This window comes from Paenibacillus sp. FSL R7-0272, assembly GCF_037969905.1.
In the GTDB taxonomy this organism is placed as follows: domain Bacteria; phylum Bacillota; class Bacilli; order Paenibacillales; family Paenibacillaceae; genus Paenibacillus; species Paenibacillus polysaccharolyticus.
On record NZ_CP150221.1, the window covers coordinates 576,714 to 634,384 of the forward strand.

48 protein-coding genes (1 of these 48 only partly in view) are annotated in these 57,671 nt (G+C 48.4%); 31 read left to right on the forward strand and 17 right to left on the reverse strand.

The genetic code is table 11. The features are described from left to right. Positions 1-83: 83 nt before the first annotated feature. From MKY23_RS02660 to MKY23_RS02675, 4 genes are all read left to right on the forward strand, one after another. Positions 84-716 (forward strand): NAD(P)H-binding protein, encoded by a 633-nt coding sequence (locus MKY23_RS02660; RefSeq protein WP_090918666.1) that lies wholly within the window; start codon positions 84-86, stop codon positions 714-716. 250 nt (positions 717-966) lie between these two features. Continuing rightward, on the forward strand, positions 967-2,715 hold the full coding sequence (locus MKY23_RS02665; RefSeq protein WP_339835061.1) for an NAD(P)H-hydrate dehydratase: 1,749 nt from the start codon (positions 967-969) through the stop codon (positions 2,713-2,715). Between the two features lie 473 nt (positions 2,716-3,188). Beyond that, entirely contained in the window at positions 3,189-3,506 is a 318-nt protein-coding gene (locus tag MKY23_RS02670) for a transposase (protein ID WP_090924849.1), read from the forward strand. Positions 3,507-3,517: 11 nt separating this feature from the next. Then, entirely contained in the window at positions 3,518-4,381 is an 864-nt protein-coding gene (locus MKY23_RS02675; protein WP_339835062.1) for an IS3 family transposase, read from the forward strand. Between the two features lie 277 nt (positions 4,382-4,658). Here the strand turns inward: MKY23_RS02675 and MKY23_RS02680 are convergent, their stop codons facing one another. The 4 genes from MKY23_RS02680 to MKY23_RS02695 all read right to left on the reverse strand — a co-directional run bounded on the left by MKY23_RS02680 (position 4,659) and on the right by MKY23_RS02695 (position 10,391). Next, positions 4,659-6,311, reverse strand: coding sequence for a methyl-accepting chemotaxis protein (locus MKY23_RS02680; RefSeq protein WP_339835063.1), 1,653 nt, complete (start codon positions 6,309-6,311; stop codon positions 4,659-4,661). Between the two features lie 24 nt (positions 6,312-6,335). Beyond that, on the reverse strand, positions 6,336-7,343 hold the full coding sequence (locus MKY23_RS02685; protein WP_339835064.1) for a BMP family ABC transporter substrate-binding protein: 1,008 nt from the start codon (positions 7,341-7,343) through the stop codon (positions 6,336-6,338). Positions 7,344-7,692: 349 nt separating this feature from the next. Beyond that, positions 7,693-9,303 (reverse strand): gamma-glutamyltransferase family protein, encoded by a 1,611-nt coding sequence (locus tag MKY23_RS02690; RefSeq protein WP_339835066.1) that lies wholly within the window; start codon positions 9,301-9,303, stop codon positions 7,693-7,695. A 188-nt stretch (positions 9,304-9,491) separates the two neighbouring features. Continuing rightward, positions 9,492-10,391: an SDR family oxidoreductase gene (locus tag MKY23_RS02695; RefSeq protein WP_154985271.1), complete on the reverse strand. Its 900-nt coding sequence runs from the start codon at positions 10,389-10,391 to the stop codon at positions 9,492-9,494. Positions 10,392-10,551: 160 nt separating this feature from the next. Between MKY23_RS02695 and fosB the strand changes: the two genes are divergently transcribed. Next, entirely contained in the window at positions 10,552-10,971 is a 420-nt protein-coding gene (gene fosB / locus MKY23_RS02700; protein WP_154960479.1) for a metallothiol transferase FosB, read from the forward strand. 139 nt (positions 10,972-11,110) lie between these two features. Beyond that, entirely contained in the window at positions 11,111-12,922 is a 1,812-nt protein-coding gene (locus tag MKY23_RS02705; RefSeq protein WP_339835069.1) for an alpha/beta fold hydrolase, read from the forward strand. Between the two features lie 236 nt (positions 12,923-13,158). On the opposite strand, the gene MKY23_RS02710 is transcribed toward MKY23_RS02705, so the two are convergent. The 4 genes from MKY23_RS02710 to MKY23_RS02725 form a co-directional block, all read right to left on the reverse strand. After that, a complete protein-coding gene (locus MKY23_RS02710) occupies positions 13,159-14,193 on the reverse strand; it encodes an aminoglycoside phosphotransferase family protein (RefSeq protein WP_339835071.1) in 1,035 nt (344 codons plus the stop codon). Between the two features lie 23 nt (positions 14,194-14,216). Then, on the reverse strand, positions 14,217-15,590 hold the full coding sequence (locus tag MKY23_RS02715) for an Imm51 family immunity protein (RefSeq protein WP_339835073.1): 1,374 nt from the start codon (positions 15,588-15,590) through the stop codon (positions 14,217-14,219). 139 nt (positions 15,591-15,729) lie between these two features. After that, a complete protein-coding gene (locus MKY23_RS02720) occupies positions 15,730-16,761 on the reverse strand; it encodes a ribonucleotide-diphosphate reductase subunit beta (protein WP_339835075.1) in 1,032 nt (343 codons plus the stop codon). Between the two features lie 237 nt (positions 16,762-16,998). Next, positions 16,999-19,332: a ribonucleoside-diphosphate reductase subunit alpha gene (locus tag MKY23_RS02725; RefSeq protein ID WP_090918644.1), complete on the reverse strand. Its 2,334-nt coding sequence runs from the start codon at positions 19,330-19,332 to the stop codon at positions 16,999-17,001. Between the two features lie 767 nt (positions 19,333-20,099). Between MKY23_RS02725 and MKY23_RS02730 the strand changes: the two genes are divergently transcribed. Next, on the forward strand, positions 20,100-20,426 hold the full coding sequence (locus tag MKY23_RS02730; protein WP_090918642.1) for an MTH1187 family thiamine-binding protein: 327 nt from the start codon (positions 20,100-20,102) through the stop codon (positions 20,424-20,426). Positions 20,427-20,688: 262 nt separating this feature from the next. Here the strand turns inward: MKY23_RS02730 and MKY23_RS02735 are convergent, their stop codons facing one another. Beyond that, positions 20,689-21,810 carry a PsbP-related protein gene (locus MKY23_RS02735; RefSeq protein WP_339835080.1) on the reverse strand — a complete coding sequence of 374 codons (1,122 nt, stop codon included), beginning with the start codon at positions 21,808-21,810 and terminating at the stop codon, positions 20,689-20,691. Positions 21,811-22,331: 521 nt separating this feature from the next. Here MKY23_RS02735 and MKY23_RS02740 point away from each other — a divergent pair. The 6 genes from MKY23_RS02740 (at position 22,332) to MKY23_RS02765 (ending at position 27,344) form a co-directional block, all read left to right on the forward strand. Further along, positions 22,332-22,436 carry a hypothetical protein gene (locus tag MKY23_RS02740; protein ID WP_017690880.1) on the forward strand — a complete coding sequence of 35 codons (105 nt, stop codon included), beginning with the start codon at positions 22,332-22,334 and terminating at the stop codon, positions 22,434-22,436. 41 nt (positions 22,437-22,477) lie between these two features. Beyond that, on the forward strand, positions 22,478-22,582 hold the full coding sequence (locus tag MKY23_RS02745) for a YjcZ family sporulation protein (RefSeq protein WP_208606770.1): 105 nt from the start codon (positions 22,478-22,480) through the stop codon (positions 22,580-22,582). A gap of 551 nt (positions 22,583-23,133) precedes the next feature. Next, positions 23,134-23,256, forward strand: coding sequence for a sporulation protein YjcZ (locus tag MKY23_RS02750; protein ID WP_139168879.1), 123 nt, complete (start codon positions 23,134-23,136; stop codon positions 23,254-23,256). 726 nt (positions 23,257-23,982) lie between these two features. Further along, positions 23,983-24,579, forward strand: a complete 597-nt coding sequence (locus MKY23_RS02755) for a sigma-70 family RNA polymerase sigma factor (protein WP_221790694.1) — start codon at positions 23,983-23,985, stop codon at positions 24,577-24,579. 35 nt (positions 24,580-24,614) lie between these two features. After that, positions 24,615-25,568, forward strand: coding sequence for an anti-sigma factor (locus MKY23_RS02760; RefSeq protein WP_339839163.1), 954 nt, complete (start codon positions 24,615-24,617; stop codon positions 25,566-25,568). Between the two features lie 252 nt (positions 25,569-25,820). Beyond that, a complete protein-coding gene (locus MKY23_RS02765) occupies positions 25,821-27,344 on the forward strand; it encodes an HD domain-containing phosphohydrolase (RefSeq protein ID WP_221790699.1) in 1,524 nt (507 codons plus the stop codon). Here the strand turns inward: MKY23_RS02765 and MKY23_RS02770 are convergent. Then, positions 27,337-27,990, reverse strand: a complete 654-nt coding sequence (locus MKY23_RS02770; protein WP_339835084.1) for a phosphatase PAP2 family protein — start codon at positions 27,988-27,990, stop codon at positions 27,337-27,339. The two genes, MKY23_RS02765 and MKY23_RS02770, sit on opposite strands and share 8 nt — an antisense overlap. Positions 27,991-28,226: 236 nt before the next feature. Between MKY23_RS02770 and MKY23_RS02775 the strand changes: the two genes are divergently transcribed. From MKY23_RS02775 to MKY23_RS02790, 4 genes are all read left to right on the forward strand, one after another. Beyond that, positions 28,227-29,636 (forward strand): ATP-binding protein, encoded by a 1,410-nt coding sequence (locus MKY23_RS02775; protein ID WP_154960489.1) that lies wholly within the window; start codon positions 28,227-28,229, stop codon positions 29,634-29,636. Positions 29,637-29,742: 106 nt separating this feature from the next. Then, positions 29,743-31,005: an MFS transporter gene (locus tag MKY23_RS02780; protein ID WP_186812398.1), complete on the forward strand. Its 1,263-nt coding sequence runs from the start codon at positions 29,743-29,745 to the stop codon at positions 31,003-31,005. 75 nt (positions 31,006-31,080) lie between these two features. After that, on the forward strand, positions 31,081-31,761 hold the full coding sequence (locus MKY23_RS02785) for an oxidoreductase (protein WP_339835087.1): 681 nt from the start codon (positions 31,081-31,083) through the stop codon (positions 31,759-31,761). Positions 31,762-31,892: 131 nt separating this feature from the next. Further along, entirely contained in the window at positions 31,893-32,267 is a 375-nt protein-coding gene (locus MKY23_RS02790) for a RidA family protein (protein ID WP_090918620.1), read from the forward strand. Between the two features lie 364 nt (positions 32,268-32,631). Here MKY23_RS02790 and MKY23_RS02795 read toward each other — a convergent pair whose 3' ends face one another. After that, the gene (locus MKY23_RS02795; protein ID WP_154891374.1) at positions 32,632-33,390 is read right to left on the reverse strand and encodes a tryptophan-rich sensory protein; all 759 of its coding nucleotides are present in this window, start codon (positions 33,388-33,390) and stop codon (positions 32,632-32,634) included. Between the two features lie 229 nt (positions 33,391-33,619). Here MKY23_RS02795 and MKY23_RS02800 point away from each other — a divergent pair, with 229 nt between their 5' ends. Then, on the forward strand, positions 33,620-34,585 hold the full coding sequence (locus tag MKY23_RS02800; protein WP_154891373.1) for an arsenic resistance protein: 966 nt from the start codon (positions 33,620-33,622) through the stop codon (positions 34,583-34,585). A 364-nt stretch (positions 34,586-34,949) separates the two neighbouring features. Here MKY23_RS02800 and MKY23_RS02805 read toward each other — a convergent pair whose 3' ends face one another. Both MKY23_RS02805 and MKY23_RS02810 read right to left on the reverse strand, forming a co-directional pair. Further along, positions 34,950-36,578 (reverse strand): response regulator, encoded by a 1,629-nt coding sequence (locus MKY23_RS02805; protein ID WP_339835091.1) that lies wholly within the window; start codon positions 36,576-36,578, stop codon positions 34,950-34,952. A gap of 5 nt (positions 36,579-36,583) precedes the next feature. Next, a complete protein-coding gene (locus MKY23_RS02810) occupies positions 36,584-38,422 on the reverse strand; it encodes a sensor histidine kinase (protein ID WP_339835093.1) in 1,839 nt (612 codons plus the stop codon). Positions 38,423-38,565: 143 nt separating this feature from the next. Between MKY23_RS02810 and MKY23_RS02815 the strand changes: the two genes are divergently transcribed. Together MKY23_RS02815 and MKY23_RS02820 are read left to right on the forward strand one after the other, a co-directional pair. After that, positions 38,566-39,447: a sugar ABC transporter permease gene (locus MKY23_RS02815; RefSeq protein WP_090918610.1), complete on the forward strand. Its 882-nt coding sequence runs from the start codon at positions 38,566-38,568 to the stop codon at positions 39,445-39,447. Further along, positions 39,447-40,283, forward strand: coding sequence for a carbohydrate ABC transporter permease (locus MKY23_RS02820; RefSeq protein ID WP_339835094.1), 837 nt, complete (start codon positions 39,447-39,449; stop codon positions 40,281-40,283). Before MKY23_RS02815 ends, MKY23_RS02820 begins: the two co-directional genes overlap by 1 nt. Before the next feature lie 342 nt (positions 40,284-40,625). On the opposite strand, the gene MKY23_RS02825 is transcribed toward MKY23_RS02820, so the two are convergent. Continuing rightward, the gene (locus MKY23_RS02825) at positions 40,626-40,907 is read right to left on the reverse strand and encodes a hypothetical protein (protein WP_339835096.1); all 282 of its coding nucleotides are present in this window, start codon (positions 40,905-40,907) and stop codon (positions 40,626-40,628) included. On the opposite strand from MKY23_RS02825, the gene MKY23_RS02830 reads away from it, so the two are divergent. The 9 genes from MKY23_RS02830 (at position 40,906) to MKY23_RS02870 (ending at position 52,663) form a co-directional block, all read left to right on the forward strand. Next, positions 40,906-41,052: a hypothetical protein gene (locus MKY23_RS02830; RefSeq protein ID WP_339835098.1), complete on the forward strand. Its 147-nt coding sequence runs from the start codon at positions 40,906-40,908 to the stop codon at positions 41,050-41,052. The two genes, MKY23_RS02825 and MKY23_RS02830, sit on opposite strands and share 2 nt — an antisense overlap. A gap of 253 nt (positions 41,053-41,305) precedes the next feature. Then, entirely contained in the window at positions 41,306-42,607 is a 1,302-nt protein-coding gene (locus tag MKY23_RS02835; RefSeq protein WP_339835100.1) for an ABC transporter substrate-binding protein, read from the forward strand. Positions 42,608-42,878: 271 nt separating this feature from the next. After that, positions 42,879-43,538: a TetR/AcrR family transcriptional regulator gene (locus MKY23_RS02840; RefSeq protein WP_154985298.1), complete on the forward strand. Its 660-nt coding sequence runs from the start codon at positions 42,879-42,881 to the stop codon at positions 43,536-43,538. A 92-nt stretch (positions 43,539-43,630) separates the two neighbouring features. Further along, positions 43,631-45,577, forward strand: a complete 1,947-nt coding sequence (locus tag MKY23_RS02845) for an alpha/beta fold hydrolase (RefSeq protein ID WP_339835103.1) — start codon at positions 43,631-43,633, stop codon at positions 45,575-45,577. A gap of 475 nt (positions 45,578-46,052) precedes the next feature. Continuing rightward, positions 46,053-46,484, forward strand: coding sequence for a chemotaxis protein CheW (locus MKY23_RS02850; RefSeq protein ID WP_167375702.1), 432 nt, complete (start codon positions 46,053-46,055; stop codon positions 46,482-46,484). 203 nt (positions 46,485-46,687) lie between these two features. Beyond that, on the forward strand, positions 46,688-49,861 hold the full coding sequence (locus MKY23_RS02855; protein ID WP_154891367.1) for a DEAD/DEAH box helicase: 3,174 nt from the start codon (positions 46,688-46,690) through the stop codon (positions 49,859-49,861). A gap of 48 nt (positions 49,862-49,909) precedes the next feature. Next, a complete protein-coding gene (locus MKY23_RS02860) occupies positions 49,910-50,800 on the forward strand; it encodes a hypothetical protein (RefSeq protein WP_339835107.1) in 891 nt (296 codons plus the stop codon). 299 nt (positions 50,801-51,099) lie between these two features. Next, complete coding sequence (locus tag MKY23_RS02865) at positions 51,100-52,071, forward strand: D-alanyl-D-alanine carboxypeptidase family protein (RefSeq protein WP_339839166.1); 972 nt, start codon at positions 51,100-51,102, stop codon at positions 52,069-52,071. Positions 52,072-52,264: 193 nt separating this feature from the next. Further along, positions 52,265-52,663: a RidA family protein gene (locus tag MKY23_RS02870; RefSeq protein ID WP_123067305.1), complete on the forward strand. Its 399-nt coding sequence runs from the start codon at positions 52,265-52,267 to the stop codon at positions 52,661-52,663. A gap of 239 nt (positions 52,664-52,902) precedes the next feature. On the opposite strand, the gene MKY23_RS02875 is transcribed toward MKY23_RS02870, so the two are convergent. After that, positions 52,903-53,964, reverse strand: a complete 1,062-nt coding sequence (locus MKY23_RS02875; RefSeq protein WP_339835110.1) for a copper amine oxidase N-terminal domain-containing protein — start codon at positions 53,962-53,964, stop codon at positions 52,903-52,905. Between the two features lie 250 nt (positions 53,965-54,214). On the opposite strand from MKY23_RS02875, the gene MKY23_RS02880 reads away from it, so the two are divergent. Further along, positions 54,215-54,691: a GNAT family N-acetyltransferase gene (locus tag MKY23_RS02880; protein WP_154891364.1), complete on the forward strand. Its 477-nt coding sequence runs from the start codon at positions 54,215-54,217 to the stop codon at positions 54,689-54,691. A 38-nt stretch (positions 54,692-54,729) separates the two neighbouring features. Beyond that, entirely contained in the window at positions 54,730-55,800 is a 1,071-nt protein-coding gene (locus tag MKY23_RS02885) for a Gfo/Idh/MocA family oxidoreductase (protein ID WP_154960593.1), read from the forward strand. A gap of 156 nt (positions 55,801-55,956) precedes the next feature. Here MKY23_RS02885 and MKY23_RS02890 read toward each other — a convergent pair whose 3' ends face one another. Further along, entirely contained in the window at positions 55,957-56,325 is a 369-nt protein-coding gene (locus tag MKY23_RS02890; RefSeq protein WP_339835114.1) for a hypothetical protein, read from the reverse strand. 117 nt (positions 56,326-56,442) lie between these two features. Beyond that, a protein-coding gene (locus MKY23_RS02895; protein WP_339835116.1) for a UvrD-helicase domain-containing protein crosses the window boundary here: on the reverse strand, positions 56,443-57,671 show its final stretch. 1,477 nt of this gene lie beyond the right edge of the window; 1,229 of the gene's 2,706 nt are visible here — the last part of the coding sequence; the start codon falls outside the window, past its right edge; it ends in the stop codon at positions 56,443-56,445.

A 57,671-nucleotide genomic window follows, 5' to 3' on the forward strand; every position in this document is an offset into this window, starting at 1 on the left:
TAAGGTATATAACAACAGGATTAAGTATTAAAATAACGGTACAGCTTATTTAGATGACATCGATAGAAAAGAGGGATTCAGATATGAAAGTAACTATTTTTGGAGCGACCGGAGCGATTGGTAAGACGATTTTGTGGGAATTGATGGATCGTGGGCATGAAGTGACCGCGGTGGTGCGTGATCCGTCCAAAGTGGAGATGGTGCATGAGCGCTTGCGTGTGGAGCAGGGGGATGTGCTTAACCCGGATCAGGTTGCTGATTTTGCAGCGGGACAAGAAGCGGTAGTAAGTGCTTACGGGCCGAAGTTTGGCGAGGAAGAGGAACTGCTGGAGGTAACGCGTTCACTGATCGAAGGCGTGCGCCGTGCGAATGCCGGACGTCTGGTTGTTGTTGGCGGAGCAGGCAGTCTGATGACAGATTCAGGTGAAATGCTGATGAATACACCTGGTTTTCCAGAGGAAATCAAACCTCTTGCACAGGCTCATGCGGATGCTTATGGACTTCTGGAAGAATCCAATATTCACTGGACGTATATGAGTCCGGCAGCAACGATTACGACAGGGCGGAGAACAGGTCAATTTCGGATTGGCATGACTCGTGTCATTACAGATGATCTGGGCGAAAGCAGCATTTCTGTAGGTGATTTTGCCGCAGCTTTGGTGGACGAACTGGATGATCCGCAATTTGTTCAAGCGCGGTTTACGGTGGGGTACTAACTGAGGATAGATAAGCAAATGGGATAATTATAGATGTGACAGATAAGTTCTTAGCGCAAACCACGAGTGAGTGGAGAACCAATGAGACATAAATGGATTGAAAACTCGTAAGGCACGAATGATCGGAAAACAAGTAACACACGATAGATAGGGAAACTAATGGCAATGGAAAACTTATGAGAATGGAATACCCATGAGTGTGATGCTCTAAGCAGTGTTATTCATAACGCGACCCGGGGAGGGATGAGTGTTGTTTATCGTAACCGCTGATCAGATGCGTGCTGTGGACGAGTATACGATTCAGCAGCTTGGTATTCCTGCGGCCAGTCTGATGGAGAATGCAGGCAGAGCTATCGCCGAGGAAGTTATCAAGCTGTGCCGGGAATGGCAAGAGGATGGCAGTCGGGGTGATCGTGGCTGGAGTGAAGGCGGTCATGCTGAAAGTGATGAAGCAAGGCACAGAAACATTGCTGAAGGTGGGGGTGGCTGGCCTGATCGCGGCCAGCGGAAAGAGGCGTGGCAGGCACACACCGGGCCCGGCAACCGCGTAGGTTACGGGGGCGACATCATCGCCGATCCGGCGCTGGTGATGGCGCATCCCGGTGATCAGCATTGGTACATGCTGATCGGCAAGGGCAACAATGGCGGCGACGGGCTGGTTGCGGCGCGCCATTTGGTTGAAGCGGGGCTGGGCGTGACGTTAGTCTACGCCGATGCCCCGGAGGCACTGCGGGGCGAAGCCGCAGTGCAACGGGATGCCGCCGCGAAGCTCGGCATCCCTGCCATTGTCCACGGGCGCGAAGCCGTGGACTTTAGCCGGTGCACAGGCATCGTCGATGCGCTACTGGGCACCGGCTCGCGTGGTGCGCCGCGCGGAGCATACGCGGCGCTGATTCGCGCGGCGAACGACAGCGGTAAGCCAGTCGTGTCCGCGGATGTGCCAAGCGGGCTGGACGCCGACACCGGTGAGGTGTACGAGCCGTGCATTGAAGCCCGGGTAACTGTATGCCTTGCGCTGCTTAAGCGTGGCCTGGTACAGTACCCGGGCGCTTCTGCCGCGGGGCGCATCGTTGTGCGCTCCATCGGCATTCCCGCACGCCTTGCGCCAGAGCATGGCCCCTCTGTCCGTCTGCTAACGGACGAGGTGCTGCGGGGTGCGCTGCGCGTGGACACAGGCCGTCGCCGGGCACCGGACGGCCACAAGGGCACCTACGGCCATGTATTACTGGCCGCAGGAAGCATGCCGATGAGCGGCGCTGGCCTGCTCTCGGCCAAAGCCGCGCTGCGCGCAGGTTGCGGGCTCGCCACATGGGCGCTACCCGCGGCACTGTTGCCGCATGTCATCGGCACCGTGCCCGAGCTGATGCTCGCCGCTGCAGCCGATGGCGCCAGCGGCGAATGGAACGCGGCTTCCGCCGCAGCGGTGCTGCGCCTTGCGGAGAGCCGCGACGTACTTGCGACCGGCCCGGGCCTTGGTCGCTTCGAAGGCGACACCGACTGGCTACGCCGTCTGTGGCAACAGACGGATCGTCCGCTCGTCATCGACGCGGACGCCCTCAACATGCTGGCAGATGCAGGCCCAGACGGGCCATGCACCTGGGGCCAGCGCAGTGCGGCGACCATACTGACGCCGCACCCTGGCGAGATGGGCCGACTGCTGCGCATGTCGACCCCCGAAGTGCAGCGTGACCGAATTGGACACGCTGCACGGTACGCCCGCGAGCAGGGCGTGACCCTTGTGCTCAAAGGAGCACGAACGGTCATCGCAACGCCTTCCGGCGAGGCGTACATCAACACCACCGGCCACGCCGGCATGGCAACAGGCGGCGCAGGAGATGTGTTGACCGGCATCATCGCCGGTCTGCTTGCTCAAGGGCTAGGCGCGGAACAAGCCGCCGCCTTCGGTGTATACCTGCACGGACAGGCTGCCGAACGGGCAGCATTGCGGCGAGGCGATCCATCTTCCTTGCTGGCAGGAGATATTATCGATGCACTGTAGAGGAATGTTCAATCCAGCGTGCAGGTCATACGGAAGCGATAATGTTTAAATCCTATCACATGAAAGTATAAATATATGAAAAAGGAGCCCGCCATCATCTCGAGGGGCTCCTTTCTCATATGAAGTGAATTTATAAATAAAAAACTATCTATATCGTTTTTTATTGAAAGCACCGAACCACCAATTTGGAAACATTGTTACAGTATCTACCCAACTCATCTACCCACCCATTGCACATTCTATCGTTCCAACTCACTAACATGACCTACTGCCTATTCAAGTGTTGACGGAACAACGTTTCTTAGTGCCGATCTGCATTCTTTTTCAGGGTGAATATTTCTAACGATCATGAGAAACCTTATTGGGCAAGTATTCACCCGTTTTATTTTCTAACGATCTCAGTGGAGCTAGAATAAAAAGTGGACACCCGTTAACGGACGGAAGGATAATAAGGCTAACGGAGGTGTGTTCACATGGGAGAACAGCGGCAACGATACAATGAAGAGTTTAAAAAACAAACGGTAAAATTTATTCAAGAACAGACCAAGACACTCGGAGACTTGGCAGAAGAACTCAACATTCCAAAAAGTACACTACACCAGTGGATGGGCAAGTATCGCGAACTTAAACATGAGCCTGTAGCTAGCGTAGATCGAGTGAAAGAACTGGAAGCAGAGCTTAAAGAAATGCGCCGGTTACTTCAAGAGAAAGAGCATACGCTTGCGGACACGCAAGAGGAACTGGCTATTGTAAAAAAAGCAGTGCACATCTTCAGCAAACCAAAGCGCTAAGGTTTCAGTTTGTGGAAGACCATCGCTCCCAGTTTTCTTTGGAGAAGATGTGCACTCTGTTACACGTGTCACGGAGCGGATATTACAAGTGGCGGATGGATCTAACCAGTAAGCAACAGCGCCGGAGAACTGAGATCATGAAGCGTATTCGGTTTCATTTCTACGACCACCAGAAGCGGTGTGGAAGTCCGAAAATTACGTATGCACTCCATCTGGAAGGATACAAAATCTCTTCCCGTACCGTCAGTATATACATGCGTCAAATGAATCTTCGTTCCGTGCACAGTCCTCGGTATCGTGTCCAGACGACGGATTCTAACCATCATCATCCCATTGCACCTAATACGCTGAACCAGCAATTTCAAACGTCCAAACCGAACACCGCATGGGTCACCGATATTACCTACATTCCCTGCCGAGGAGGCCGGTTATATCTCGCCAGTGTTCTGGATTTGTGTACGCGTGAGATTGTGGGCTGGCGCCTGTACAACCATATGGAAACGAGCTTGGTGTTAGATGCATTGAAAGATGCTTACCAGGCCAAACGCCCCGCTCCAGGATTGCTCCACCACTCGGATCGTGGCTCTCAGTACACGTCAAAAGAATACGTGGAGCAACTGAAATCGTATGGTATGGAGCTCAGTATGAGCCGCCGAGGAAACTGTTACGATAACGCATGTATCGAGTCTTGGCACAGTATTTTGAAGAAGGAACTCATTTACTGTAACCCTCGTTTTAAGAATCCAGAAGAGGCGTATAACGCCATTTACCAGTACATTGAGTTCTATTACAACCGCAAGCGAATGCATGGTGCGCTAGGTTATCTTTCCCCTACTCGTTTTGCGAAGAAGTTTACGGACAAATCCGTCGCGTAAGTGTCTACTTTCTTGACATAGGTCCACAGGGAACCTTATTTCAATCATTTATTATAAAAAGGAGATATTTCCCTCCATTTTGGCCCAAATAAGCTCTCTGGGGATCGTTAGAATTTCAAACGACTCAGAATCATGCAAATAAGCTCATCTGAGATCGTTAGGATAAAAATTAAATTTTCACTCACCTTTCGCTCACATAATCCTCATACTCCGCGTGCATATATACTGCAGCTTCATTGATTACTTACTACAGGTACACACATCTTGTGGACTCCTCTTACAGACGGAAACGCTGGAGTTCCTGATGCATTTCAGCACTGATATCACGAAGTGACTTGACCTTGATACTGGCTTCGGAGAAAGAACGTTGTTGTTCTGCGGTGGAAGCAGTGATCTCTTCACTGCTAGCTGCAGATTGCTCGGTGATGGCACTGATGTTTTCAATCGCCTGTTGTACCTGTGAACTTAGTTTGCTGGATTGTGTCATGTCCTCAGCAAGCTGCTGAATGCCTTCGCTGATGCGCTCCACACTCTCGCGAATCGCCGAGAAGGATTGTTGCGTCTGACCCGTGGCGTGCTCCTGTTCCCCAAAGAGTTGCATGCTTTGCACCACGGAACTTTTTACTTTTTCCATCGAGGCTGTAATCTCGTTAACGGCGGCATAGATATGTTTGACCGATTGAGCAGACTGTTCCGCCAGTTTGTTCACTTCACCTGCCACAACAGCGAATCCGCGTCCGGCTTCCCCGGCACGTGCAGCTTCAATGGAAGCGTTCAGGGAGAGCATGGTGGTTTGCTTGGCAATCTCGGATACATATCCCGTCATCGTTGTAATGCGAGCCGCGCTCTCTTCCAGCTCCAGCACGGTCTGTTCCACTTCGGACATGGCGTGGCGATTTACTTCGGCGAGTCGCAACTGTTCTTCAATCGCCCTGTTTCCCTCTTCCACTGTGGTTAGAACATCGCGTCCATCCTTGGCAGATTGGGCAGTGGCCTCCAGGTTATGGTTAAAGGTAGACTGCATCTTGTCTACGACCATAACCGTTTCGCTGAGATCTTCCGCAATTTTTTGACTGCCAACGGACAGCTCTTCTGTGGTACGTGACACCTGCTGTACGATGGCTTGTACCGTATCATTACCGCGATCAATATCCTGAGCCATCTGATCGACTCGCTGCCCCGCCGTGTCAATGGATTGGATGATTCCGCGAATATTATTCGTCATTTGTCCAAAGGAACGACTCAGATCATCCAGCTCATCTTTCCCCCGAGGTTCCGGCAGCGTTTGGGTCAGGTCACCACTGGCAATATGCCCGGCAGCATCCTTGATCAGACGAATACGCTTGGCTATCTGACGTGATGTGTACATATTAAAGAGCATGACGGCGATGAACAAAAGCGCAGCCCCGCCAAGAGCAATCTGCCATGTCTGCTGGATGTCACTCTCCAGATCGAGCGTATATTGAGTGTAGCGTCCCCGCGTTATCTCATTCAGTGAGTAGATGTCATTCTGTATGCCTCGAACCCTTGCACTGTAACGTTTTGCTTCCGCGCTATCCATGCTGCTCATCGCTTGGGTTGCACCCTGATCCAGTGCTTGCAGCTTCGTTTGAACCGTTTGGATGAGCTGCAGCTCCTGATCCGTTTCCAGCAATCCACCTTTGAGTTCCTTAATCATGGCTTGGCCTTCTTTTAAAAGAAGCAGAACAGCTTCCTGATTGCCGGCAGTCATCGAGAAGGAATAGACATCCAGTGCCTGCTGGGTCTGAATCTGGTTGGAGTTCAGCTCACTTACCTTGAGCATCGCAGGTACCAGATTTTGATTTTTTGCATTCATGCTAAGCAGTTCCATAATAATATAAGCGACCAGCGCAAGGCATAGAAGCAGTGAGATCAGAGCATTGACAATAAGTTTTCCCTGTAGTTTCATATGCGAGCCTCCTCGAATCTTGGGTTATGGATTCACTGTGATTTTGGTTTGACCCGAAGAGATTTTGGCTTTCAGATCATCGAAAGTCCGCTGTTGTTCATCACTCAGCGTGATGTTATGCAGTGCAGTTAAGCCTACAGCATTCTCGGCGAGTCCTTCTACGATCTCCTTTTTCGGGAAGGTATGTTTGTTCTCGATAAACGACTTCACGGCGTTGTAGATGGAGACATCTACATTTTTTAACATAGACGTAAGAATTGCTTTTTCCGCCAAAAAGAATTGATCCGTATCAACACCAATGGCGTATTTGCCGAGGGATTGAATCTCATTCAGGGCGCCGACACCGGTAAGACCAGCGGCTACATAAATCACGTCAGCACCTTTCTCCTGAATCATTTGCTCCGCAAGCTGCTTGCCCAGATCGGCATTTCCAAAATCACCGGCATACACAATATCTACAACGGCTTCCGGATTAACAGCCAGCACACCCTGTTTGAAACCTTGTTCAAAATTTTTGAGTACGGGAATTTCCATTCCGCCCAAGAAACCGACATGTTTCTCCTTGGAAGCCATGCCTGCAATTACACCTGCCAGATAGCTGCCTTCCTCTGCACGAAATGAAATGGAAGCGATGTTAGGCAGCTCAGACGTACTATCGATCAGAAGGAATTGCTGGTCAGGATATTTGGCAGCGACCTTTTCCATATCTGCTTTTACGGTATCGCTGAGTCCAATAATAAGATCAAATTTGTCTTTGGAAAATGCCTCAAACGAAGCTTCTGCAGTTAACTCCTTGCTTGGTTCACGATAATCAAAAACAATGCTTTTCTCGTCTCTCGCCTTGACCAGCCCGTTAAAAGCCGCATCATTAAAAGACCGGTCTCCCAGACCAACCTCTGTAAGTACAATCCCCACTCTGGTCTTTACGTCAGTGGCAGCTGTTTTAGAGCTGGTTGAACAAGCAGCTAACATGATCAGTGTCAGGGCCAGAAGCATGGTTAGCCCTAAACGGATGAACGTCGTTGTTTTCATGTGAAACGCCCTCATTTCTGTAAGTTTCTTATGTAATAATTCTGGAAATATACTGGAAGATGGATGAACCCCAATCATCTATGCAACGAGTTTTTCCCTTTATCTATATCGGCGAAAAAAGCCGTTTTTTTACGATCTCTAATGAAAATTTACAGAAATATAAATCTATTTCATGAATTATACATAGTTTTTACAATTATGTTGTTTAATCATTCTTATAAGAACTTATGAGTTGGCATCATGATGCCGTAAAAAAACAAAAAAGCAAAGTAGAGCGAGAATCCTACTCTACTCTGCTTTGCTTTACATTGCCTTGCTCAACCTTTACATTCATCACGTTATGGATTTCCTACCATGCCGCAATCGATCCGTCCGTCCGACTTTCCGTTCCACCGCATAACACACCTGTATCCGGGTTACGCCATATGATCTGCCCCCGTCCGAATTGGGACGAATCCAGCTCGGTTTGGATATTATGTCCTCTGCGAGCCAGCGCTTGGGCAATATGAGGAGGGAAGCCTTGCTCGACCAGTATCGTTTTGTCTTTAATCCACTGCCAGCGAGGTGAATCGAGAGCGGCTTGCGGATTCAGATGATGATCAATCGTATTCATAATGACCTGCACGTGACCCTGAGGTTGCATGAAACCGCCCATGACCCCGAATGGTCCGACGGCTTCACTGCCTTGGGTGAGGAATCCGGGGATAATCGTATGATACGTGCGTTTACCCGGCTCCAGTGCATTCGCATGTTGCGGGTCCAGCGAGAAGTTATGTCCGCGGTTCTGGAGTGCAATGCCTGTACCTGGCACAACCAGTCCTGAACCAAAGCCCATATAGTTACTCTGGATAAAAGAAACCATGTTGCCTTCGCCGTCTGCCGCAGCCAGATAAACGGTTCCGCTTCCGCGTGGATCGCCTGCCTCGGGCACACGTGCGGTATCCCCAATCAGCTTGCGCCGTTCTGCGGCGTAGGCTTCGGACAGCAAATCTTCCACGGATACGCCCATTTTTCGTTCTTCCGTAATGTATTTTTCTCCATCGGCAAAAGCCAGCTTCATCGCTTCCAGCTGTCGGTGATAACTGAGGACGGATTCCTTCTCGGCGAAGTCGAATCCCTTCAGTAGATTGAGTGCGGATAGGGCAATGAGTCCCTGCCCGTTCGGCGGAATCTCCCATACATCATAACCCCGGTAGGAAACGGAGATCGGATCAACCCATTCCGGCTGAAAAGCCTTCAGGTCATCTCGTGTCAGGTAACCGCCGTGTTCTGCCATAAAAGCATGAATGCGTTCCGCCAGTTCTCCTTCGTAAAAGTCTCGCGCTTCGCTCTCGCCAATCCGGCGCAACGTGGCCGCATGGCCCGGCGAGCGCCATAGTTCCCCCGCCGCGGGTGCACGCCCGCCAGGGGCAAACGTCTCAAACCATGCACGCCCTGCTTCCGCATCGCCCTGGCGTGCATAGACCTCGGCTGCCCGTGCCCAGTGGCGGGCCAGCCCCGGCGCAAGCGGATAACCTTCCTCCGCATAGCGGATGGCCGGTTCCAGCACTTGCGCCAGCGTGAGCCGTCCAAACCGACGGCTCAGCTCCGCCCAACCCGCTGGTGCGCCAGGCACCGTCACCGGCACAACCCCCAGCTTCGGCATCTCCGTATAGCCTGCCGCCTGTAGCGCCTCAATCGAAATGCTCTGAGGCGCAGGTCCACTGGCATTCAGGCCATGCAGCTTGCCCTCCGTCCAGACGAGGGCAAAAGCATCGCCACCAATGCCATTGGAGGTCGGCTCCAGCACGGTGAGTGCTGCCGCTGTGGCGATGGCGGCATCAATCGCATTGCCGCCTTGTTTCAACACATCCAGACCAGCCTGCGCAGCAAGTGGCTGCGACGTAGCAACCATGCCTTGCTTGGCGTATACCGGCACACGGTACGAGGAATAAGGTTGATAGAGGGGATCAAAGTTCATTCGTCAATCAGCTCCCTGTCGCGAGATGTCAGATTCCGTTGGTTAACCGGAGTGTAGCTTCTAACCCTTTTCGCAACCGACAAGCCAATCTCCTGCCAGAACATCCAAATCCAACCTGACATCAAGGGGCAAGAACATAGAATATAAGCAAAGCCGTTTGAATGTACACATACTCATGCCAGTAGCCCTTAAGTTGTCACCATATCGCCGCCATTGACATGGATACATTCGCCCGTGACATAGGAGGAATCGCGTGAAGCCAGATAGACATAGGCTGCAGCTAGCTCGTAAGGTTGACCTGCTCGGCCCATGGGTGTATCGGTGCCGAACACCTGCACATCTTCAGCCGAGAAGCTGGCAGGAATAAGCGGAGTCCAGATGGGTCCCGGAGCCACGGCGTTTACACGGATGCCTTTGTCAGCGAGCGATTGGGAGAGAACACGAGTGAGGGAGACGACAGCGCCTTTGGTCGATGAATAATCAATGAGTCGCACATCACCTTTGTAAGCTGTAATGGAGGCGGTGTTGATGATGGACGCTCCTTGGCACAGATGGGGAAGAGCAGACTGGATCAGGAAGAAATACGAGAACACATTTGTTTGAAACGTATGATAGAGCTGCTCCTCGGTGATGTCGACAATGCTTTGCTGTACATACTGTACGGCGTGGTTGTTGACCAGTATATCGATTTTTCCGAACGTTTCCATTGTCTTGCGAATGACGGCTTCGCAGTTTGGTTTTAGCCGAAGATCCGTCTCGATGAGCAGACAGCGCTGACCCAGCTCCACGATTCGGTCACGTGTCCATTCCGCGTCCGTTCGTTCATATAAATAAGCGATCACAACATCTGCACCTTCTTTGGCAAAAGCAATCGCCGCCGCCCGACCGATACCACTATCGCCGCCTGTGATAATCGCAACTTTGCCTTGCAGTTTGCAACTGCCAATATAAGCAGGGTCTTCACTGATCGGTTCGGGCACCATCAGCGATTCCAGACCGGGCTGCTGATCCTGATGCTGGGGCGGAAAAGCTAACTTCTGTGGTTTGCATACCGTCTTCTCACCGTAAAATGGATAGACAGGGTTCATGGTTTGCATATCCTCCTCGAACGTTCCTTGATAAGCCTACCCTATGCATTCATCCCGAAAAAGATGCAGTTTGGCCGTGCTATAAGCTTGTGTTCTACCGAAAATATATACCATAATAAGGGAGTAACCCTTTAAATTTGATGGAGGTGTCAGGAGCCCTATGAACATTCAGGGAATTAATCATTTGTGCTTTTCCGTATCGAATCTGGAGCGATCTATTACGTTCTTTGAGCAGGCTCTCGGTGCCCGAATTCAGGTGAAAGGACGCAAACTGGCCTACTTCGAACTGGCGGGCCTCTGGATTGCTTTGAATCAGGAGGATGTGCTTCGGAATTATACGGAACGAACCTATACCCATATCGCATTTACGGTAAAAGAAGAAGAGTTTGACGCATCCGTGGAGCAACTACGAGCTGCAGGAGCCGATATTATTCCAGGAAGAGCGAGAGATGAGCGGGATGGGAGATCGGTTTATTTTACAGACCCGGACGGGCATCTATTTGAACTACATACAGGCAGCTTGAAGAAGCGGTTGGACTATTATCGTGAGGCTAAACCGCATATGACCTTTTATTCATGAGGTATGCACAAATAAAAAATAAATGGAATTAAAGCTCACATATCTATTGTGAAAACAATGGAATAAACGATAAACTGGACAAATAGCACCTTAATTTACCAATGTTAAATTCATGGGTTTAATCTTAAGGAGGTTTGTCATGATTCAGTTTCCGAAACCGGATGTAGAGCAGTATTTTCAGACGTATCGTATTTCGCATTTTGCCGTATCAGCGGATGAGAAAAAGTTGTATATGGATAGCAACCTGAATGGTCAGCCGAATATCTGGGCGATGGACTTGCCGGGAGGGTATCCGTATCCACTGACGTATTTGAACCAAAGCAGTCAATTTATTAAAGCTGATCCGCAAGGTCGTCATCTGCTGACCGCTTTTGATCGAGATGGGAACGAAAACTATCACCTCTATGCGTTGCCACCGGAGGGGGGAGTTCCGCTTCCGATTGTCCCAGCTGATCCGAGTGACCGCTGTTATTATGCTCATTTATCTGAGGACGGAAAACGGTTATATTATAACACCAGTTCAGGCAATCCGAATTATATGAATGCACGCCTTCGTGACCTGGAGACTGGGGAAGATAAGCTATTGTATCAGGGAGAAGAGGTAACCAGCAGCCTGATTGCGGTAAGTCCCAATGAAGAAGCCTATGTTATTTTGAAAATGTACTCCAATACGTATCAGACTGCTCATCTGCACCGGAACGGGGAATCTCATGCCATAGTACCGGTTACGGAGCGGCAGAGTCAGGTTCCATATGTTCTATTTGCAGGTAATGACCGTTTGTTGCTGATTACCAACGATAATTCGGCATATGCCTATGTAGCTGAGTATGTCATAGATACGGGAGAATTCCGTGCGTTGTGTCATATTGAGGGTGAAGATGTAGATGAAATCCGCTGGCATGAGGCAACTGAAACGTTATATATCTGGACACTGACCGGGCCGGAGTATCACATGTATGCGCTGGAAAAAGGTGCTGGAAAACCTCGCCGCATGGACATGCCACTCGATACGATTGAACAGGTGAACGTGACTAAATCCGGTAACGTGTATATTCTCGGACGTGGTGCTGTGCAGCCGCATAATATCTATCGACTTGTTGCAGATAGTGAGTCCTGGGAGCCGTTAACGGCCAATCGAGTAACAGGTCTGAACCCGGATGATCTCGTATATCCAGATGTCGTGCGATACCATTCCTATGACGGGCTGGAGATTGAAGCATTGCTGTTCAAAGCGAAGCCGGAGCAGGCGAACGGATACAGTGTATTCTGGCCACATGGCGGGCCACAGGCATCGGAAGCCAAGTTTTTCCGTCCGATGTTTCAGTTGTTGCTTGCACAAGGGTACAATATCTTCGCTCCGAACTTCCGGGGTAGCACAGGATATGGTGCTGAATTCGTGAAGATGGTTAATCGGGATTGGGGCGAAGGACCGAGACTGGACTGTGTTGCAGGCATTGGGTGGTTGTTTGATCAGGGGATTAGCTCGCCAGAGCGTTTATTTGTGGTAGGCGGTAGTTATGGAGGTTACATGACGCTGCTACTTGCAGGTCGTCATCCAGAGCTGTTCCGTGCAGCAGTTGATATCTTTGGCCCAAGCAATCTGTTTACTTTCCTGGAATCTGTACCGGAGGATTGGAAGCCAATGATGGACAGATGGCTAGGTGATCCGGTACGTGACCGTGAACGCTTAACCAAAGATTCCCCGATTACGTATCTGGATCAGATGGTAAACCCGATGCTAGTCATTCAAGGGGCCAACGATCCAAGGGTGGTCAAGGCTGAATCGGATCAGATTGTAGCCGCACTTCAGGAGAAAGGTGTAGACGTCGAGTACATCGTATTGGATGATGAGGGCCATGGTTTCTCCAGAAAAACAAATGAAATTTTAGTTTATCGTAAAATGGTAGAGTTTTTGCAAAAGCATCAAGAGACTCCTGTTGCACAGGTTTAATTCGAATCATTTGATCACCATAGACTTCAGTGGATCATTCGTATGAGGGTGACAAGAGGTAGCTCATACAGACATGGAGTCTACTATAGAGCAACAAATAATAGCCAGTGATCACAAGGATCACTGGCTATTTTTGTTTCAAGTCAATCACATGAAGTTGTTATTTATATATCATCTGGTAGTCACGGATTCCTTTAGCACCTACAAGCCGCATGCTTGTCTTACAATCAGAACGTTCAGTCCAGCAAAGAGAGTACCTTCTCGATATACTGCTCTGCCCACGGAGCAAAAGGTAGATCAGCTTCCCAGGTCACTTGTCCGGTCGCCTTCGCCTCACCCCACCATAGAATACGTTGATACAATAGGTGAATCAGAAGGCGCGAACGAAAATGTTTACATTTTTCCACATCGTCTGCACAGACCTTTTCCCGGTAAGAATGAAGAAATCTCGCAGCCAGATCAGGCCGGTCTTCCCGGAGGTATCTCGCAGTCATTTTCGTCAGATCGGCTGTGCCATCGCCGAAATAAGCAGTCGTAAAATCAAATAATCCACTGATTCTCCAAGAGGATGCAGGCGGATCTGTTTTTTGGATAAGAAAGTTCTCAACTTTGAAATCTCCCATGACAAATTCATGAACCGTCGAGACTAAAAAAACAGACTCGGACAGTCTCAATTGCTCATCCACCCAGCATACATCATCGTCAGTAATCACAGAGTACTTCTCCGCATCATGTAACCAGTGGCGGATGCTTCCGTACAGCCAGTCCAGATACGAGCCGGCAAAAGGCATGATTTTGTCTGCCACAGGATCGTATTCTCCGGCATCCGGAACTTTCCAGTGATGCAACTCGGCTAACGTTTCAGCCAGTACAACTGTAATGTCTTTATGATCTTGTGAAGTTAGAGTCGTTTGAAAAACAGGATCATATAGATGGTTTCCAGGCAACTTGGGCATGATTACGTAACTCCAGCCCAGTAGCTGCGTGTCCTCCTGAATCCGATAGGGAACAGGCACAGGGATGGTTGTGCGCGCCGCCAGTTGTTCCACGAAAAATTGCTCTTCCTGAAACTGTCCGTTGTATAACGGATTGCCTTTCAGAATAAACTCGCCTTGCGTAGTTTGAATGAGCAGGGTTTGCCCCATCACCCCTTCAGCTGTCCGCTGGAACTGGACTAATTTCCCGAGATTGAAATGATCAAGTGCCCGTTGCAGATCGGGCTCCGAGACATGACCGAGACTATTGGAAGCAAAGTAGATGCGAGTCGTCATAAAAAGGCTCCTTATTTTTCTGTTTAGTCCAGCTCCGCTCTTGAAAACAGGTCGAGAATAAGATTGCGTTGCTCACATGCCTGCTTGAATCCGAGAATAAAAGATATGAGCGCTTCTTTGTCATCTGTATAGGCACAGAACATATCCGCTTCCGGATCGAAACGAATAACCGAAGTCAGATGAGGCATCTTTTCTTCAAGAAAGACAGATGCGAGGGAGGCCCAATCGTACCCGCCACCTTCGAAACCTTCATCTGCACGTGAGTCAAAGACGTCCTGAAGATATGTACCTGCATTGAGAATCACGGAATAGGAATTGGTTCCCGCATCAATGAACCTAAAAGGGGCAATGGCTTCTTTAGAGAATGTTGACACGCTTTGGTTCTCAGTGAATACAGCAGTAATTGCTTGTTCTTCATCAAGAGAGTCAGAGCCTTCCTCGTCAAGCAAATTAAAATCCTCTTCGTCCAGCAAGCCCCGAATGAAAACTTCGAAATTCGGTGCCAGATAGGTGATTTCATAATCGCTCTCCTGATCCACATGAACGACACAAGGTTCGCCTTGAGGGCCGCAGAAGCGATAGTCCAGCATGACGACATCATGACCGGCAGACGGGCAATCACAGATGACAACCCCGAGGTCAGGGTATCCCCAGTCTTCGATCATAAAGCGACTGCCGAACTCTCCACCAAGGGAATACATCTTATCCCGTCCAATACCCAAGATGCTTGTAATGGCGATATGATTCTCTGCCCAACTTGTACCTTCTTGGGTCGGAAACGTTGTGCGCGCAGGAAAACCGCCATTTTGCGTTCTCATTAGCTGGATATAGGAAGCTGGCAGTTTGTAGCCGAGTTCCTGTTCAATGGATTGAATTAATTCCTCGTCAAAAGGAGAAGACACATGGTTATCTTGCGCATAATCGCTATACCGCCAGAATGTTGCGGGATCGTATGTGCCTGAAGCAACCTGAAGCTGGTTTAGTGTTCCGCTTTGCTCCCACTCTGCCTGCTCCGTCTCCCAGCGAATGCGATCCCGATCCATTTTAGCTGCTTTCGGGCGAATCCAGTCCAGATATTCCAGGGTAGACTCATCATTGGGCTCAAGTCGATTCGCTTCTTCAAAAGCTGCCTGTGCCAGTTTATATTCAGCGACGTAACAGTAGGCATAACCTAACCGGAAGTGCCATAACGGGTCTAGTTGGCCTTGTTCCTTAACGCCTTGTAATAGTTTAATGGCTGTGCGATACTCTTCCAAATTGTTATATGCTCTTGCAAGCTGTCCGATCGTTTCGGCATCCTGCTCGGATTCGGGTAATGCCTCAATACGTTTAACGATGAGCGCATAGTCTTCCTGTTCATGCCAAACATTAATCTGTTCCAGCAATTCTCTATCCATGATTAGACCTCATTTCATCGTGAAAGAATAGGAAACTCTACCCACTATTTTACAAGGTTTAGAGACAAAAAAACACTCTCTCATACGGGTAGCCGTAAAGCTTCCCAGCATGAGAGAGTGTGCAGTGTTAGACGTTATTCTACAGATCGTCAAAGCCGTTATCGTCGCCGACTTTGCCGTAGTTACGGGATTTGGCTTCGAAGAAGTCCGTTTTCGTTGCGTTCAGCGCTTCGTCGGAGAAAGGTTTGATCCAAGGCATACAGTTCACGTCAACGCCTTCATACGCTTTTTCCATACCCATTAGACGCAAGCGTTTGTTCGCCGTGTATTTAATGTAGTCTTCCAGCTCGTTCAGGTCGATGCCGCGAACGTTGCTGAGTGTATAATGTGCCCAGTTCGTTTCCAGCTCAACTGCGCGGTCAATCGTTTTGTACACGTAGTCCATGTTTTCTGGTTTGTTCAGTTCAGGGAAGTCTACCAGCAACTGTTTGAACACTTCCGCGAAGAAGTAGCAGTGCTGATTTTCATCCCGCTGGATGTACGAGATCATCTGGCTGGTTGCCATCATTTTCTGGTCACGAGCCAGGTTATAGAAGAACGCAAATGTACTATAGAAGAAAATACCTTCGAGAATCAAGTCAGCAACCATCGCTTGGAAGAACGTCTGTGGAGAAGGGTTGTCCCGGAAGCTTTGGTAGATATCCGCGATGAAACGGTTGCGGTCCAGCAACACCGGATCATGTTTCCAATATTCGAAAATCTCTTTCTGCTCCTGATCGGAAACGATGGAAGACAGAACGTAGGAGTAGGATTGGTTATGCACAACTTCCTGTTGTCCGATGATCGCCGAGATCGCTTCAAGGGAAGAGTCGGTAAAATAACGTTTCACGTCACCGACAAACATCGTTTGCATGGAATCCAGTACAGCCAGCAGGGAGATGTTAATTTTGAACGTACGTTTCTCTTCTTCGTCCAGTTGAGCAAATTGGGAAGCATCCTTGGACATCGGAATCTCGTCAGCGATCCAGTGGTTAAGCAACAATACTTTGTACAATTTGTACATATGAGGCATACGAATGTCGTTCCAGTTCAGGATACCCGAGCATTCACCTTCAATAATACGTGTCGATTGGTTAGGCGCTTCGGTATTGAAAATTTTCTGTACTTGCATAATCCGTTCACTCCTTGAATGAATTTAAACTATATAACGACGATGACAGAACAAGCTTGTACTGTTTTGGCTGGCATATATTTAACATCTTGCGATGCTGTGGTCAGGTTTTGGGCAAAAAAGAACCAGGGCAACGCTATTTTGCATTCAAAACAGGGATGCCCCGGTGGTCATCATGATCAGCGTGACAGAATGGAGGTGCCCATATCCATCACGATGTTACCATTCTTATGTGAATCAGCTTGCGCAGGAATCACATTCCTCGATCGTTAATGCACGGCTACGAACATAATAGGTCGATTTCATGCCGGCTCTCCAAGCGTGAAGATGCAATTCCAGGAACTCCGTCGCCTTAATATCTGGACGAACATACAGGTTGAAGCTTTGACCTTGGTCAACGTGACGCTGACGGGCAGCGGCCATATTGATGGAAGCATGTTGATCCACCATAAATGCCGTTTTGTAGTACCAGATCGTTTTTTCGGAAAGATCCGGTGCCGGGTTGGCAATTTTGTATGTTGTTTTCTCTTCATAGGACAACAGCTCATACAGTGGATCAATACTTGCTGTTGAACCGGCGATGATGGAAGTGGAACCGTTTGGTGCGATAGCAAACATCCATGCGTTACGTACGCCGTTTTGTTTGACTTGTGATTGCAGTTCTTTCCATTGATCTGTAGTTACGAATTCGCCTACGCGCTCACCCGTTGTGTACTCGCGTTGATCGAAGTAATGACCGCTCTCCCAGTCGGAGCCTTTGAACTTCGGATAATGTCCTTTTTCTTTGGACAGTTCCATGCTGGCTTGAACGAGCAAATAGTTAATTTTTTCATACAGATTATCGTTATAGGTAACAGCTTCTTCGGATTCCCAACGAATGCCTTCGAGCGCAAGCAGGTGATGCAATCCGAACGTTCCCAGACCAACAGCGCGATACTGACTGTTCGTGTATTGGGCTTGAAGCACCTCAATGTTGTTGATGTCAATAACGTTGTCCAGCATACGAACCTGAATCGGAATCAGACGCTCCAGTACGTTATGAGGTACCGCGCGAGCCAAGTGGATCGAGTTCAGGTTGCAGACGACGAAGTCACCAGGCACTTTGGAGATCACGATGCGTGTCTGACCATCCTTGGTCACCAGTTCTTCTTTTTCCACCACGGTAGCAGATTGGTTCTGCATAATTTCAGTACACAGGTTGGATGAATACACCATGCCATGTGCCCGGTTAGGGTTCGAACGATTTACAGTGTCACGGTAGAACATGTACGGTGTACCTGTTTCAAGCTGTGATTTCATGACACGTTTCATGATGTCGATTGCTTGTACCGTAATACGGGACAACAGCGGATGATTCACGGCTTCTTCATATTTCTCGCGGAATGTACCTTGACCCTTCGTTTCATCGTAGAAGTCTTCCAGACCCAGTGCACGGCCGTTCTCATCTTTCCAGCCCATCACTTTTTTCGTCTCGTGCGGGCAGAACAAGCTCCATTCGCCACGACTTTCGACACGCTCCATGAACAGGTCAGGCAGACAGATACCGTGGAAAACGTCATGTGCACGCATCCGCTCGTCGCCGTTGTTCAGCTTCAGGTCGAGGAATGCCAGGATATCTTTATGGAAAACGTCCAGGTAAACCGCAATCGCACCTTTACGTGTGCCAAGCTGGTCTACGCTTACTGCTGTGTTGTTCAACTGGCGAATCCAAGGAATAACGCCTGAGCTTGTGTTTTTGTGACCGCGGATGTCTGAACCACGTGCTCTGACTTTACCGAGGTACACGCCGATGCCGCCGCCCATTTTGCTCAAACGAGCTACGTCTGTATTGGAATCAAAGATCCCTTCGAGCGAGTCATCTACTGTGTCGATGAAACAGCTGGAGAGCTGTCCGGCTACCTTTTTACCTGCGTTGGACATTGTCGGCGTAGCTGCCGTCATATACATGTTGCTCATCGCCCAGTATGCTTCTTTTACCAGATCCATACGTTTGTCAGCAGGTTCCTGGTGCATCAGGTACATGGCAATGACCATGTAACGCTCCTGTGGCAATTCCATGACTTTTCCATCAAAATCGTTGGCGAGGTAACGCTCAGCCAGTGTGAGCAAACCGATGTAATCGAAGAGCAGATCGTTGCGATAGTCAATGCACTCCGCAAGTTCGTCGATCTGTTCCTTGGTGTAACATTCCAGCAACTCTTCGCGATAGATGCCTTTTTTGACAAGGTCAACGATCAGCGGATGGAATGCACCGTAAGGTTCGTCCGGATAGGATTTGTATCTGCGGTTGGTTGCCGCTTTTTTGTAAAGGGAAGTAAGCAGGGATCTCGCTGCTGCAAATTTCCAGTTCGGCTCTTCTTTCGTTACCAGTTCCAGAGCGCTCATCATAAAAGCATTGCTGATCTCATCTCCGGTAACTTCGTCACGACGAAGTTTGCTCGTTACTCCGCGAACCAGACGTTCCTTGTCGAGCATGTCCAGTCCTTCCAGGATACGGTCGGCATATACCGAGATACGCATCTCGTCAAAGGCAAGCTGGCGATTGTTCGGCTTGGTCACAACTTGTGGCATGAATATTCCTCGCTTTCACATGATAAAAAGATAATGATAAAAAAATAAATTAAACAATTCTTTGAAAATAAGAATTGGAGGTCTACAACGGTGAGTAAATACGGATTGTGCGGACTACAGTGGCAGTAACCAGATACGTTTGGGATGAAATCATGCGACAAGGAGTGGACAGAACCTGCTCATACAAAAAGCATTCCCCTTGCCTTACGGCTGAAAATGCCCATTCATGTTCTGGTTTTTGACAGTCTTATCTATGCATGCTTCGACAGAACAAGTTGCTGTATGTAAGCTTTTGTCTGATCATTTCATACCTGTGAATAATGTTAACGGACGCAGTCCAAACAGCCCCGTTAACCTCCATGCCAGCCCTGTCTTCGAGAAAGCGATTTACACCTACAGGGACGTGCCTTTGGAGGTGATTTCATCTTGTTTTTCGATAGATTCCAGATGCTGGTTATAAGAAGTGGGGTATCCCGTTTCACTATATTTTGTTGTTGTTATACTAATGTACCCCAACATATAGTGTTTGTAAACAGGGAGGAAACCTTAAAACGTAATTCCGAGTATACCATCTAAGCCAGAAATCCGCAAAGGAAAAGGACTGGAAGATTTGAAGATTCTGCGAAAAAAAATTTACGGGATTTGGAATGACGTCATCACGTCAGTTTGAATTGGAGCACTTTAAACTGGTAAAATAAAATCAGTCAAAACTCGACTAAAACTTGAGCGGCAACGGTTCGAACGGTGCCCAGAGGAGGCAGAGCGAAGTGGCAATTGCAGAAGTAACCGTTATTCCGATTGGAACAGGAACCACCAGTCTGAGCAGTTATGTAGCAGACATGCAAAAGATATTGGAAAGACAACGTGGCATTACATATCAGTTAACTTCGATGAGCACCATTATTGAAGGTCCGCTAAATGAAGTTTTCACCGCCATCGCGGCTTTACATGAAGCTCCGTTTCTGTCAGGAGCCCAGCGTGTCTCCACATCCGTGAAAATCGATGACCGGCGTGATAAACCGGATGCTTCCAGCGTGCAGAAACTGCAATCCGTACAAGATAAGCTGATTTCACTACACAACAGGCCGAATTGAGAAACGGAATAAAACCCATTTTACGCGGCAAGTCCCAATAGGGGCTTGCCGTTTTTGAGTTTTGACAAATGACTCAAAATACGCGGTGCTCTGTCCTATATCAAGAACGATAAGCCAGTTGCCAAATGTAAACCGGGGTATCTACATCGAGAAAACAGTTCAAGGTTTTGTAATCATGTGCATTCAAAAAAAGAACTTTACACCAAACAGGCCGGCTTAAACTTAATTAAGCTGGCCTGTTTGTACCTATTCTTGGTTTTTATTATTCGGCAACGATTAAAGATGCACCTACTATAGTAGAATTGGTGTATCCGCCACTAACATTGTCAAAGGAGTAGTTAGCGATAGGTGCGCCAATAACAGTGGCATAGTCCCCATCAAGCAAGTCTCCGGTCGAGGCAGGATATATGGCTGTAATATAATTTCTGTAATCGTCCTCTAACAGCAAGATAGAAATGGGTGATCCAAGTGAATTGTCTTCTTCCACCTGAATAACCTGTCCGCTTATTTTTACAAAATTTTCATAGTAGTTGGCTACATTTTTATTGAGATGTCGGGTGGTTACATCGGCTTTAACAAGTCCTTTGACCTTTTTGCGAAGCTCAGCAGTATCTGCTGGGAACAGGTCGGTATGTTTTGCGAGAAAATTATAAGATGCTTGCTCCATCACGGCTGTCTCAGATGAGACGGATGATGTAAGATCGTTAAAGAAATCAGCAGCAGTTGCTGCGGCCGATGAATCTGCAGCAGATGTATTTACAGCTGTTTGCGCCAGCGGAGAAGTAATATTCAAGGAATTAAGAATATCACTCACTTCATCTGAATGATATGATTCTTTGCCATAAGTTAATGTCAAGGTATACAAGTCTGTATTTGTTGGAATCATGTACTGAACTAGAACTACATTGGTTCCAGAGGAATGAGTATAACTTCCTTCCAGTACGCCTGCATTTATGTCTTTATAAGGCTTGATGCTAAAATTGGTCTTTTTATAATCAGATATACCAATAGATGCGCCATTCTTTACATAATAGTCAGCTGTGTTATTAGCAAATTCCTCAGGGTTGATTGAACCTGATGTGTTGGCTTCGATCGTTAGATTAATGTTATCTGCAAACTTCTTTGTTCCTGATTGGTCTGAGAACGCGCCCTTCACTGCTGCGTGCATTTGACTTGTATCTACACTTTTCCAAGACTCCGGATATGAGAACGAAAATCCTTCACCGTTATATGTAGTATATTTTATTTCTTTAGCTTCAGCTTTGACCGTTTCAGCAGCATTCGTTGTTTCAGAGGGCTTGTTGTCAGCTGTTTTAGTTGTCTCCGAATTACCACAAGCGCTGAGCAATACAGTTAAAGCAAGAATCATAACCCGTTTTTTCATTTTTCTAATCCCCTAGTATGCTTCCCATCGGTTGGGTTTTTTTACTCCGGTCATCAAGTGAAATGCCAAACTCTAAAATTGGTACTTTTTATTCTGCAAAATAAATGTTGGTCATTTGTAGGTTACTTACTCAATCTAATCAGACATTTAATGATTGATATTGAATGGTTCGAATGGTTCTAAAAACTACTGTACTTTGTAATAATGGACACATTGCTCAAGACAAGCTGAAATACTCCTTTCCGTATAGATTTTAGAATAGCAGCCCTTCTGAGATAAATGGATAGCATATATCAATATTAGGAACATAAAGGCTACAAATCTAATAAATTATAACACTAAGTATTAGTTAAGGTAAGCGAAAGACAATAAAGGATATATTTATAAGCTCAATTAATACTATTCTTCCTGGTGAAGAATGTAGTCAAAACTGGAAGTCAGCCCATTTTACATCTGCGCCCGGTCGGTTGTGCGTCCGATGCATATAGTGAACTGTACCTCAAATCAAAGGAGGGTTTTACATGAGTGGAGTAGTTGGTGGATACGGCGGTGCATGGACATCGACTGGCGCGATTCTGGTTCTCTTTATCTTGCTGGTGATCATCTCTAAAGCATTCCTGATCTAATAAACGGTTTTTGTAAATTCACACGTAAGGGAGGGTTTAAGATGGGTGAAGTAGGAGGAATGGGATACGGCGGCTGGACTTCCACTGGAGCAATCCTGGTGTTGTTCATTCTGCTCGTTATCATCACTAAGTCATTCTGGCTGTAATGTGTCTTGCTCTGCCGGGTAACCGGCAGGGTTTTATGAGACTGGACAAGCTACGTTAGGGAAGGAAAGAGAGTTCAGTACCTAGGTGGTGTAACGGAGCAAGGGAGTGGCTTTTTTTGGGGGACTCGGTAGAAGGAGAGGTTAGAAGAATAGTAGTTTGAAATGAAGTGGAGGAGTTGTGAGAAAGCAACAAAGTCGAAATAGGGTGATTAACTGAAAAGGAAAATGAGGGATAGAGAAGATCAAGAAGATGTGGAATCAGGAAGGATGAGAAAATGTACATAAAGATAAAGGTCAGGGTAAAACGCCTATTTTGAGATCATGAGGGCCATAGCCCGGTCACCGTATAGGGCAAATACATAGCTTAAGGTGTAGGCAAATGTTAAGGAGGCATGACGATGAGCGAAGTTAAACCGAACTCACCGAACGGACAGGGGCAAGTTTACGGACAACAAGGAGGGCATGAACATATGTACGGATACCAATATCCAGGTCAAGACATGTACAATTACGGAACAATGCCTTATGGCTATCAGCCAAATCAAGCACCGATGGTGCAAGGATACCACCATGGTTGTGCACCTGCCTGTGGTGGTGGCGTGTGGAGCTCCATGGGAACCATTCTTGTTTTATTCATTCTGCTCGTAATCATCTCTAAAACCATGTTTATCTAATCCCTCTGCTGAGAGGCCGCGGTCCAAACGTGGACTGCAACATCGGGCTGATCGGAAAGCCTGACTGGATCATGCAATTCAGATCCGTTTCTTATAAGAATCTTTCTCGAAAGAATATAACGGAATCATTAACGTGTTAACTCCGGCAGTAAGCCGGGGTTATCTTTTTTTTAAGGCGTGCTTTATCCAGGGAGCGGGGAACGTGTACCGGTTTTCTCCAAAAGCGATAAAGAAAATTGGATATAGAAAAGCACCCGGAACCCAATTCCGGGTGCTTGATGTATGTTTTCAATCTTCTCAAGAATAAATGATATCCAAAACAACAAAAGCCCTACCTCTCTTTTGTCCTTGCGGCTCCGATGACCGCGCCAGTGTGAATGGGAACATCTTGTAAACCCTTAGTCTACCGGGTTATTGTGATTCAGGTTCGTCAATCTCCATAGGTTAGTTAGCATATTCGCTGCGGTCGCAGCATGAAGAAAATATTCCGGGGTTAAAAAGAAGACAGAAAATCATATGAGGTTGTTTATACAACTTTTATATCATACCACAGTCTGTAATTTATTGCAATAAAAAGGAAGGATAACCCTTGATGCGCAGGTTTAGGCCTTCATTTGAGTCCGGAGTTTAGAAGAAATATCTCAAAAAAATGTTATTAAGGTAATCCTCTTCAAACGTTTCTGCGTAGGTTATAATATGAGGGAAGATACAGAAAGGGGCCCTCGGATGACTGAATGGATAGAGGACAGCAGGTTGATGCAACGAATTGCAGAGCGTGATGCTTCTGCACTGGAACTGCTATATGACCGATATGAACGGGCCGTCTATTCTTTTGCCTACCGAATTGTTGGTGATTCGATGACGGCAGAGGAGACCGTGCAGGAACTTTTCCTGCGCATCTGGAACAAAGCGGAACGATTTGATGCCTCACAGGGGAAGCTGACCACGTGGATGTTCGCGATTACACGCAATATCGCAGTGGACATGCTGAGGCGGAGATCGAAAGGAGCAGCAACCACTCCAGTTGAGAATGAGACACTGGCGGCGTATGCTGACGAATATACAAATACAGAAGAAGAGGTCCAGCGCAAATGGGAAGGCATACGTATTAAAGAGGCGTTGACCCAATTAAACGAGGACCAGAAGCAAGTGATTGAATCGATATATTATGCAGGTTTAACGCAACAAGAGGTATCCAGCCGATTCGGGATTCCGCTGGGTACGGTGAAGAGCCGTGTCAGGCTTGCTATGCGTCAGCTCCAGAAGTTACTTGCTGATGCTGAATTGCATCCGGACGCGGGAAGGGAGGGCATACATCCATGATAGAACGACATGAGGAGTGGTCTGATCTGGCACCGATGTATGTGCTGGGCGGACTGGAAGCAGAGGAAGTGGCGGCATTCGAAGCGCATATGTCGAATTGCGAAGCTTGTCGTCAGGAGGTAAGGGAATTGCAGGAGGTAACCGGCTCCCTGCCACTTGCGGCGGACCCAGTGGCACCGCCGCCGGGCATGCGAGCACGCGTGCTGGGCAACGTGCTCGGTCAGGCGCAGGAGAGCACTGGCGCGATGCCGGCTGCGACTCCTGCGCAGCAACCTGAAGCACCCGCATCCGCGGTGCTTCAGGAAGACCTTGCGCCGCAGCATGAGCGTGCGGCGCAGCCCGGGCCTGGCTTGCCGCCAGCGGCGGTGCCTGCGGCCCGGGCCGAAGAGGCTGCCCAGGCACAGCTGGGGCAGCCAGGTACGCGCGCACGTATGCGCGGTGGCCGCGCATGGCGCGCAGCCAGTGCGGGCCTCGCGGCAGCGGCGCTGGTGCTCGGCGTGTACACGGCGCAGCTGCAGAGCCGCATCGACTTGCTGACGCAGCAAGCCGAAGGCGTATCGGCCGCGCAGGAGCAGCTGGCTCAGGCGCAAGCGCAGAATGCGCAGCTGCAAGAGCAACTCGCTTCAGCTGTGGCGCCTGCGCAGGGCATGAAAACGGGCGAGGCCGTCAAGCTGAGCCCGGCAACGCAAGATATTGTTGCACAAGGTCTGGCGACCATCGTGATCGATAGCAAAGGCACGCACCTCGTGGTGCAGGCAGAGAAACTGCCTGCTCTGGAAGGTAATCAGGCATTTCAGGTATGGCTCATCAAGGGGGATACTCCTAAGAATGCCGGGACTTTCCTAAGTCACGACGGTACGGGAGCGGTCTATTACACGCTGGATTCCGCAAACGATTATGACACCGTAGCGATCACGCTTGAACCGGATGCGCTGGGGGATCAACCACGCGGCACAATGATTTTGGCGGCTAAAATTAAAACGAGTTAGATGCCAAGTCGCCAAATGGAGCTTTAATGGAATACACGTAACAAAAACTTTAATAAAAGGCCGCTCCCCCAGGGATCGGCCTTTTCTATGAAGCAATCCCCGAAGACAGCCAAGCAGAATATGTAGTATTTTTCGCAGGATTTTATTAATTTTTTTAGTGGGAATAACCGATAAATATATAGGAGAAAACATCCTTATTCTCCCTTTTTTATCAGGGCGGAACGGGTTAGACATAGAGAGCGAGGGATTGGATTGGAAGTATATCGTGCATTTATCTTCCGTCTGCTACGCAATTATCTAATTGGTTCATTATCAGCCGTATTTGTTGTGGGTTCCGTGGTGATGATTTCAACCTTACAGGTACCCAATATCCAATATGTTCGATTGATTTTCATTGTACTCATATCGATTCTGTTTATGCTGGTTGCGGAGTTGATTACATTGTGGGCTCAATTGGGTCCAATAAGGCAATTTTTCGCTGCCGAGCATCATGAAATGGCTGAACTAAATCGGATGTATGAACGAATTCACCGCTTTCCGGGCCAGACCATATATCGCATTATTGGACCACATATGCTAGGTTTCTCTCTGCCTGCGGCTGGACTTACGCTATGGATGATCTCCACAGGCTGGCTAGAAATCCCCTATGGATATGTCGTTGTTGCGGCTATGTGTGCATTCCTGATTGCAATTATGCATGCCCTGATTGAATATTACCTTACGGTGAGGGCGGTGAGGCCGCTACTACTCGAAGTTCGCCGTAGAGGCAAGATGCTGTATAGGATGGAACCTTCGCTTGGCGGACGCATCCTGATCTCAATACAGCGGAAGTTTCAGACCAGTACTGCACTTATCGGTTTATTTCCGTTATGTTTATTTTTTCTGGCTACTTATATTCGGCTCCAGTACATAGACCCGGTGTTTGCAAAAGAATATACGTTTTGGGGTGTACTCATCGTCATCTTGGGCGCGGGATTCTCCATGGTAGGCAGTTGGTTGTTAATTCGGGATGTCCGTGATCCGGTGTCTGAGTTGACACAAGAGATGAACCGGATTCAGGGCGGTGAGTTCGGCAGAAGAACGCCGGATCTGTATTCGGATGAATTCTCGCAATTGATCTCGGGATTCAATATGATGATTAGTCGGCTAGAGATGAGACAGGAGCGCAATCGGCAACTGCTGCAAAGTTACTTCTCTCTGCTTGCGGCTGCACTGGATGCCCGGGATAAATATACGGCGGGACATTCGATGCGTGTGGCGGAATATTCCATTCTGATCGGCAGGCTTAGCGGCATGAATGACGAACAGGCCGACTTGTTGTACAAATCAGCTTTGCTCCATGATATCGGAAAAATCGGTATACCTGACGAGGTATTACTCAAAGATGGCAAGCTAAGTGATGAGGAATTTGCAATCATCCGTACGCATCCCGTGTTAGGAGAGAGTATTTTGCTTCAGATTGAACCTGTGGATGCCATGGCTGACTTTCTACCGGGCGTGAGATCCCATCATGAGAGGTATGATGGCAAAGGTTATCCGGATGGCATGGCAGGCGAAGAGATCCCGCTGTTCGGGCGTATTATTGCGGTAGCGGATGCCTTTGATGCCATGACGTCAGACAGACCTTACCGGAATGGAATGAGCGATGAGAAAGCGCTTATGATTCTGGAAGAAGGAAAGGGGACCCAGTGGGACCCCTATTATGCAGGTTTGTTTATTGACGAGTGGAGAAGACAGAAGCAACTGGACAAGAAGCCTGAAGAGGGGGTTAGTTGATCCCCTCAGTCCATTTGGAGGCTTTTCTGCGACGTCGATAAAGCGCTAATCCAGTAATGATCGTGAAGATACATTCACCGAGAATAACTGCACTCAGTGCGTCGTAAATGACATGTTGCTTGATGAGCAGTGTAGAGATGATAATCAGGGATGCACCGGCAACTACCGCCACCTTGACGGATTTACGGATGGTTGAAACCGATAGAACGGCACGCATCACCAGATAAGAGTGCAGCGCGTGAATACTGGGAAAACAGTTATATGGACGATCCTGGCTGTAGAGCCATCCGATGACGACTGTACCCAAGCCAGAACCAGTTAATTCCGGCCGTGGAACCATGGTTTGGAAGTTGAAGTAGATCAGGTAACAGATCCAGACACAGATGTTCATGGATAACAAGACCCGATAATACATAAGCCGATCCTTGGCACACAGGTAGGCCAGCACGCCGAATACAAACGGGTACCATCCCAGATAGGGAATCGACATCGCGGGTATAAAAGGAAGCATCCGGTCAATTGGAGAATTTAGGATAACATATCCACGACCCGGATTGTTCAGAATATCATAGAAAAGTCCCATGACAGCCAGGGATAACATCAGACTAAGCGACAGCCAGTAGGATTTGTCTTTTAACAATTGCACAGCTGTAGATCTCCTTTCATCATGCTTCAAGCAAACATGATCATAGCGGTAAATGAAGAAATGAAACAACAATATATTTTACTATGTCTTGTACACAAATTGAATCCTCATTTTGTGTATTTTTTTGTTTCTTTTTGATGAGGTTTCCATGCCGAGGTGGGCCTAGCGTGATATGATGTAAAAATACGAACGAAATAAGCACTTGGGTTATAACGTCGAACAACAGGAGTGAATGCATGCAATTTTCGAAAATGTTCGTACTCAATATGGGGATGCTTATTACGATTGCTTATCTTGCAAGTGTTTTCTATAAATATATCGTAATACGTGCCTCTTCCCAGGTAAAACAGATCTGTTCCGTGCTAGTGCTGATTTTTGCAGGCTGGATCAGTACCGTGTTTGGATTTCAGCTGAATGATGAAGTCGTTTTTGATCTTCGTTATGTACCTCTAATTGTTGCTGTTCTGTCATACAGACAACCGTATAGTGTCATGATTATAGGTGTGGGGATTGGGCTATCGAGGCTAACCTTTGGTATTTCCGATGCGACCGTAGCCGCGGTAATTAACATGTCTCTTCTGGGATTGCTCTGTGCGGGACTCAATATATGGATGCGACGCAGTAGCTACAGACTTATTGTCAAAGGAATCATCGTTACACTGATCGTGAACGTTGTCAACAGTGTGAATATTGCCTTCGTGGGTGTCATTCCTACGGCCTATTTCTTCTCACACATTATGCCTTATACACTTCCTACCGGAATTGCTCTTAGTCTTATATTTGCATTTATCTTACGTGATTTTCAGAATGAACAAAATCGGATTCTCTTGATCCAGAGTACGAATCGCCTCTTATCTGTGCAGAAGGAAGAGTTACAAAAAGCGCAGATTGTTCTGGAGGAGCGAGCCAAGCAGTTGACAATTGCTTCACAGTACAAGTCGGAGTTTCTGGCGAATATGTCTCATGAGTTGCGTACACCGCTCAACAGCGTGATTAACTTCGCCCAGATGATTGGTGAGAATGCCGATACCATGGATCAGGATGAGATTGTGCGTTTTGCAGGCATGATTGATCAATCCGGACAAGAACTCCTCAGGCTAATCAACGACATTCTCGATTTGTCCAAAGTTGAAGCTGGACGGCTGGATATTGTATTGGAGGACATCAGTCTGAGTCAGTTGATCGAAGATGCCATGAATCATTTTGGGCTCGTTGCTGACAAAAAAGGAATTGAGCTGGTGCTTGAGAAGCAAAAGGGACTGCCGGATACACTTTGGTCTGATCCGCAGCGCGTGCAGCAGATTTTGCGGAATTTAATGTCCAATGCCATCAAGTTTACTCCGAAGGGGAAGGTCACTCTGACCGTGAGTACCCAACAGACTAAACAGGCGGATATGGTAAGTCAGTGGCTTGTTTTTTCGGTTCAGGATACCGGGATCGGCATTCCGAAGGACAAGCATCATTCTATATTTGAGGCATTTCAGCAGGCAGATGGTTCGATTAGCCGTAAATTTGGGGGTACCGGACTTGGCCTCTCGATCAGCAGGGATCTGGCAAGATTACTGGGTGGATCAATTGAACTTGAAAGTGCTGAGCACAAGGGGAGTATCTTTCGTCTGCGGCTTCCACTCACCGTGAAAAAATGAGTTGACAACCTCTGTGCCGTGAGTAGAATTTGGGGTGACAACTAGCATCGGCCGGCAAAGCTTTACCCGGTCTAAGGAGTGTATCCCCATACAGAAGATGGTCAAGATGAACCCCTCTTCGTTAGGCAAGCCACGGCGCAAGGGTTCGACACAACGCACGAATTTATCAATTGCAACATGGGAGGGCGTACCGGCAATTATTTTGCAAACGTTGCTGGGTGGTCCATTTCTAACCGGGTTTTTGCTGTATCTTGGGGCCGGGTCGAGGCATATCGGCTTTGTGCTCGCGATTACCACGTTTGTAAACATCGCGCAGATCGGCGCAGCATACTGGATGCAACGTATTCGGAGCCGTAAGCGCGCGCTTTTGCTATTCGTCGGAGGGCACCGTATTTTGTGGAGTGCAACGGGATTAATTCCGTTCATCTTCCCTAAGGAATGGTGGGTCAGTGTTTTTATTGGCCTATACACGGTTGCATTCATATGTAATACCATCGGCGGTATGATCTGGACATCCCTGATTGGGGATATCGTACCTGCCAAGGTAAGAGGACGTTATTTCGGGATACGAAATACGATTCTGAATGCACTTGGAAGCGTTTGTTTATTTGGTGGCGGGATTTTGCTGGATCGTTATCCGGGAGAGACCGGTTTTCTGATTTTGTTTATTCCCGTATGGATCTGTGCTATCGCTAATACGGTCATTTATTTCTTTTATCCGGATCTGCCCTTTGAACGGTCGACCGAAAAGTCGTTCTCACGGATGTTTATCAAACCGTTTCAGGATCGGGTTTTTCTGAAGGCGACTATTTTTCTGGCGGCATGGCTATTGATCCAGACATTAATTGTGCCTCTCTATTCTTACGTTATGCTCGATCTGCTGAAAGTCAGCTATCAGATGGTCTCACTGATCACGGTCGTGCAAACACTGGTGATGATGGGAGGATTCTATATTTGGGGCAACCTGAATGCCAGATACAGCAACAAAACGCTGTTATTCTGGACGTTACCCGTCATCGCCTTGTCCTGCCTGTCGTGGGGGTTGATGTCCTTTGCTCCGGTACTGGTTGCGTTGTTCCTGTCCCACATTTTTCTTGGGATTGGTGTTGGCGGTTTCAACCAGCTCGCGTTTAATTTTACGATTGGCGACACACCGAAAAGTGAAAGACCGATGTTTATAGCCGTTTATTCAGCTTTGACTGGCGTAACATCGTTTATTGGTCCGCTGATTGGAGGCTGGCTGTACGAGAAGATGGAGACTCTCTCGGAAGCGATGGTCTGGATATCCACTTACGGATTCCAAGTGACGGTTGGTGCAGTGATGTTGCTGCTTACGTTTACTTTGGGACGTCGGATTCTTTTAAAATAACAACAAAAAAGCTGATTACGATGTTCTTTGAAATAATACTCAGCTATATATGAATAGATTGGGGTGGTTGGAGAGATGTATCATCCTGAACGCAAAGCGATGGTGATCGGAGCTACTGGACTGGTGGGTGGGCTTTTGGTTCACAGTCTGCTCGGGCACCCCGCATACAGCGAGGTTCGCATTCTGGTCAGACGCAGACTTGATCTGGAACATCCCGCACTGAAGCAATACGTTGTAGACTGGGAACAGCTTGAGGGTCAAGGGCATTTGTTTGAAGGAATCGATGACCTGTATTGCTGTCTGGGTACGACGATCAAGAAAGCAGTCAGTCAGGAGAACTTCCGTGAAGTGGATTATCACTATCCGGTTCGCGCAGCGACGCTGGCAAAGCAGCATGGTGTGGAGCAGATGCTAGTGATTTCCTCGATGGGAGCGAATGCGGATTCGCGTGTGTTTTATAGTCGGACCAAGGGTGAGATGGAGGATGCACTTTCGAGTATCGGGTTCCGTGCCTTACACATTTTTCGTCCATCTCTTATTCTGGGGGATCGAGGCGAGAAACGTGCGGGTGAACAATTCGCTGCACATGTGATGACTTTTCTGGATCGCTGGATGAAAGGCCGTTTAGACAAATATCGGGCCATTCAAGCGTCAACGATTGCTCAAGCGATGAGAAATGTCGCAATGGTACAGACGAAGGGCAATCATGTTTATCCCAATGAAGTGATTCATGCGCTTGGGGTGCAGGACGCTTAAGACTTGCAAGGGCGCAGGGAGACAAACGTTTCTTGTCAGAACAGGTGCATGGTATAATAGGTTTTAAAAATAAAAGCACGCCTTGTCTCCATGTCGTGGCAGGGCAGCGAACACAAAGGAGTACCTGTCGAATGAAAAAAGCAATCTCGACCGAACAGGCGCCAGGCGCCATTGGTCCATACAGTCAGGCCGTAGATGCTGGTGATTTCATCTATACGTCTGGTCAGCTTGGCCTTAATCCGCAAACCGGTGAATTTGGTGCGGATGTACAGGAACAGACTCGTCTGTCTCTCAGTAATGTTAAAGCAATTCTCGAAGCAGCAGGCACAAGCATGGATAAAGTGGTGAAAACAACTGTATTCCTGAAAGATATGAATGACTTCGTTCCTGTCAACGAAGTATATAGCAGCTTCTTTACGCAGCCTTATCCTGCACGCAGTGCTGTGGAAGTTGCGCGTTTGCCGAAGGATGCACTGGTTGAGATCGAAGTGATCGCGCTGAAATAGGATCATATTTCAGCCTTGCCACAGGATGAGCGATCGAATCCTGTTCTGCACTCATTTACAGCAAAAAGCCGATTTAGGGTCGTTCGACCGAAATCGGCTTTTTTGCTTAAGGTTTATATTTTACTATTTCAGTTGAACAATTCATTTACACGATAACGGAGAGGACAGAAAAAACCTGGAAAAGCGAAGCGTTCGCCTAAAAGCTTTCTGGCAAGAAAGCTACTTCGGAAGCATACGCTTATCACCGGATTTTTCCTTTAAAATAGGGAATCAAAAAAATCTGGGGATAACAGCGATTGGAAGGTTATTCTGTCATCGAAGTGGGTGTGGTAAAGTCTTTAGTTCAACTGATAGAAAAGGGTACTCAATCACGGTCTTGATTGCGCGCAAGGAACAGCCACACGGCGTAGATCGCCAAAACGATGGCAATGATAATCCCCGTATAGTAGACAGAGATGACATCCTTTTGTTTGAGAGCGATAGCAATGTATGCCCAAGTGAATACGAGTGGGTACACACTGTCACGGTACCGGAAGCTGACAAGCACGGCCAGAACCATACCAACGATCAGCATAATGATCGTCCATGCCGTTTCACTGATGCCGAATCCATCCCATCCGATTTTGTACAAATAAACGGCTGTGTTAACGATGGTTGCTACGCTAACCCATCCGAGATAGATGCTGAATGGCAGTTTGACTAGCCAGATTTCAGCCGTGGTTGGCATAGTGATCGCACGTGTTTTGACGTACAGCATAATCAGAGTAATTAGCAGTAATGCGATGATCAGCAGCGCGAGTCCAGTCTTGAGATTTTGAAAGGCGAAAATCCAGGCGACATTAAAGGCGCAGCTGGCGAGAAACCAGTATCCGAGGCGGGTAATCGAATTATTTTTCCAGGAGGCAGGGGTGAACTGATAGATGATAAAACCTGCGAGAAGCAGGTAGATCAGCCCCCATATTGCAAAAGCATAACCCGAAGGTGTCAGCAGTACAGGGTACATATCCGAAACTTCCTTGTTGGTTTTGCCGCCAATGGGCAGGGCATTGGAGAGATAATTTACAATAATCACAGCAATAAAACCGAGGGCGTTTAACCACTTATACGGATTGTTACGGGACATGACGTTTCCTCCTTGGTTTAACAAATGTAATGAACCGTGGGTCAGTCTACAATAAATATACCCACTAAAGACGTGTTTTAATAATCTGTTTTCAAAATTTGAGAACGCTCACCTTCCGGAGACCTCGCATGGTCTAGCTTATTGGAACGGAGTGTACTCTGTCCCAATGTACGCAACTTCAGGCGTGAATATGTCCATAGGAGTGTTTTCATACAGTAGGGGGAGAGAGATGATAACAAGAGAAACAATGGACAGACAACAGACCTGGTTCTATGTGATGGCTCTATTTGCAGGTGCATGGATCGGGCTAGCCGCTCCGGCTTGGGGCACTGTACTGCACTATGCGGTATCACCCGTTCTTGCCGTACTTCTCTATAGCATGCTCGTGCAGATTCCGTTTACAGAGCTTCGGGCATCCTGGTCCAATCTGCATTTTATGGCTGCGCTGCTCATCGCGAATTTTATCACTGTTCCAATTGTGGTCTGGCTGCTTACGCTTGTTTTTCCGCAATCGCCTGATGTGTTGATAGGAGTCTATCTAGTTTTGTTAACTCCTTGTATTGATTACGTCATTGTGTTTACACAGCTCGGGAAGGGGAACGAGAAGCTGATGCTGGCAGCAACTCCGCTGCTGTTTGTAGTTCAAATGATTTTGCTTCCGGGGTATCTCTGGTTATTCATGGGCAGTGATGCAGCCACAATAATGAAGGCAGGGCCGTTTGTAGAGGCTTTCATGCTACTGATTGTTGTTCCGCTATTGCTCGCATTGATGACACAAGTATTGTGCAAAAAAGGCGGAAGTGCGCAGCGGCTGCTTCATGCGACGGCATGGCTCCCGGTTCCGATGATGGCACTCGCCCTGCTCGTTGTGGTAGCTTCCCAGATTGGCAAGGTCTACAATGATCTGAACAGTATTGTGAATGTCATTCCGATCTATGCTGCATTCCTCATCATTATGCCCTTCATATCCAGGTTTATTGCAAAGCTCTTCCAGCTCGATACAGGTGCTGGTCGGGCGCTGATTTTTAGTGCGGCAACCCGTAATTCGCTGGTTGTTTTGCCATTGGCATTGTCGCTCTCGCCAGAGTGGGCAACCATTGCTGCGGCAGTTATCGTCACACAGACGATAGTGGAGCTTGCAGGAGAGTTGATTTATATCCGGCTTGTGCCTGGTGTGATCCTGAAAGATCGGTAACCATCGCTCCCGTCCAATATGGATTGATATGATACAATACTTTTAAGGGCACCATATTTGGTAAATAAAAGGAGGGATAATCGTCAATACGTATTGGAAAGTGTTGTTCTATCTGGATATTGCCATATTGCTGTTCAGTGTAATCTATTTCCCCATCATGGCTCAGAAAACAGGGGATAACCTCCCTTATGTGTTTATGACCGTTTTTGTAATAGGAGCAGTCTTTCGAATGATATATTATTTTAGAAAAAAGAGAGCGAGTAAGCCATCCTGACTAAACTTGCATTGATGTATACGTAAGGCTTAAAGAGGACTTCCGACAGATCGTGTCGAGAAGTCCTCTTTTTTAATCGAAACAGGGATGTTAATTACCGGTTCCTGATATGGTTTTGCGATATTCTGCGGGGGTGACGCCCTCTATTTTTTTAAACACTTTGCTGAAATATTTTTCATCCTGAAAACCGACCATTTCCGAGACTTTGGCAACTCGCAGGGAGGGGTTTTGTAGCAGGAGCTTAGCATTGTTAATCCGCAGCTTGCCGAGATATTCTGACCAGTTCAATCCGAATTGTTGTTTGAATTTACGAGAAATGTACTCCCTACTCAGATAAAAGCGTGCGGCAATCTGTTGCAATGACAAGTCCTCCTGATAATGAGCTTCCATGTAGCGAGCGATTTCGCGCATAGGATCAGGATCGGCGTGACGCTGAGCTGTGAGTGCTTTTCCGGCGGCAAGCAATCGTTGCTCTAGCAGAGAGCGAAGAAGCGGGAACGAAAGCAAGCCTTCAGCGTCGAAAGGCAATTCGGCAAAAGGAGGAAACTGATCCTCGGCACTTTCTTCCTCGGGGGAGACCTGGCCATCGGCATCATCTAGCCAACGGCTGAGCATCCATTCCAGCTCTTGCATCCATTGTTGCAGTTGCTCTGCACTGATCACCTCCAGCTTGGTTAACGGCTCAAGCCATGCTGTGACGGTATCGGTTACACTGGTAGCATGACAGCTCAAGGCAGCTATACGCATAGGCTCTTCAAAAGCAGTCAAACGTTGACCCTTATTCCTGCTTGAAGATTCAAGGGTAGAGTGAATACGCTGCTGCGTAAAAATGGTGTTGCGTCGCCACAATTTAGAGCTGGCATCCAGATAGGCTCCCGAAATACCGGCAGGGTAATTTTCACAAGTAGATATCCCAAAATGAAGCCTGCGCTGAATCGTCTGCTCCAATCCATCGTTAATGCTATCCAGGATGCGTACCAGTGAGGACGGTTCCCCCCAATGCAACAGAACAATTTCATCCGGCTGGTTGAGCTGACGAAAGGTGACGCCTTCATCTGGTGTGCGCATCATCTCCGCGCAGATGTTAAGCACGGAGAATACAAGCAGATCTGGCTGACTGCGATATTTCGCTAAACAATCCGCATCCAGGTGAGACAGACTGGTGACGGCTACACAGCACATCGGAATGAGGCAGGGGAGATTCAATTCCTCCTGTAATCGCTGAATATGTGCGGAAGTATTACCTCTGCCAATGGCCAGCTCGGTGAGCAGACGATCCTGATAATGCGGGCGCATACGATTCACCACGATGGATTGTTTGGTGGACTCTGTGCGTACGGTATGTTCCTCTTCCCAAGATTTCACTGCCTTCATCAAGGAGGCATTCAGTTCGTCTGCTTCGACGGGTTTCAGTAAATAGTCCATGCCGCCATGCCTTATTGCATGTCTTACCAGTTCAAAATCGTCGTATCCGCTAATAACAATGACTTTACAATGTGGAGCATGTGCTGAGATCCATTCAAGCAATGCCATTCCATCCTTGCCGGGCATTCGCATATCGCTCAGTATGATCTCAGGTTGATGCGCTGTAATTGCCTCGATCGCTTCATTTCCGTCTGCTGCTTCGAGCAATACGTCAATTCCCAGGTCATCCCAATGACCAAGGAGCTGGATCGCATGGCGGACATGCTGTTCATCATCAACAAGCAGTGCTTTCATGTTGTTCACTCTCCCGCGTATAGTTTGACTTGAAGTTTTACACCGTCTGCTTCCAAATTATCAATTTCGATCCTGGCAGGCATGCCGGGATGAGCGTTAAGTGCAAGTCTGCGTACCACATTGCGAAGACCGATGGATTCGGACATGGCAGAATCCTGGGAGGACATTGAAGATTCTGTCTCTTGGGGTTGTAGCCATTCGCGTATTTCAATCAGTTTATCCTCAGGAATAACTGGACCGTTGTTGATCAATTCAATTACTATCCAGTGTTTGTCTACTTGGCGACTAGTGATGGAGATGTATCCTTTTCCTGGCTGTACATCGGCTCCGTGTTTGAAATAGTTCTCAATCAATGGTTGCAATGTCATGCGAGGCATCTGAACAGATAATGTATCCTCTGCAAAATCCATGTGTACCTCCAGGCGTTCACCAAAACGTTCCTGCTGTAGCTCCAGATACAGCCGGGCATGCTCTGCTTCCTCGCGAAGGGTTACACAGGTCTGATCCCGCATGCTGTAGCGCAGCATTTTGGACAGGGAAGATAGTAGGGTATATGCTCGTTTTCCTTGCTGTTGTAACGCCAGAGTTCCAATGGATTGTAAAGTGTTATATAGAAAATGCGGGTTAATCTGTGCTTGCAATGCTTTGAGCTGATTCGTCTTGTTCGCAAGTTCAAGCTGGTACTCTCGCAAGATCAAATTATTCACAGTATCCATCATATCCCGAAAATGCCTCGCAAGTACCCCGAATTCGTCTCGGCTCGATAGACGGATATCCACATGCAGGCGTCCTGCCTGAATCTGATTCATGTATCGCATGAGCTGTTTGAGCGGACCTGTAATACGTATGGAGATGAATAAAGTTGCCACGATCACAAGGATCAACGCTGCAATAGCAATCATTGCATTGTTCCAGGTTAACGCTGTGGCTCTCGCATATAACGTTTCATTCGGAATTTGCTTCACTATGGTCCAGTCCGCGTAGTTGCTTCCAAGTTGCTGATATATATACATGGACTGATCTTGTTCAAAATGTCCAGCTGCATTCCTTGCCGAACCGGCGAGGTTTCGTCCATCTTCGAGCGTGCTTCCTGCCACTTGTTGCAGATGACCAGCCTCATTGGCCGCTTGTATCTCGGTACGCCCTTGATAAACAATCCGGTTCTGCCCATCGACGACATAGATCTGCTCTTTAGCGGGATCATACAGTCTGCTACAGATCGCAACAATACTGTTCATGTTGAGGTCAATCGCTAGAACGCCCAGCCGCTCAGGGGATGGGATATCCCGAATGATCCGGTGCAAGGTAATCACGGTTCTTGGTGAATCGTCAGGAGAAGCTGCCTTGAAACCGTAGGTGTGACTCATATGTGCAGATTCTACCCAGATATCCGATCCTCCGTCCCCTGTTTTACCATGCAGTGAATCGGAATAGGCTTGCTTACGTTCCTCCCGCTTCGGGAAAGGGTTGGTAATCAAGGTGGATTGGTTGGATACAAAAGAATGCAGATAGAGCTGGAATACATCCGGTACAGCGGCTCTGATCGTTTGCAACGTTGTATACACCTCGGCAACAGCCCGATAATCCCCCGGCAATTTAGCCAGATTCCGCAGGAAAGTGGGATCATTGTATATGGCGAGCGATGCCCGTGCCACGTTATCGACGTAATTGTTGAGATTGGTTGAAGCCTGATAAATAAGACGTTTATTCTCTTCCAGTGCCTGTTCTCGCAAGGCTGTTTTGGTCTGAATAAAGGTCATGCTTATAGATGCCAACAGCGGAATCGTTGTTGCAATTAGCATAAAGGCGATGAGCTTGGATCGGATACTGTAGTATTTGGACATCAGTACACCCCTTCTGGTGACTCGTCAAGAGAGGACAATATTTTACACCCAACTGTTCACGAGTGTCGGTGTTTCCCTTCACGATTTTGGAGTTTAATAGAAAAAGAGACCAATATCATCCATCTATAGAAGGGGAGAACGATATGAAGCATCGCAAATCTTCACAGCTGTTACAGCAGCTTGTGTTCGTGGGTCCCTCCGTTGTATTTTTTATTCTCATCATCGTGGTCCCTTTCCTGCTTGGCATGATGTATTCCTTTACGGATTGGAACGGAGTATCTGCCAGCATTAACTGGGTTGGGCTTGATAACTTCGTGCATATTTTTGCAAACGATCCCAAGTTCCAGAATGCATTCTGGTTCACAGTACGCTTCACCGTTGTAGGGGTGATCCTCACCAATGTCATCGGTTTTTTCTTGGCCTACTTCCTGACCAAACCGCTCAAGACGAGAAATATTCTGCGTACGATCTTTTTTATGCCTAACGTAATCGGTGGATTGTTACTCGGGTTTATCTGGCAATTCATATTTGTGAAAGGGTTTTCAGCAGTAGGCGACGTGACGGGTTGGTCCTTCTTTAACCTCCCATGGCTGGGAGATGAGCCGACGGCCTTCTGGGGAATTGTCATCGTGTTTGTATGGCAGACCGCCGGATATCTGATGGTCATCTATATCTCATCTTTAACGAATGTATCACCTGATCTGCTGGAAGCTGCCGAGATTGACGGAGCCAGCCGCGGACAAGTGCTACGGAGCATTATTTTACCACTCATTATGCCTGGTGTAACCATCTGTCTGTTTCTGGCGATCTCTTGGTCGTTCAAAATGTTCGATCTCAACTTGTCGCTCACCAAGGGTGGCCCGTTTGGTTCAACCGAATCGGTTGCACTCAATATTTACAATGAAGCCTTCGTGAACAACCGGTACGGAATTGGAACCGCCAAAGCATTTATATTCTTCGTGATCGTTGCCATCATCACCATGGTTCAGGTTCGTTTGACGAAGAGCAAGGAGGTTGAAGCCTGATGGAAACAACGAAAAATTATCGCTTCGGTACCGTAATTACCGAGATTGTTATGGTGTTGATCGGATTGTTGTTCCTGATTCCGTTTTACTTCCTGTTTGTGAATTCGGTTAAAACCTTTGGTGACCTGCTTACCAATTCGGCTGCCTGGCCGGAAGTGTTCCAGTGGGGCAACTACGCGAACGCTTGGGAGAAAATTAGCTTTCCATCGGCGCTCATGAACTCGCTGATTGTAACAATCGTCAGCAATCTGTTGCTCGTGCTGATCAGTTCCATGGCCGCGTACCGCATGGTTCGCAGCAATACACGGTTCAACCGGATATTATTCGGTCTGTTTATCGCTGCAATGGTGATTCCGTTCCAGTCTATCATGATCCCGTTGGTTACGGTAACCAGCAATTTGGGACTGATCGACAGCCTTGGCGGACTCATTATCTGTTATCTCGGGTTTGGAGCACCGATGTCCATCTTCCTGTTTCACGGATTCGTTAAATCGGTGCCACTTGAGATCGAAGAAGCGGCCCGTGTGGACGGCAGTTCGGCCTATGGGGTATTCTTCCGGATTGTTTTCCCGCTGATGAAACCGATGTATGTTACCGTCATTATTCTGAATACGCTCTGGATCTGGAATGACTACCTGTTGCCATCCTTGATCCTGCAAAGCTCCAATCTGCGGACCATTCCGATTGCAACCTTCGCGCTGTTTGGTCAATATACGAAGCAGTGGGATCTGGCTTTGCCTGCTCTGGTACTTGGGATCATGCCAATCATTATTTTCTTCCTGCTGATGCAGAGGTATATCATTCAGGGGATTACTGCCGGGTCCGTTAAGGGATAGTGCGAGGAGAGGCCGCTCCGGCATCATGTGCGCTTTCGGTCGCTGTTGCTCCTCGGGGGTCTGAATGTATGATGGCTAAGGAAGCCCCCGAGTATCAAAGGCGAGCGCTCCGCTCCTCCAGCGCATCATGATGCCTCCGCTCCTGCCTCGCACGGTGGTGGGCAAAAGGCGCATCTGCCCGCAGGGCTTGGGCAGATGCGCCAGAGCAAGGCGGGGGGACAATGCGATAGACCAAAAAATGAGTAGTAGTGGTAGGGCTGGACCGCTCCGTCATCATGTGCGCTTTCGGTCGCTGTTGCTCCTCGGGGGCCTGAATGATTGAGGCAAGGAAGCCCCCGAGGTTCAAAGGCGAACGCTCCGCTCCTCCAGCGCATCATGATGCCTCCGCTCCTGCCTCGCACGGAGGTAGGCAAAAGGCGCATCTGCCCGCAGGGCCTGGACAGATGCGCCAGAGCAAGGCGGGGGGACAATGCGATAGACCAAAAAATGAGTAGTAGTGGTAGGGCTGGCCGCTCCGTCATCATGTGCGCTTTCGGTCGCTGTTGCTCCTCGGGGGCCTGAATGATTGAGGCAAGGAAGCCCCCGAGGTTCAAAGGCGAACGCTCCGCTCCTCCAGCGCATCATGATGCCTCCGCTCCTGCCTCGCACGGAGGTAGGCAAAAGGCACATCTGCTCGCAAGAATGGGCAGATGGGCCAGAGCAGCAGAACGTGAAAAGACAGATTAAAGACGAGATTAAAACAAGGGATACAAAGAATGGATTTCTGTAAAAGGTCGAGTAAAAAGACTGGCCTCACCGATATCAAAGGCATAGCGACAAGAGCTTGCTTGACCATTAATCTGTGATCAACTACGCAATCACATTTGTGGGAATTGTGTTAGTTCATCTATATAGTAAGCAACAGAATTAAAAGCAGGGACAGGGTCATTCTAAACAAACGAAGTACAGCCGGAGTAAGAGGCAGAGGGTAAGCAAGAGGTGCAGGCAGTAAAACTGAAACTACTTACAGGGAGAGTGTATCTATGAAAAGAATGACAAAGTTAACATTGCTGATGCTCATTGCTTTTTCAGTCATGCTGGCAGGTTGCGGAAACGGGGACAAAAGCGGTAGTCCAGTGAATACAGATGCTCAAACGGGTGGTGGTGACGCAGCGGGTGGCGCCAAAACGATTAAAATTTTCCAATACAAAGTTGAAATTGCCGAAGCGCTTAATCGTCTCAAAGCAGAGTATGAGTCTTCCCATCCAGGCGTGAAGCTGGACATTCAGACGGTCGGCGGTGGCAGTGACTACGGGGCTGCATTAAAAGCGAAGTTTGCCGCAGGTGAGCAACCGGACATTTTTAACGTCGGTGGATACCGTGAACTCGATACCTGGCTCGAATATCTCGAAGATCTGTCTAATGAACCGTGGGCTAAAGATGTGCTGGAAGTAGCTAAAGAACCGATGACCAAAGACGGAAAGCTCTATGGACAGCCGCTCGCGCTGGAAGGCTATGGTTTTATCTATAACAAAGATTTGTTTGCCAAAGCGGGAATTACCGAGATTCCAACGACCTTGGAACAACTCGATCAAGCAGCAAAAAAACTTCAGGACGCAGGCATTACACCGTTCTCGAACGGTTATCAGGAGTGGTGGGTACTCGGGAATCATAACGTCAATGTAGCATTTGCGAATCAGGCCGATCCGGTAAAATTCATTCAAGGTCTGAACGAGGGTACGGAGAAAATTCCGGGTAACCCAGTCTTCGAGGAATGGATCAACTTGCTCGATCTGACGCTCAAATACAGCAACAAAAATCCGCTCACCACAGACTACAACACGCAGGTAACTCTTTTTGCTAGTGGCGAAGCGGCGATGATGCAACAAGGAAACTGGACACAAGTACAGATTGACGGCATCAATCCGGATCTAAATCTGGGTATTCTGCCTATGCCGATTACGAATGAACCGAATGATAAGCTGTTTGTAGGCGTGCCTAACTACTGGGTTGTGAATAAAAACTCTCAAGTGAAGGCGGAGGCAAAAGAATTTCTGGACTGGCTCGTTACCTCCGACATTGGTAAAAACTATTTAACTAAAGAGTTCAAGTTCATTCCGGCCTTCAGTTCCATTCAGGCATCGGAGGAAGAGCTCGGGGACCTCGCAACAGATATCATGAAATATAGTCAGGAAAACAAAACATTAAGCTGGAACTTCAACCGTTTCCCTGAGGGTGTTCCACAAGAGTTCGGTAGCACTATCCAAGCATATGTTGCAGGTAAATCGGACAAAAAAGCATTACTTGATGCATTACAGCAAAACTGGGATAGTCTTAAAAAATAAGTAAAGTACGCACACTTGAAGTCAGTTGCAGCTTGTGCAACTGGCTTCTTTGAATTACCTGTTATAGTACAGTTTTCACCTCGAGAATGTGGATAACTTTGCTCGTTTATAAATGTCAAAGTACAACTTTTACATCGGCTTAATACTAGATGTGGATATCCTGTGTGTATATGATCTAAATGTGGACAACTTTTCAGAAAATGAACTTCTGATCTACTTTTATAAACAGCCATGCTTGCTTTTGTTAAAATAGTACTATATAGTTCTATTTATGAATAACGATAACCATACATCACATCAAGGGACTCCTGAATCTTCTAAACCATCCAAACCTAGAAACTCCGGTCCCAGAAATTCTAGTCCAGTTAACCGTACCAAAGCGGTGGAAGTTGCTGCGCAGTTATTCCTCCGGCAAGGCTATGCTTATGTCAGCATGGATGAGGTGGTGCGTGTTAGTGGCGTATCCAAATCCAATATCTATTATCATTTTAAAAACAAGGAGGAACTGCTTCAGGCGGTTGTGCAGTTCTGGATTGCACAATATGAATCAGAGCTGTACTTGCTACTAAGTCAGCGTGAGCGGGGAGTGGAGGAACGGATCAACTCTTTCCTGGAATTGCTCTCGGCAGGTATAGAAAGTAGAAACTTTGAAGGTACATGCCCGTTTGTCACTCTTTATATGCAGGCACCGGAAAGTGCTTCCCTGGCGAAGGAAAGCATCTCGATCTTTTTCCGTGAACTTGTACCTATGGTGGAGAAGCTGTTCCAGCAAGGGGCAGAACGAGGCGAATTCCGCAAAGGGATTGAGCCGGGGGCGGCAGCTTCCTTATTTGTCGTAGCACTTGAAGGTTCGCTGATCTTGGCCGGAACTTCTCGTGATCTGGGTATTATAGAGCAGTCCGCACGTACGTTTTGTCAGATGCTTCGTTAAACGAAGCTCTTTTTTTGAGATTAATTAGTACTAAATAGTACTAATGTGTAGTTTGATAATAAACGAGATCAAGATAAATTGGAGGCATATCGATGAACGAAGCAAGATTAGAGCAAACCGTTCTGTTTATGACAGGTAGTACCGGTTTTATTGGAAAGGAAACAGTCAAACAACTTGTGGAGAAAACAGATATACATATGCTGCTGCTGGTTCGCTCCGAGCGGCGCGCCAGATCAGTTCTGGAGAGTTACGGTGTGAGAGGCTTTGAACGGATTACGTTTATCGAAGGTGATTTATCTTTGACAGGTTTAGGGCTTGTTCGAGCAGATTGTGAACGCATCAAGAAGGCGAATGTCATTCTTCATGCAGGGGGAACGATGGACATTACGCTGGGACGAGAGACAGCAGAAAAAACCTTTATGCATGGAGCCAGAGAGATTGCTCAGCTGGCTCAGGAGATGAAGTTTGGCGGAAGTCTGCGACATTTCATTCATGTGGTTGGTTTTATGAGCCCTTATGGGCAAGGGAATGAGCAAGAGAAACAAGAACAGGTTGAAATGAATCATGCCGGTAACCAAGAGAGTGCTTATGAAGAGATGAAATTCAAGGCCGATGCTTATATAAGGGCACATGCAAAACAGTATGACTACCCATTGTCCGTGGTAAATCCCAGCACGGTAGTCGGGCCGCGCCCAACAGGTGAAACCGAGCAGACTGGCGGGATCGGGTTACTTATTGGAGCCGTTCAGAAAGGTTTTATGCCGGTTGTACCTGGTGGATCGTCGTACTGGTTGCCACTCGTGGAGAATGATGTGGTGGCAGAAACACTTGTCTTTCTAATTCGGGATGAGGTACCGTTCGGAGGGACTTATCCACTGCTCGCCCGTAAGGAAGAGAGTCCGGACATGAAGGAATTGCTGCATCTGATCACAAAGCAACTGGATGTGCCCAGACCGGCAGGATCATTGCCATTATCCTGGATTCAACGCCTTATGAGCCTTGGTGGAAGTCGCGTCAGCGGTATACCTTCACAGTCACTTGCTTTTATTACAGACAGGACATATCCGGTAGAGGAGACCGAGGGGCTGATGCAACGAATGGGGAGAAACTGGCCAGATATCCGGGAGCAGCTTCCGTTCATTATTGCTGATCTGGATTACCGGCTTCTGTCCAAGGCTGAAGCTGAGCATAAACATGTTCTAAACGATTATATCCGTGTGCGTTTGGGAAATCTGGCGAGTTTAGGCTGGGAAGGGGAGGGGGAGCCGTGGGTGATCGTGCATGGTTTGTTGCAAAGTGCCGATGACTTGCTTCCATTAGGGTCACAATTGCGGAAACTTACGGGTAATCCTGTCTGGATCGTTGATCTCGCAGGATTTGGTCGTTCACCTGTTCACCAGGCAGAAGATGCATTTACAGGTCAGGTTAACGCTCTTGTGGAAGCCTTATCTGAAGTGCAGGGTCCAATCAAACTAGTAGGTCACTCTGTAGGTGCAGCTATCGCGGCGGCAGCGTTGAAGCGAAGCGGACGTACCGATATCCGTTTGGCGTTACTCCAGCCTGTTGCGGACAATGTGAATGAGGGGAATAATGGACGTTTAAAACAGGTGCTTCATCTGCCTAGGCGTGTTGTGAGGACATTACTGCGGAGTAAGTCCCGGAGCAGTTGGGCGCGGATGTTTAGTGCGAGCGGTGAAGAAGTGGTGGATAAGATCAGCGTTACGAGGCTGGCTGAGAGGGTACAAGCCTATCTCCGTTCACCTCGCATAGCGGGTGCACATGTAGATTTGTTGCGGTGGATTCACTTGGGACATAAGCAGACGATGAGCTTTTGGGATGAACTCGGAAGCTTTCAGCAGGCAGGGATAACGCAGACCCACTGGTTGTTTGGGCTGAAAAGGATCGAGAATATCATTTTCCTGCTAGTTTACATGCGGGTTATACAAAAGTGGGACTCCCTTATGGTCACTATTTTCCAGTTTTTCAGGTTGAACATACAGTGGAAATCCTTCTTGGTTGGGCTGGTGAAAGCGATGTGAATAACAATAGGCTGAAAGTGTGACATCCAATATTGTTATTGAAAGGCTTTCCACAATATGTCCACAGTAGAGGATAAGCAGGCGAAAAACGACAAAGTTTACGTTAGATTTACAAACAAATACACAACATGTCCACATCAAAATTATGAATATCCACATAAATGAAGGTGTCTATCCACAGATTGTGTGCAACATGTGCACAACTTATCCACAAATGGGGTATAACTTTATATTTATATTCACGATAAGCAAAGTTTTAGAATTTTTTAATGGGTTATCCACAGAAATGAGAGTTAAATCGCTTATTTTTCAAAGAAAACAGGGAAAGAGATGTAACTGCGATTCTTCTTCTTGAAAGCCTAAACAATTACGCCAAAATTACCGATACAACATGTAACGACTCATCGTCTAAAGTTCGACAGCCAAAAGCGTGTTGATGATCTGATTTTACGGAATGAGAGGGTATGGGGACATTATGGATGAAGTAATGCAATATATTAATTTCTCGGTGGGAGATCAAATTTTTGCACTTCGCATTGATCAGGTTCATGAAATTATTAGAATGGTAGAGGTTACAACGGTTCCTTTCGGAAGTCCAGAGATCAGAGGATTCGCTTCATTGTACGGTAAGGTAGTTTCTGTCGTGAGTCTTCGTGTGTTGCTCGGCATGCCGGAGAAGGAAGATACCTCATCTACACGAATTATCGTAGTCCCTTACAAGAACGGGTATGTGCCTCTAATTGTAGACATGGTAGATTCGGTTGTGACGTATGATCGTTTCGAAGAGCCTGCAGAAGAACACCGCCGCTTTATGCTTGGTGTTTTTGATAAAATCGGGTTCTGTGCGGATCACCGCGCGGGTATTCTGAACCTGGATGTACTGCTCGGAAGTCTGGTCAGATCCTGATCGGATCAAAAATGGTGACCGTCTGACGGCCCGCATCATTAAATGTTTAAACAAAATGTTCCTCATCCGAATAATGGAGAAGGGACATTTTTTTGTATAGAAAAAGAGCATGATCAGCACTTTTTATACGTAAAGGTTTTTAAATCCGTCCATTTTCGTATATGATGGAGAGTAACAATGCGAAGGGATGACGGGAGACTGTAATGATGCAATCGCTGTATGGAGTATGGCTTGGAGACGTATTTTTTTGTTTTTCCGGTGAAACATCGGAACCGCGCGTAGATGCATGGAGTCACGTGGTGCGAAGGCTGCAATTTGGCGACGGGGGTCGTCTGTTTCAGCCTGCCGCGCTACGTCTTGCCGAACTGCGCTGGCCGAATCCGCTTCGAAATGCGGCAGAAGCCAAAAACGTAAAGCGGAGGCAGTTGCTTGGACGCACGCTTGAAGGATTGGCGGTTTCACCGAAGGATGCTTTCAGACTGTTATTGCAGTGGGACGATCAGATGTTACATGCAGCTGGGATTCAGGCTGGAGAAGAGATGCGTTACTGGGTCAAGGCAGCACAGTTCACACAGGAATTGTTGCTACGAGGGGCAATTGCTCCGGCGGCGGCATTTGCCGCTAAAACAGGCGCAAGACGGCGAACGGGTCAGGAGACCCTTACAGGGCTGTGGCATCCGCGTTTGCAGCTTGAAGAAGATCAGGAGCGTTTCAGAAGCCTTGCCGAATCCATGCCTCCCATTGCGCTGTCAGCGCCGGGGGCCTATGCCTCCACGGAGCCGGAGACACGTGAGGAAGCGGCAGGCACGGTATTGTTTTCATTTATGAGTGGCATCATTCATGCGGTGGTAACGAATGAACTGGAGAGCATGGATAGTGAACTTTCACGTTACCGGACATCGTTCAGGCGCGGCTCTTCACCGGTGTCTGAGCTATGGTGGAACAGTCTGATCTCCATATTCCGCCCAGTCACTGTGCAAGGACCGACAGAGGATATGGCGGACTTCGTGGATGCGATCCATGAGGCTGGGGGTACAACGATGCCTGCATTTGGTGTCGAAGAAATGCCGCCTGCGGAAGGGAAGTTCAGACTGGTCCTGCGTTTGGAGCCGCCTCTGGGGGAGCAGGAGACCACCTGGGGTATCAGTTTCTGGGTGGATAGCGATCAGGAGGCAGGTCTCAGGTTGCCTGCACGAAGCATTTGGGCACATCCTGAGCGCGATCTGGATCGGGGAAAAGTCTACTACGCCTCTGTGGCAGAACAGTTATTGATGGCCATCGGTGAGGCGTCTGAGCTGGCACCAGAACTGGAGACTGCTTTGCTGCATGCTCGTCCCGAGGGGATGCAGTTGCAGCAACAGAGTTTTTTTGAATTTCTTACCCATGCCGTTCCCAAGTTGCAGAAGGCTGGGGTAACGGTTCTAATGCCGTCGAGATGGAGTCGCGCGGGGAAACGGCGTGCAGGTCTGCGCTTGCAGATGATGAACGGAGCACCGGAGCGTCAACCTGGAGCTGGTTCTACACTCGGCATGGAGCAACTCGTAGCCTTTACAGCAGAGCCGATGCTGGATGGAAAGCCGATTACGGCAGAGGAACTTGCCGCACTGGCTGAATCCACCGTTCCCTATGTTATGTTTCGCGGGGAATGGATTGAAGTGGATACCAAAGAGATTCGCCAAGTGCTTCGATATATGAAAAAAGAAGAAGAACAATACATGCCGCTTTCCGAATGGCTACATCTTGCCGCAGATGAAGGGGAAGATTCCATTTGGAAAGGGATGTCTGTTTTCGGTGCTGAATCTGAAGGCATGCTCGCTTTCCTGCTAGAGGGACAGGTGCTTCGTAACATTGAACCTCGCCCAGTGCCAGCGGAGTTGCATGGTGAACTGAGACCGTATCAGGAACGTGGATTTCAGTGGTTATCTGCCATGGGTGAACTGGGCTTCGGGGTATGTCTTGCCGATGATATGGGACTTGGAAAAACGGTTCAGGTCATCACATGTCTGCTGGATCGCAAAGAGGAGGAGCGCCAGGCTGCACTGGAAGAAGCTCAGGAGTCCGTTGGTGATCCAGATACAGATATGCCGGAAGGTCAATGTCCTACACTTATTGTCTGCCCAACATCTCTACTGGGCAACTGGCAGCGTGAGCTGAAGCGTTTTGCTCCAGACCTGTCACTGTATATTCATCATGGTGGACAAAGGCTACATGGAAATGCTTTTGAAGAGGAAGCGCAGAAGCATGACATCGTGCTCACAACCTATCACCTGGCAGGCCGTGATGGCCCGGATTTGGCTTCGTTGCACTGGTCGACCGTTGTACTGGATGAGGCACAGTATATTAAAAATTATCGGACGAAGCAGGCTCAGAGTGTCATGCGGCTGTCCACTTCTCATCGGATTGCCATGACAGGAACACCGGTGGAGAACCGTTTGAGTGAGCTTTGGTCTATTTTCCAATTCCTGAATCCGGGATATCTCGGTACATCTTCTTCGTTCCGCCAGCGGTATACAGGTCTGGCCCCTTCGGAAGAGAACGCGGCTTCGCTCCGGGAACTGCATCGACTGGTGTCGCCGTTTATGTTACGCAGGCTGAAGAGTGATCCGGATATTCGCAAAGATTTGCCAGAAAAGCTGGAACTGAAATCCTATTGTTCACTGACACCGGAGCAGGCGATTCTGTATCAACGGGTCGTGGATGATCTCATGGGTGGTCTGGATGGACGGAACGGTATCGCACGTAAAGGGATTGTGTTATCCTCTCTGACCAAACTGAAACAAATTTGTGACCACCCTGTTCTGGCGGACAACAGCCGGAAGGAGCATGGGAAGGCCGAGGCATCGGGCAAAATGGAGCGACTGCTGGAATTGCTGGATGCCATCCGGGACAACGGAGAATCGGCTTTGATCTTTACCCAGTATGTTGCGATGGGGGATCTGTTGGTCTCCAGACTGAACCGGCGTTATGAGGAAGAGCCTTACTTCCTGCATGGTGGGGTTTCCAAGTCACAGCGGGATGAAATGGTGGAGACATTCCAAAAAGGGGAAGGCCCGTCTATGTTTGTCCTGTCTCTTCGTGCAGGCGGCGTGGGTCTGAACCTGACACGGGCAAGCCATGTCATCCACTATGATCGCTGGTGGAATCCGGCGGTGGAGAACCAGGCGACAGACCGGGTATTCCGCATCGGGCAGAACCGCAACGTTCAGGTACACAAGTTGATCTGCCAGGGTACATTGGAAGAACGAATCGATGAGCTGATTGAGAGCAAGAAAGCTCTCTCCGAGCAGGTCGTAGGTTCGGGTGAAAACTGGCTGACCGAGATGTCAGACGATGAACTGCGTAGTCTGATCTCGCTTCAAGGAGAGACTTGGTTATAGATTAACACTGAGGTATGTAGTGGATAAGGTTATTCACACTACATTTGAATGTTTGGCAATGAAGGCAAAATCGGCTTGTTGTTGGTAAAGCTGGTTTGCATGATCAATGAAGGGAGGGGGATGATGATGAGCGAAAAATGGAACATCGAGCTGCATATGTCCCCCGGGGTGTGGACAGCAGAGGTGAATGCAGTGGTGGATTCAGGAGAGACTGTGCCCGGGTCCGCTGATACAGATCGGACCGGAACAGCCGCATCCGGCGTGTTCACGGTCACAGGCACGCTGCCGCAGCTAAGCGAGGCGCAGCGCGAGGCCGTGCTGACGCAGCTGCGCAAGCGCCCGCTGGCGCTGTACGCCCTGCTGCGCGGTGGCCCGGCGCCAGAGGAGCTCGCCGGGCTACTGCCCGCGGCGGCGCCTGCTGGCACGCCAGGCGAGGCCGCGCTCGGCGCTGCGCCTGCAGCGGCGTGCACCTGCGGCCGCGCGGGCTGCGCGCATGCCGCGGCGGCGGAGCGCGCCGTTGCTGCGCGCCTCGCGGCCGAGCCGCTGCTGCAGCTGGCGCATGCCGGCCTGCCGCGCGAAGCGCTGCTCGCCGGCGTGCTGGGATCATGGGCAGAGGAACTTGCCCATGATCCCAGCGGCCCGGGCCGCGCAGCGGAAACGGCGGGCCGCCCGCAGGCGCGGGCTGGCGAAGGCGGCGCGGCCGTCGGCGAGTGGATCGCCGAGGCCGCCGCAGACGGCGCCATGCACCAGCCGGGGCCGGGCTTCGGCGCCGTGGAGGTGCGGCTCGCGCAGCCGGGCAGACCGCCTGCGCTGCCCGAGCTGACCGCGCTGCTGCCGGGTGTGCCCGCAGCAGCCGGTCTGGATCTCATCCGCGAGCGCGTGGCGGCGCGGATGTGGCAGGCTGTCCAGAAGCACAAGGACAGCCCGGCAACCAAATGAGGCATCACACAAGTACAGCGGGGGAGATCACCAGATCGCCCCTGCTTTTTTGTGGAGCTTAGCTTTCATTTCCAGTTTCCATCTGAAGTTATCTAAGATTGGGATGTTGCATTAAATGTACAGAAATCAAGGCTACAAGCTGTATAAAGGGTATATCTTTGCATAGAGACTGGGAGAAGGAACTCTTTACTGGTGGAGCTTATCGTACATTTAAGGTATACTGTCGCAGGGAACATCATAGTAACCATGAGAAAACGCAAAAAAGATATTCATTCTACTAAGGTGATAGGAGTTTTATGATGAAATCAGGAACAGGAAGACAGCGCCGAATCGTGGTTCTGCTGTCCTCACTTATGATATGTGGAGCCTTGCTGGCTGCGTGCGGTTCCGGTGCGAACGAGAATCAGAACGCAAACGGAACACCTGACACGGAGCAGGGAACGGATGGCACAACCGTGCATTTGACCGATGAATCTGGCTCAGATGGCAAAGGCAATGCGGAAGGTGATAACACAGCAAATTCGGGTAGCGATGAAGGCACAGATAACGGCTCAGGCAGCGTATCTACCGGAGAAGGGCAGGGTTCTGCGGACAATGGAAGTGGTGGTGCAACAGCAGAAGATCCGCTCATGGAGAAACGCAGCATCAGCGCTCTGCAGACCACGATTGACTCCCAATCGGTGGTCACTAATGCGGAGGCAATGACGGTCATTGTCAACAAACAGCGTAGTCTGCCGGAAGGTTATGAGCCGAGTGATCTGGTCGAGCCTGACGTGCCGTTCTCATTCGAGGGGCCGCATGAGAAACGTCATATGCGCAAAGAAGCAGCGGAAGCCCTGGAGAAACTGTTTGCCGGTGCCAAAGCAGACGGGATTGAGCTTCGTGCCGTGTCTGGATACCGGTCTTACAAGCGTCAGGTATCCATCTACAACAATAATGTGAAAACCAAAGGGGAAGAGTATGCTTCCCGTGTAAGTGCCGTTCCAGGCCGCAGTGAACACCAGACAGGTCTTGCCATAGATGTATCCAGTCCAAGCGTGGGCAATGTGCTGGAAGAGGTATTCGGCTCATCCAAAGAAGGCAAATGGCTGGATGAACATGCTGCCGAATATGGCTTTATCATTCGTTATCCGAAAGGCCAAGAGAGCAAGACGGGTTATGTGTATGAGCCTTGGCACATTCGTTATGTTGGTGCAGATATTGCACCCGATGTTGTAAAGAGTGGTTTAACTTTGGAAGATTACTTTGACGAGGCTAATATTAAACTTTAATTTTCTTTGTACGTTAAGCAAATCCCCCTGAACACTTAACCTTACTTAAGGTAAAAGTGTTCAGGGGGATTTTTGAGTTTGAGGAAAGGAAATAAAGTTGAAATCAAGTTTTAATCGTTGATTGAGATGAGTACGGACTGATATAATTCATCTTTAATCCAATAACGAAATGACATAAAGCGAGGTTAGGAAAATGAGCAGACAGCAGGTATTTACGGGCTCCCCTTGGGAACCGCTAGTAGGGTATTGCCGTGCAATTCGTGTGGGTAACCGGGTAGAGGTTGCCGGGACAACAGCAATGCAGGATGGCGTCGTTGTGGGTGCGGGTGACCCGTATGTGCAGACCAAATTTATTTTGGAGACGATCGAAAAAGCGCTGAAAGAGCTTGGTGCAGACTTGACCGATGTGGTTAGAACACGTATGTTTGTCACGGATATTTCGAAGTGGGAAGAGGTTGGCAAAGCACATGGCGAATTCTTCGGACAGATCCAGCCTGTAGCTACGATGGTCGAAGTAAGTGCGCTCATTGACCCCTTGTTGATGGTGGAGATTGAGGCTGAAGCAATTATAGAATCTTCAGATGAGGCTTGATCATATTTTCTCTATCCGGAAAACAGAAGAAATATAACAGATAACAGATACTTACCTTAGAATGCATACCTTAGAAGTTTTGATACTTACTCATTTGTGAAAAAACCTTTCCACGCCCTGACAGAAGACAGGAGGGAAAGGTTTTTAGCTTTTCTAGCCTTTACGCGTCATTCCACATTCACTCTACTTTACTTGCCTATAGGCTAATTCTAACTTTCTATCGGCACATCCTACCGCCTTTACTCGGCTTTGGGCTGAACTGCCGGAATCTCTACAACCACTTTCCAAGCTGTCCCGATTGGAGGCAGGCTGCGTGTCAGCATCGGGCTATAGAAACCCATCACTTTGGCATCTTTAGTCAGTTGCTCCGCTTTTACAATTTCGCCTCTCTGGTTCACTAGCGAAGTTTCTTTGTTGATATTTAAAATGACATGATCTGGTGCAGTCTCAGCCAGACGTGTACCTTTAATCTCAATCTGGGATACCGTGCCGTCCTTCATAATTACATTTTCAATCGTACCAGAGGTTCCAAAAAGTTCTTGAGGTTGCGCTGCTGTTTCAGCTGCTGTATCCAGTACGGTTACTTTATATGTCGGTGTTTGTGGAGGCAGACTTTTGGTCATCATTAAGGAGTGTTCAGCTTCTACCACCATACCGATGGACAGGTCAGCCAGTTTAATCTCTTTTCCCTCCGCAGAAATAAATGTTGTTTTCTCGCTTAGGTTTAGCACGATACCATCCGGCCCAGCGCCACCAATCTGAATGGATTGATATTTATCCTGATTTGAAATCCGGGTAATCACGCCGCGTTCTTTAACCGTTTTGACGTCCTCCTCACTTCTAATCTCCACCTGATCTCCCGTTGTGCTTACTTGGGCGTTTAGGACTTTCTCGGCAAAAACAGCAGGTACGTAAAGTGTTCCCTCCTTGATTTCAGGAGCTGTACCGAGGGTCAGCAGCATTTTGTTTACAGAGTAACGATCTTTACCCGCAAAAACCTGAGTCCACAAGGCGCCGCGAGTCAGCTCTGCGGACTTATCTTCCTTATGCCATTTCAAATCGATTCCGAGAGCTTCGGTTAGCGCTCGAAGCGGGATCATGGCTGCCTTATCGTCTTGAGTCCAATATCCGTTAGCAACCGCTGCACTATTGACGGATACATGTACAACTCCTGTAGTACTGCTCGGGGCAGAAGTGACGGTTTCCTGCATAGGTTGTACCGTGTTATCTACTGAAGCAGCATAAGCAGCCCCACCGCTCAGTGCCATTGAAAGAGCCATGATGGTGCTTACCTTTTTCATGTTGTTTTTCATTCGTAATCATCCCTTCTCATCTGCGTTGTGTCGCGGTAAACTTTTATACAGATCACCGCATCTCATCTTTACTGACGGGATAACCTGTCTCAGTGTTGCAGTAGGATATAAACACTGTAAGCGCCGTATGTTCGTTTCAATTCGGAATATTGCGTAAGAAGCAGGTTATCAGCAGTAGGATTAGGTTAATTTCAAAGTATGCGGATCATTCCGTGCCAGATGAGGAGGAAACGAACCGATGAGTGATATGTTGGTCGCGCTTTATCGTCTGCCTGAGCAACACGGCGGGCTGGAAAAACTGAAGGCCGCATCCATTGTCATTCGCAGAGCTATTGCTCCGGAGAAACAGCAGGTGCTGAACTGGGTGAGAACCCATTTTAACCAGCATTGGGTAGATGAATGTGATGTCGCCTTTGCCCGACAGCCTGTGACCTGTTATATTGCGCTGGAGCATGGAAGAATGATTGGTTTTGCCTGTTATGAAGCGACCTGTCGTAATTTCTTCGGCCCTACTGGCGTAAGCCTGGATGCCCGTGGAAAGGGTGTTGGGACTGCCTTGCTACTGGCCTGTATGCATGCGATGAGAGCAGATGGCTACGGTTACGCGATTATCGGATCGGCCGGGCCGATGGACTTCTACAAACGAACGCTGGGCGCGGTGGAGATTGAAAATTCAACACCAGGTATTTACGAAGGCATGCTGCGGGCAGACTAGACGTTAACGAAGTTTTGGAAAAGGAAGGGAGGACGAAGATGAGCACCAAGCAAATGCTGCATATCGGTATGATTGGCACAGGTTCCATCTCGGATCTTCATATGAGGTGTTATGCCAAAAATGAGGATGCCGTCATCTATGCCATCTGTGATCTGAACGAGGAACGGGCCAAAGCAGCCGCACAGAAGTATGACGCTCAGTCCGTGTATACGAACTATCGTGAGATGCTGGAAGACCCGCATGTCGATGCGGTCAGTATCTGTACATGGAATAATACCCATGCGGAATTTGCCATTGCGGCATTGGAGGCTGGCAAACATGTGTTGCTGGAAAAGCCGGTGGCTACGAATGTGGAAGACGCACTGCGAATTGAGGAAGCGGTGAAAAAAAGCGGACGGACCTTTGTTGTCGGCTTTGTACGCCGGTATGATAACAACATGCAGATGCTGCGCAGATTCATTGATGCCGGCGAGTTTGGCGAGCTTTATTATGCGAAAGCGTCGATTTTGCGGCGCCTGGGTAACCCGGGCGGCTGGTTTGCGGACAAGGCTCGTTCCGGAGGTGGCCCATTGATTGACCTGGGTGTACATATCATCGATCAGTGCTGGTATCTTATGGGTAGACCGAAGCCTGTTTCCGTCAGCGGGAATACGTATCGTAAACTCGGCAATCGTGCGAATGTGGAACATCTCTCATTTTACAAAGCGGCAGACTACAGTGCTGCGATCAATAATGTCGAAGATATGGCCAATGCCCTGATTCGTTTTGAAAACGGCGCTTCTCTGGCGGTAGATGTGAGTTTTACCCTCCATGCCCGTGAGGATGAATCCTTTGTTAAGCTGTACGGTGAGCGCGGTGGATTTGAACTGGAGCCCAAAACACTGATTGTCACCGAGAAACATGATACCATCATGAACATCGAACCTCAGACAGATCATTCCGGTCTGGATATACACGGTGCATTCCAGAATCAGATCGATCACTTTGTAGAATGTTGCCTGAACGGTACGCCGCCCATCAGCCCGATTGCGGATGGGGTGACCTCCACGCGTATGCTGTGCGCCATCTACGAGTCTGCCGAAAAAGGGCAAGAAGTACGTTTGGATTAGACGTTGATAATATAGAATATAACGAATAAATAATAACGGAAAGTTGAATCATGACTATTCTCGCGGGAAATTCCGCTGACAGAATAACCCTCCTTCTAAATGGTAAATGGAGCAGAAGGAGGGTTATTGCTTTGGTTATAGGATGGTTGCATTTCATTATTTATTCATCGGTGAGTTTTCATATCCCGGGTCATCGTAGTCCGTATTCTGAAGCTTTGGAAGCACGTCCATGTCCTCTATAGCCTGTCTGGTCTCCGTTGTACCATGATCGTAGAGGAAGGTGTACAGCATCGTCACGCCGTCTGTTATTCGTTCATTTCCATCGTCGTGGTCTGCCGATTTGTAAGGTACGGGGGCCCGCTGTAACGAGTAGTCGTCCCCCTCCTCAAGCACTTTCATCAGATCTTGCAATGTTGCCAATTGTCCATCATCCACAAGGACTTCGAACGGAGTAGATTCGTTTCTCGTTCGTTCAATAAGGTTATGAGTTACCGACACATACAGATGTTGTTTGCCTTCCTGCATAATCCAACCCCCATTTCAATATTGAAAAAAAAGACCATTTTACTGTTGAATTGGAAAAAAGACGCTTCTACTGTTAATAAACAGCAGCAAGCGCCCTGAAACGAAGAAGATGCTTCTCTATTTTCCAAATCGATTCGTCATTGGAACCTGTCGGGTGCCGGCAATCATCGTTCCTGAACATAGTGGACAGACAGGAGGGCCGGAGTTGGCCTTTTTCGTGGCTTTACCGGAAGGCACAGCCGGTTTCTGCCTCAACCATGCTTTGCATTTAGTCGAGCTACATTTCCAGACAGCTACCGTCTCTGTCCGCTCAGCGTTGCTCGAACCTGCTCGAGAGAAATCAGCATTTCGGGAAGTACTCGAAGTCATGGTTGTACTGGCAGTCTTCGGATGAAGTCCGGGTGTACTAAATGCTTTATGATCTCTAATAATTCCGCTGCCGCGTTTCTCGCTGAGACGATCTTCATCCCGCTCATCCAGCATCTCCATTTCCCGATGATCCTTATGGTTAATTGCACTACGCTGCCGATCGTGCTGCACATAAGATGAAGTTTGATGTGCAGTACCACCCTTACCATTTTCACGTCTGCCGGCATCTTTAGCGTTACCGATGCTTTTCCAGTTTCCGTTGCTGCTTCGGTTGTTGCTATTTCCGTTGTTGTTCCTGTTATAGCTTGCGTGTCCATCATTACTAGATGACGACGTGCTGCCGCTGCGTGCCTCTTCCCGTGTTTTACGTTTGTCTGGAACCTCCATGCCAAAGGCTTCAAGCAAGAAACGCGACACATCAGCAGGTTTGCCGTGATGGCTTGCGGGTGATGTCACATATAAGTGTTGTTTCGCACGGGTAATGGCTACATAAGCGAGTCTGCGTTCTTCCTCCAAAGCCATATCCAATTCAGCATCCGTCTGCTGCACGGTGAGTGCTGCCTTCTGATCTTCCGGAATATCCTGACGCAAGGCGGTACTGTGCGGCACAATGCCTTCACTGGCTCCGATCCAGTACACACATGGGAACTCCAGTCCTTTGGCCCGGTGAATGGTCATGAGCTGCACCGCATCACTATCCTGCGCCCGGCGCAGTGATTCCATCTCGCGATGTCTGCGGGACAACTCGTCTGCGAATTGCACGAATTCTTCCACGGTTTCGAACTTTTTGACAGCCGCTTCGAATTCATCCAGTGTTTCCAGCATCGTTTCCTTATAATGAGTAAAAATAGTCGGGTCGCCGCTCTCCATATACTTATCGTAGAACTGGCGGCGCATCTCCTGAATCGCGATAATCGGCTTCAGCTTGTGCAGAGATTTGATCAGCTTGATGCGTTCCTTGACCTGCTCCTGTTGAA

What these genes read in the sequence shown, in the direction of transcription:
- MKY23_RS02660 (WP_090918666.1), top strand. Translation starts at nt 84, where the DNA reads ATGAAAGTAACTATTTTTGGAGCGACCGGAGCGATTGGTAAGACGATT.
- MKY23_RS02670 (WP_090924849.1), top strand. Translation starts at nt 3,189, where the DNA reads ATGGGAGAACAGCGGCAACGATACAATGAAGAGTTTAAAAAACAAACG.
- MKY23_RS02680 (WP_339835063.1), bottom strand. Translation starts at nt 6,311, where the DNA reads ATGAAACTACAGGGAAAACTTATTGTCAATGCTCTGATCTCACTGCTT.
- MKY23_RS02685 (WP_339835064.1), bottom strand. Translation starts at nt 7,343, where the DNA reads ATGAAAACAACGACGTTCATCCGTTTAGGGCTAACCATGCTTCTGGCC.
- MKY23_RS02690 (WP_339835066.1), bottom strand. Translation starts at nt 9,303, where the DNA reads ATGAACTTTGATCCCCTCTATCAACCTTATTCCTCGTACCGTGTGCCG.
- MKY23_RS02695 (WP_154985271.1), bottom strand. Translation starts at nt 10,391, where the DNA reads ATGAACCCTGTCTATCCATTTTACGGTGAGAAGACGGTATGCAAACCA.
- fosB (WP_154960479.1), top strand. Translation starts at nt 10,552, where the DNA reads ATGAACATTCAGGGAATTAATCATTTGTGCTTTTCCGTATCGAATCTG.
- MKY23_RS02705 (WP_339835069.1), top strand. Translation starts at nt 11,111, where the DNA reads ATGATTCAGTTTCCGAAACCGGATGTAGAGCAGTATTTTCAGACGTAT.
- MKY23_RS02710 (WP_339835071.1), bottom strand. Translation starts at nt 14,193, where the DNA reads ATGACGACTCGCATCTACTTTGCTTCCAATAGTCTCGGTCATGTCTCG.
- MKY23_RS02715 (WP_339835073.1), bottom strand. Translation starts at nt 15,590, where the DNA reads ATGGATAGAGAATTGCTGGAACAGATTAATGTTTGGCATGAACAGGAA.
- MKY23_RS02720 (WP_339835075.1), bottom strand. Translation starts at nt 16,761, where the DNA reads ATGCAAGTACAGAAAATTTTCAATACCGAAGCGCCTAACCAATCGACA.
- MKY23_RS02725 (WP_090918644.1), bottom strand. Translation starts at nt 19,332, where the DNA reads ATGCCACAAGTTGTGACCAAGCCGAACAATCGCCAGCTTGCCTTTGAC.
- MKY23_RS02735 (WP_339835080.1), bottom strand. Translation starts at nt 21,810, where the DNA reads ATGAAAAAACGGGTTATGATTCTTGCTTTAACTGTATTGCTCAGCGCT.
- MKY23_RS02740 (WP_017690880.1), top strand. Translation starts at nt 22,332, where the DNA reads ATGAGTGGAGTAGTTGGTGGATACGGCGGTGCATGGACATCGACTGGC.
- MKY23_RS02745 (WP_208606770.1), top strand. Translation starts at nt 22,478, where the DNA reads ATGGGTGAAGTAGGAGGAATGGGATACGGCGGCTGGACTTCCACTGGA.
- MKY23_RS02750 (WP_139168879.1), top strand. Translation starts at nt 23,134, where the DNA reads ATGGTGCAAGGATACCACCATGGTTGTGCACCTGCCTGTGGTGGTGGC.
- MKY23_RS02755 (WP_221790694.1), top strand. Translation starts at nt 23,983, where the DNA reads ATGACTGAATGGATAGAGGACAGCAGGTTGATGCAACGAATTGCAGAG.
- MKY23_RS02760 (WP_339839163.1), top strand. Translation starts at nt 24,615, where the DNA reads ATGTATGTGCTGGGCGGACTGGAAGCAGAGGAAGTGGCGGCATTCGAA.
- MKY23_RS02775 (WP_154960489.1), top strand. Translation starts at nt 28,227, where the DNA reads ATGCAATTTTCGAAAATGTTCGTACTCAATATGGGGATGCTTATTACG.
- MKY23_RS02780 (WP_186812398.1), top strand. Translation starts at nt 29,743, where the DNA reads ATGAACCCCTCTTCGTTAGGCAAGCCACGGCGCAAGGGTTCGACACAA.
- MKY23_RS02785 (WP_339835087.1), top strand. Translation starts at nt 31,081, where the DNA reads ATGTATCATCCTGAACGCAAAGCGATGGTGATCGGAGCTACTGGACTG.
- MKY23_RS02790 (WP_090918620.1), top strand. Translation starts at nt 31,893, where the DNA reads ATGAAAAAAGCAATCTCGACCGAACAGGCGCCAGGCGCCATTGGTCCA.
- MKY23_RS02795 (WP_154891374.1), bottom strand. Translation starts at nt 33,390, where the DNA reads ATGTCCCGTAACAATCCGTATAAGTGGTTAAACGCCCTCGGTTTTATT.
- MKY23_RS02800 (WP_154891373.1), top strand. Translation starts at nt 33,620, where the DNA reads ATGATAACAAGAGAAACAATGGACAGACAACAGACCTGGTTCTATGTG.
- MKY23_RS02805 (WP_339835091.1), bottom strand. Translation starts at nt 36,578, where the DNA reads ATGAAAGCACTGCTTGTTGATGATGAACAGCATGTCCGCCATGCGATC.
- MKY23_RS02810 (WP_339835093.1), bottom strand. Translation starts at nt 38,422, where the DNA reads ATGTCCAAATACTACAGTATCCGATCCAAGCTCATCGCCTTTATGCTA.
- MKY23_RS02815 (WP_090918610.1), top strand. Translation starts at nt 38,566, where the DNA reads ATGAAGCATCGCAAATCTTCACAGCTGTTACAGCAGCTTGTGTTCGTG.
- MKY23_RS02820 (WP_339835094.1), top strand. Translation starts at nt 39,447, where the DNA reads ATGGAAACAACGAAAAATTATCGCTTCGGTACCGTAATTACCGAGATT.
- MKY23_RS02830 (WP_339835098.1), top strand. Translation starts at nt 40,906, where the DNA reads ATGATGCCTCCGCTCCTGCCTCGCACGGAGGTAGGCAAAAGGCACATC.
- MKY23_RS02825 (WP_339835096.1), bottom strand. Translation starts at nt 40,907, where the DNA reads ATGATGCGCTGGAGGAGCGGAGCGTTCGCCTTTGAACCTCGGGGGCTT.
- MKY23_RS02835 (WP_339835100.1), top strand. Translation starts at nt 41,306, where the DNA reads ATGAAAAGAATGACAAAGTTAACATTGCTGATGCTCATTGCTTTTTCA.
- MKY23_RS02840 (WP_154985298.1), top strand. Translation starts at nt 42,879, where the DNA reads ATGAATAACGATAACCATACATCACATCAAGGGACTCCTGAATCTTCT.
- MKY23_RS02845 (WP_339835103.1), top strand. Translation starts at nt 43,631, where the DNA reads ATGAACGAAGCAAGATTAGAGCAAACCGTTCTGTTTATGACAGGTAGT.
- MKY23_RS02850 (WP_167375702.1), top strand. Translation starts at nt 46,053, where the DNA reads ATGGATGAAGTAATGCAATATATTAATTTCTCGGTGGGAGATCAAATT.
- MKY23_RS02855 (WP_154891367.1), top strand. Translation starts at nt 46,688, where the DNA reads ATGATGCAATCGCTGTATGGAGTATGGCTTGGAGACGTATTTTTTTGT.
- MKY23_RS02860 (WP_339835107.1), top strand. Translation starts at nt 49,910, where the DNA reads ATGTTTGGCAATGAAGGCAAAATCGGCTTGTTGTTGGTAAAGCTGGTT.
- MKY23_RS02865 (WP_339839166.1), top strand. Translation starts at nt 51,100, where the DNA reads ATGAAATCAGGAACAGGAAGACAGCGCCGAATCGTGGTTCTGCTGTCC.
- MKY23_RS02870 (WP_123067305.1), top strand. Translation starts at nt 52,265, where the DNA reads ATGAGCAGACAGCAGGTATTTACGGGCTCCCCTTGGGAACCGCTAGTA.
- MKY23_RS02875 (WP_339835110.1), bottom strand. Translation starts at nt 53,964, where the DNA reads ATGAAAAAGGTAAGCACCATCATGGCTCTTTCAATGGCACTGAGCGGT.
- MKY23_RS02880 (WP_154891364.1), top strand. Translation starts at nt 54,215, where the DNA reads ATGAGTGATATGTTGGTCGCGCTTTATCGTCTGCCTGAGCAACACGGC.
- MKY23_RS02885 (WP_154960593.1), top strand. Translation starts at nt 54,730, where the DNA reads ATGAGCACCAAGCAAATGCTGCATATCGGTATGATTGGCACAGGTTCC.
- MKY23_RS02890 (WP_339835114.1), bottom strand. Translation starts at nt 56,325, where the DNA reads ATGCAGGAAGGCAAACAACATCTGTATGTGTCGGTAACTCATAACCTT.